We start from the raw sequence: 57,671 nt of genomic DNA, 5'->3' as shown, positions 1-57,671 counted from the left end.
GCGCGCCCGTCGCCCGGTGGCGGCCCGGAACGGCCGCTCGGCGGCGTGCGTGCCGGGCGCGGGGGCGGCGGCAGCGGGGGCGGCGGCGCCTGTCGCGGTGACGGTCGCGCCGATGGCTGTCGCACCGGCCAGACCGCCGAACGCGCGGCGGCTGATGCCGGTGCCCTTCGGCGGGTTCTCGTCGTGCGGGGTGACGTGCGCGGCGTCGTGCGTGGGGACGTGCACGGCGTCGTCCGAACGGGAGTTACCGGGCTTTTCGGGCTGCTTGGGGGCGGGGGACGGCATGGCGGGGGTTTCCTCCGGACGTACGGACGGACGGGGACGGCCGCGCGCGGAACCGGGCGGCGGCCGGATGGGAACGGGGCAGCGCGCCTCGTACGGCGTACAGCGGACGCGGTACGGGCGTGGGACGGGGACGGGCGTACGCGGGCGGGCGCAGTTCAGGGACGCCGGGCCGCGGACCGAGGCGCGTCACGGAGCCCACCTGGGAACGCTCCGGGAACGGACGCGTCCGACCACGGAAGCGGTCGCCGACGGACTCGGCCGGACCCGCCCGTTGCCGAACAGGCGTACGGAACCGCCGACTCACCCATCAGGAAAAGCGACCCCGAGGACGGAAGCGACGCGGCCTCACGGCCCGCGCTCACCTCAACGGCCGCGACCAGCCCCGAAGATCGACCGATCGGACCGGCCGAAGGCCCGTCCCGGGAAAGACGCCCGGACGGCGACGCACACCACCCCGCGACAGAGGGTCACACTCATTCCGTGACCTGCGCGAACAGCCCAACGACCGCGCTAGGCGCGGCAACAGATGGCGCTGGCGACGCGACCGAGGTCGACGTGGCGGCGCTGCGCGAAGGGCTGCGGGGTCTGCATGGCCGGGATCCTGACGGTGATCGGTCGTGCACGTCAAGTGCCTGTCCGTCCCGTGGACCTCGTCCGAACCGCCTGTCACATGCCAAGTGCCACCACGCGTCACGCCGGGGCCACCCCGAAACCCCGCGATCCCCAAGACGCGAACCCCAAACCCCGAACCCCAAACCCCCGAACCCCGCCCCCCGACACACCGATCCGCACGATCCACAAGGGTCACCACCCGGGCGCGCGGCCACCCGCCCCCGCCCTCCCACCGTGATCCCCCACACGCCGCCCACGGGTCGCCCCACGACTCCCGCACCGCCTCCCCCCGCCCCCGGATGGCCCGCAAGCCCCCCACCCTCCCCGCTCGCATTTCGTACGCAACCAGGACGGAAACCGGCCGGAAAACGGACGGAAAGGGATCGGCACAGGCCGCGAGACCGCCGCACCGACGGGAGAAAACCCCGGGCGGCAGGCGGGCCGCGGGGAATGTGATCCGCCTCGCGGTTCGATCCCCGGTTCGGACGAACGGGCGACCTGCCCTAGACTCACAGATGTGCCACGTGGTGACGGACGACTCAGCCACGACCTGCTACCCGGCGAGAAGGGCCCCCAGGACGCATGTGGCGTCTTCGGTGTCTGGGCTCCGGGTGAAGAGGTCGCCAAACTCACCTATTTCGGGCTGTACGCGCTGCAGCACCGTGGACAGGAGTCCGCGGGCATCGCGGTGAGCAACGGCTCCCAGATACTCGTCTTCAAGGACATGGGCCTGGTGTCCCAGGTCTTCGACGAAACCTCCCTCGGTTCCCTCCAGGGCCACATCGCCGTGGGCCACGCCCGCTACTCGACCACCGGCGCGTCGGTCTGGGAGAACGCCCAGCCCACCTTCCGCGCCACCGCTCACGGGTCGATAGCGCTGGGCCACAACGGCAACCTGGTCAACACCGCCGAACTGGCCGAGATGGTCGCCGCGTTGCCCCGCTCGGGCGGCCGGGCGACGCAGGTCGCGGCCACCAACGACACGGACCTGGTGACGGCCCTGCTGGCCGGCCAGGTCGACGAGGACGGCAAGCCGCTGACCGTGGAGAAGGCCGCCCCGCGCGTCCTGCCCCAGGTCCAGGGCGCCTTCTCGCTCGTCTTCATGGACGAGCACACGCTGTACGCGGCCCGTGACCCGCAGGGCATCCGCCCGCTGGTCCTCGGCCGCCTGGAGCGGGGCTGGGTGGTGGCCTCCGAGACCGCCGCCCTGGACATCTGCGGCGCGAGCTTCATACGGGAGATCGAGCCGGGCGAGCTGGTCGCCATCGACGAGCACGGCCTGCGCAGCTCCCGATTCGCGGAAGCGAAGCCCAAGGGCTGCGTCTTCGAGTACGTCTACCTCGCCCGCCCCGACACCGACATCGCCGGCCGGAACGTCTACCTCTCGCGCGTCGAGATGGGCCGCCGGCTGGCCGCGGAGGCGCCCGCCGACGCGGACCTGGTGATCGCCACCCCGGAGTCCGGCACCCCGGCCGCCGTCGGCTACGCCGAGGCGAGCGGCATCCCGTACGGATCGGGCCTGGTCAAGAACTCCTACGTGGGCCGGACCTTCATCCAGCCCTCGCAGACCATCCGCCAGCTCGGCATCCGCCTCAAGCTCAACCCGCTGCGCGAGGTCATCCGCGGCAAGCGCCTGGTGGTCGTGGACGACTCGATCGTGCGCGGCAACACCCAGCGTGCCCTGGTGCGGATGCTGCGCGAGGCCGGCGCGGCCGAGGTCCACATCCGGATCTCCTCCCCGCCGATCAAGTGGCCGTGCTTCTTCGGCATCGACTTCGCCACCCGCGCCGAACTGATCGCCAACGGGCTGTCCGTCGAGGAGATCGGCAAGTCCCTGGGCGCCGACTCGCTCGCGTACATCTCCATCGACGGCATGATCGAGGCGACCACGATCGCCAAGCCGAACCTGTGCCGCGCCTGCTTCGACGGCGAGTACCCCATCGAGCTGCCCGATCCGGAGCTGCTGGGCAAGCACCTCCTGGAGCCGGAGGCCGCGGACCGCGTGACGGCGGACCTGGACGGCGTCCAGACGCTGACCGCCGGGGTCGGCGGCGCCGACGCGCTGCGTCGCCCGTAGAGCCGTACCCCCGAAACGAAAGTTCTCCCAGCAATGTCTGCTGCACCTTCCGAAACCGCACCCCCGGCGACCGCCGGGGCCAGTTACGCGGGCGCGGGGGTCGACATCGAAGCGGGCGACCGCGCCGTCGACCTCATGAAGAAGTGGGTCAAGAAGGCCACCCGCCCCGAGGTCGTGGGCGGCCTCGGGGGGTTCGCCGGCCTCTTCGACGCCTCCGCGCTCAAGCGGTACGAGCGCCCGCTGCTGGCCTCGGCCACCGACGGCGTGGGCACCAAGGTCGACCTGGCCCGCCGGATGGGCGTGTACGACACCATCGGCCAGGACCTGGTCGGCATGGTCGTGGACGACCTGGTGGTGTGCGGCGCCGAGCCGCTGTTCATGACCGACTACATCTGCGTCGGCAAGGTCTACCCCGAACGGGTGGCCGCGATCGTCAAGGGCATCGCCGAGGGCTGCGTCCTCGCGGGCTGCGCCCTGGTCGGCGGCGAGACCGCGGAGCACCCGGGGCTGCTGGGTCCGGACGAGTTCGACGTGGCGGGCGCCGGCACCGGCGTGGTGGAGGCGGACCGGCTGCTGGGCGCGGAGCGCGTCCGGGCCGGTGACGCGGTGATCGCGATGGCCTCCTCGGGCCTGCACTCCAACGGGTACTCCCTGGTCCGGCACGTGCTGTTCGACCGCGCGGGCCTGGCGCTGGACGCGGAGATCGCGGAGTTCGGCCGCACCCTCGGCGAGGAGCTGCTGGAGCCCACCAAGATCTACTCGTTGGACTGCCTGGCCCTCACCCGTACGGCCGAGGTGCACGCCTTCTCGCACATCACCGGCGGCGGACTGGCGAACAACCTGGCCCGGGTGATCCCGGACGCGCTGCACGCCACCGTCGACCGGTCCACCTGGACCCCGGCCCCGGTCTTCGACCTGGTGGGCCGGACCGGCTCGGTGGAGCGGGCGGAGCTGGAGAAGACCCTGAACATGGGCGTCGGCATGATGGCCGTGGTCCCGCGCGAGTCGGTGGACGTGGCCCTGACCACGCTGGCCGACCGCGGCGTGGACGCGTGGCTGGCCGGCGAGATCACCGAGCGCGGCGGCCGGACCGAGGCCGTCACCCTGACCGGTGACTACGCCGTTTGAGGGGCGGGACCTTTCGGTGCGCGCACGAGCCGATGCGGCCGTCCCGGTGATCGGAACACCGGGACGGGCGGCGAGGCCCGTCCGCGCCGTCCGCCCCCGGGCAGCACAGAACCCGGTCCCGGGGTATGCCCCGGGACCGGGTCCGTGGTCGAACGATGCACGCCGTGAACACGGGCGGACCGTCACCCTGCGGAGTCGTGGGTCGAACCCCGCGCGGATCGGGTCGGCGCGTCAGGCGCGGCGACGCTGCCGGGACGAGTTGTCCTCGTCCTCGTCATCGTCGTCGTTGTTGTACAGGTCGGCGTACCGTGCGTACGGGTCGTCGTCCTCGTCATCCCCGAACGGCTCGCCGTTCGGCGGCTGCTGCGCCGGCTGTTGCGTCGCACCCAGCTCTTCGGCCAGGCGTGAGAGATCAGTCCCACCGCTGTTGTACTTCAGCTGGCGGGCGACCTTCGTCTGCTTGGCCTTGGCCCGGCCGCGCCCCATGGCTCGACCCCCTCAACGACGGGGCTCGACGGCCCCAGAGTCTTGACACGCGTTCATGATTCAGAGCGGACTCTCGACAGAGAGACCGGCCCGTAGGGCTTCAACGGTACCTGCTTCCGCGGCCATACGGTACGTCGCCCGCATCACCGACCGCTTTGCACAACCCGCGAGACGCCCCGTCCCCGCTGGTCAGCTGCGATTTTAACCTGTCCGCTCCGGCGACCCGCCGACGGGTGGCGAGGGATGTGTCCTTCACCACCCGTCGGGCGGACGCCGGTGTGATCACGGCCCGCGATCGGCCGGTGACGATCAGCCCTTGCGGGCGTCCGCCATCCGCTGCTCGGCGAGCCGGTCGGCCGCCGCGGCGGGTGGGATGCCGTCGGCCTTCGCACGCGTGAATATCGCCAGCGTGGTGTCGAAGATCTTGGTGGCCTTGGCCTTGCAGCGGTCGAAGTCGAAACCGTGCAGCTCGTCGGCGACCTGGATCACGCCACCGGCGTTCACCACGTAGTCCGGGGCGTACAGGATGCCCCGGTCGGCGAGGTCCTTCTCGACGCCGGCGTGCGCGAGCTGGTTGTTGGCCGCGCCGCACACGATCTTCGCGGTGAGGACCGGCACGGTCTCGTCGTTCAGCGCGCCGCCCAGGGCGCACGGCGCGTACACGTCCAGGCCCTCGGTACGGATCAGCGCGTCGGTGTCCGCGACCACGCCCACCTGCGGGTGCTTGGCGCGCACCCGGTCCACCGACTCGGCCCGCACGTCGGTGATCACGACCTCGGCGCCGTCCTGAAGCAGGTGCTCGACCAGGTGGTGGCCCACCTTGCCGACGCCCGCGACGCCGACCTTGCGCCCGCGCAGCGTCGGGTCGCCCCACAGGTGCTGGGCCGAGGCCCGCATCCCCTGGAAGACGCCGTAGGCGGTGAGCACGGAGGAGTCGCCCGCGCCCCCGTTCTCCGGCGAACGGCCCGTCGTCCACTGGTTGGTACGGGCGACGACGTCCATGTCGGCCACGTACGTGCCGACGTCGCACGCGGTCACGTAACGCCCGCCCAGGGACGCCACGAACCGGCCATAGGCGAGCAGGAGTTCCTCGGTCTTGATCAGGTCGGGGTTACCGATGATCACGGCCTTGCCGCCGCCGTGGTCGAGGCCGGCCAGGGCGTTCTTGTACGACATCCCGCGGGAGAGGTTGATCGCGTCCAGCACGGCCTCCTCCTCGGAGGCGTACGGGAAGAAGCGGGTGCCGCCCAGGGCGGGGCCCAGGGCGGTGCTGTGGATCGCGATCACGGCCTTGAGGCCGGTGGCACGGTCCTGGCACAGGACGACCTGCTCGTGGCCACCCTGTTCCGAACGGAAGAGGGTGTGCAGGACGCCGCCGTCGGCGCTGACGGTGGCGGGACGTACGTCGGTCACGATGGTGACTCCCATAAGTCGCGGTGGACGCCCTCGGCGCCCCGCCCGCTTGTGGCGGAGCGGGTGGAGAGGGCCCGGTCGGGAAGAGAGTAAGACCTGCGGCGTGGGTTGATCGGGCCAGTGCGAAGGATCACCCTCTCCTGAGGGACGGGCATGGGACGATTTGCCGTATCCCGGACCGGAGCGGGAGCCGCGGATTCCGCGTTCCCGTCAGCCGGTGACGGGCCCTCAGAACGCGGAACTTCCCTGTGGAGGAACGGGCGTGGCCTTGGCGTCGTCGGTGATGGTCCCGTACGCGGCCTATCTACGGGTCTACGAGCCGCTGGCAGCGTTCCCCGAACCGGAACGCACCCACTGGGCGCACTACGCCCGGCGCGAGCGGATCCCCACGGTCCAGGACGAATTGCGCCGCTCCCTCGCGGACTTGCTGCCCACGCCGCCGGTGCCGGTCCCGGTCCACGAGAGCGCCGACGCCTTCGTGGCCGACCTGGACGGGGTGCTGTGCGTCTGCCCGTGGCGCACCCGGCTGCGCGGCTGGCAGGCGCTGGACGGGCTGGCGGAGCTGCTGCCCGCCCCGGTGCTGGACGCCGCGCTGCCGCCCGTCGTGCGCCGCCAGGCGGTCGCGGACTACGAGCACTGGCGGGTGGGCAACCCCGACGCCCGGCCCTGGATCCGGGGGGCCACCTGGCACGTGCCGGTGCGCTGGTTCGTCCTGTTCACCGACGAGGAACGGGAGTACACCAAGGGCGAGCAGGGGCTGGTGCTGCGGTACCGCACACCGATGGTGCAGGCCAGGCGCCGGGTCGCGCGGGCGCTGCGCACGTTGAAGGAGGCCCTGGGGGAGGGGCCGCTGATCGACGGTCTGGTGGACGTGGGGCGCTGGCTGGAGGAGTTCCACCCGCGCGCGCTGGTGGAGTTGGACTACGGCGGGCTGGTGCACACGATGCCCGAGGGCCTGCTGGCCGACGACCACTCGGCGGCCGAGGTGGCGGCCGGGCTGGCCGCGCTGCGGGAGGGGGACGGCGAGCGGGCCGGACAGGCGTACGAGCGGCTGTCGGAGCGGTGGAGCGAGGTGCGGGCCCGGCAGTTCGCGAGCTGAGGGCGCGGGGGCTCTCGGGGCGGGGCTCGCGAGGCGGGGTGGTGCGGCAGCCGGGGTGGGCTGATCGCGAGGCGGGGCGGGGCGTCAGTCGGGGTGGGCTGATCGCGAGGCCGGGTGGGCCCCGGCAGCCGGGGTGCGCGGGTCCCTGTTCGGCCATGATCACGAGGCGGGGCGGCGGTGTCCTGTACGAGGCCGGGGCGTGGCCCGGCAGGCGCCGGCGGGACCTTCGTCCCGAAGAGGGGGCCGCTCCGTCCCGGCGCCGGGACTTTCGTCCTACGACCGGTCCAGGGAGCGGATCAGGCGCACGGAAGCGGTGTAATACGTAAGGCGTGCGCCGGGGGCGCCGCCCGGTGTGGAAGGGGGCGCGGGACGATGGTCCCGATCCGGGCGATTGCCCCAAGCGTGACCTAAAGCACTGACTTCGGGCCTTGCGGCCAAGCCATACCCTCGTGCCAAAATAGGACAAGGAGTCCGAGAAGGACCCCTTCCGTCCAACTATGGGCGGATAGCTCGGTTTTGCCGTTCTTGGTGCACCTGATGACGCCTGGTCACGCTGTGACTGATCGTCACGATGGCGTGACTGTCCGTTATGGCATGGTCCATCGGCTTCCGCCGAGGTTGAACACCTGAGAGGGCAATTCCATCGGTTTGGCCGACGTGGCTGGACAGATGGTGTAGTTGTAGTGCCGAGGACAAGCCGTTCGTCCTATAACCGACTCGGCCCGCGTCTGCCATTTCGGGCAACGCGGGTCAAGGTGCAGAATTTAGAGGAAAGAACCGTGATGGTTCGGTTCTCCCGAGGAGGCCGCTCATGACCGCTCGCACCCCTGACGCCGAGCCGCTGCTGACCCCCGCCGAGGTTGCCACGATGTTCCGCGTGGACCCGAAGACGGTGACCCGCTGGGCCAAGGCAGGCAAGCTCACGTCCATCCGCACGCTCGGAGGACACCGGCGCTACCGCGAGGCCGAGGTCCGCGCACTGCTCGCGGGCATTCCGCAGCAGCGCAGCGAGGCCTGAACAACCGCATAACCGGGCTGTTTTTCGGGCCCCCCAACCCGAGCGCCGCCCACAGCACCACAGCTTCACCCGAGTCGGTCTCCGCCGGCTCTGCGCACCACCTTACGACGAGGCGCCTGCCCCAACAGGCCCGACTCCCGTTCCGGGTACGTCGTCATCGCGCTGGACTCCGCCGGGTCCAGCGCGATTCTTCTTTTGCGGGGCGCCGGCCGCCCGTGCCCCGCGCGGCGCTCGCGCCTTCCCCGCGCCCTCCGGGACCCTCGGAACGGCTTGTCCGCCCCTCCTGGAGAACTGTCCCGCGGTACGGATGAACGGGGTCTCCGTTCTCCTCGTCCTCCCTGAGGGAGCACCATACAAGCGGTGCAATTGCACATATTAAATTGACCTGTTGTATGGCAGGTGTAAGTTCCGCGGTTTCTGACGCGGTTTCAGTGATACCCGCCACAGCGCGCGCCGCTTGTGCCGTTCACGACTCTCGCGATAGAGAGCGCGTCGCGGGTCCCGTTCATTCCCCGCGGGCGCCGTTCGTCTCCATGGCCAGCCTGCCACCGTACGCGCGGCCGGGACAGACGGCCTTGGTCACCTGTCCGCGGGCCCTTCGGCCTCTTGGCCCATGGGGGTTCCCCGCCCGGCCCCCGGCGCGCGGTGGCGGCCGACCACCGATCCGTTCTCGTCCGCGCGATCCGCCGCTTCCCATAAAGCGTCGGACGGTGGCGGCCCGCCGGCCGGCTCGGTGGCGGCCGGCCGGGCGGTACCCGGCGGCCCGACGTCCGGTTCGTCCGTACGGGCAGGGGCGCCGGTCGCTCCGTCCGAAGGACCAGGACCGGCGGCACTCGGCGGCGCGGGGGACGTCTCCTCCTCGTGCGGTTCCATGTCCTCGTGCGGTTCCATGGCGAGTCGCAGCAGCCGGTGGCAGACGGGGCAGTGGCGGGTGAGATGGCGATAGCCGCGGTACCCGGAGACGGCTGACAGATGGGCACGCAGGAGTGCCCTCGTCTCATGCCTGGCGGCTGTGGTCATCGCACGCTCCTCCCGGCCCCTGGAGGCACCTCACGATCCGTGGCGGACGCGCACACCGTCCGGCGGCAGAGTCGCCGTGCCGCTCATCGTGCCCCGGAAGGGAAGCCCCGTCCCGCGGGTGACGAGCCGATCGGGGAGGGAACCGGATCCGCCCCCGGTCCTCGGCGCGCGCCACGCCTCTTTTTCCCGTACGTACCGGCGGTACGTGCCCCCGTCAAGACGGCGTTCGCCGCGGGTGCCGGGTCCGCGGATGACCGGCCACACAACACTACGGCCCGCATCGTTTCGATGCGGGCCGTTCTATGAGGCGGTCCTGACGGGATTTGAACCCGCGGCCTCCACCTTGACAGGGTGGCGAGCACTCCAAACTGCTCCACAGGACCTTGCGCCTGCCTCCCGCTTCCGGGTGGCTGCGAAGCAAGACTCTACAGCAGGTCAGGGGGTGCGGTCGAACCGGTGCCCGTGTGATCGCGCCCACTGGCGCCGAACCCGCCCGCACCCCCGGCGTACCTACGGAGCCGCGGCGTCCACGGCCTTCACGATGCGCTTGTCCGAGACCGGATAGGCCGTTCCGAGGGCGTGCGCGAAGTAACTGACCCGCAGCTCCTCGATCATCCAGCGGATGTCCCGGGCCTCCTGCGGTACGGGGCGGCCCCGGGGGAACTGCTCCAGCAGCCACAGGTACTCGTCCTGCATTTCCTTCACCTTCGCCATGCGCGCGCGGTCCCGCTCGGCGTGGTGCGGGAGCTGCTGGAGGCGCCGGTCCGCCGCGACGAGGTAGCGCATCAGGTCCGGCAGCCGCCGGGCGCCGTGCGCGGTGACGAAGCCGGGCTTGATCAGGGCCGCGAGCTGCTCCTTGACGTCCGTCAGGGAGGCCAGCAGGGACGGGGCGGCGGTGGACTTCAGGCGGCGCTCGCACGCCTGCCAGGCGGCCAGCACCTCCTGCGTCTGCTGGATCGTGCGCATCGTCGCGTCCACCAGGTCGGCGCGCACCGCGTCGAAGAGCTTGCGGAAGGACTCCTCGTCCCAGGCCGGACCGCCGTGGGCGGCGATCAGCCGGTCGGCCGCGGCGGTCACGCAGTCCTCGAACAGCGCCTGGATGGAGCCGTGCGGGTTACGGGACAGTGCCAGCTTCTGCTGGTTGCTGAGCTTGTCCTGCGCGAACTTGGCCGGGTTGGACGGGATGTTGAGCAGGATGAGCCGCCGGGTGCCCTTCCACATGGCCGCCTGCTGCTCGGCCTCGGTGTCGAAGAGGCGCACGGCCACGCTGCTGCCCTCGTCCACCAGCGCCGGGTACGCCTTGAGCGGCTGGCCCGCGCGCCGGGTCTCGAAGGTGCGCGGCAGGGCGCCGATCGTCCAGGAGGTGAGCCCGGTGCGCTGCTCGGGCCCGGCCGCGGCGCCGGCCTCGCCCTTGGCGCCCTTGGCGGGGCGCTCGGCGGCGCGTTCGAACGCCTTGGAGATGGCGGCCCGCGTCTTGGGCTTCAGCGCCAGCTGGAGCGCCTCCAGGTCCTTGTCCTCGGCGAGCTTGCGGCGCCGCTCGTCCACCACCCGGAAGGTGATCTTCAGGTGGTCGGGGACCTTCGACCAGTCGAAGTCGGACGCGTCCACCGGCACGCCCACCATCCGCTGCAACCCCGCGGCCAGGGACGACGTCAGCGCGCCCTGGAGCGGCACGGTGGAGTCCAGGAAGCGGGCGGCGAAGTTGGGCGCCGGGACGTAGTTGCGGCGGATTGGCTTGGGCAGCGAGCGGATCAGCTCCGTGACGAGCTGCTCGCGCAGGCCCGGGATCTGCCAGTCGAACCCCTCGGCGGTCACCTGGTTGAGCACCTGGAGGGGGATGTGGACGGTCACGCCGTCCGCGTCCGCGCCCGGCTCGAACTGGTAGGTCACCTTGAATTTCAAAGGACCCTGCCGCCAGGAATCCGGGTAGTCCTCCTTGGTGACCGCCTCGGCGGACTCGTTGATGAGCATGGAGTGCTCGAAATTCAGCAGCTCCGGCTCGTCCCGCCGCTTGTGCTTCCACCACGAGTCGAAATGCGCGCCGGAGACGACGTGCTCGGGAATCCGCTGGTCGTAGAAGTCGAAAAGCGTCTCGTCGTCGACGAGGATGTCGCGGCGCCGGGCGCGGTGCTCCAGCTCCTCCACTTCGCCCAGCAGTTTGCGGTTGTCATGGAAGAACTGGTGGTGGGTGCGCCAGTCGCCCTCGACCAGGGCGTTGCGGATGAACAGGTCCCGCGAGGTCTCCGGATCGATCCGGCCGTAGTTCACCTTGCGCTGCGCCACGATCGGGACGCCGTAGAGCGTCACCCGCTCGTACGCCATCACCGCGGCCATCTTCTGTTCCCAGTGCGGCTCGCTGTACGTGCGCTTGACCAGGTGCTGGGCGAGCGGCTCGATCCACTCCGGCTCGATCCGGGCGTTCACCCGCGCCCACAGCCGGGAGGTCTCCACCAGCTCCGCGGACATCACCCAGCGCGGCGGCTTCTTGAAGAGCGCCGAGCCGGGGAAGACGGCGAACTTGGCGCTGCGGGCCCCGAGATACTCGTTCTTCGCGTCCGTGTCCTTCAATCCGATATGCGAGAGCAAACCGGAAAGCAGGGCGGTGTGGATGTGCTCGGGCGCGGCGTCCTGCTCGCTGAGATGGATGCCCATCGTCTTGGCGACCGAACGCAGCTGGACGTAGATGTCCTGCCACTCGCGTATCCGCAGGTAATTCAGGAACTCGCTGCGGCACATCCGCCGGAACGCCGAGGACGACAGCGCCTTCTGCTGCTCGCGGATATAACGCCACAGATTCAGGTACGCCAGGAAATCGCTGGTCTCGTCCTTGAACCGGGCGTGCTGCTGATCGGCCTGCTGCTGCTTGTCCGCCGGCCGCTCGCGCGGGTCCTGGATGGACAGCGCCGCGGCGATGACCATCACCTCCCGCACGCAGCCGTTGCGGTCCGCCTCCAGCACCATCCGGGCCAGCCGCGGGTCCACCGGGAGCTGCGAGAGCTTGCGGCCCATCGGGGTGAGCCGCTTCTTGGGGTCCTTCTCCTTGGCGTCCAGGGCCCCCAGCTCGTGCAGCAGGTCCACGCCGTCCTTGATGTTGCGGCGGTCCGGCGGGTCGATGAACGGGAACTTCTCGATGTCGCCGAGCCCGGCCGCGGTCATCTGGAGGATGACGGAGGCCAGGTTGGTGCGCAGGATCTCCGCGTCGGTGAACTCCGGCCGGGAGAGGAAGTCCTCCTCCGAGTACAGCCGGATGCAGATGCCGTCGCTGGTCCGGCCGCAGCGGCCCTTGCGCTGGTTGGCGCTGGCCTGCGAGATCGGCTCGATCGGCAGCCGCTGGACCTTGGTGCGGTAGCTGTAGCGGGAGATCCGCGCCATGCCCGGGTCGATGACGTACCGGATGCCCGGCACCGTCAGCGAGGTCTCCGCCACGTTGGTCGCCAGCACGATGCGGCGGCCCGTGTGGCGCTGGAAGACGCGGTGCTGCTCGGCGTGCGACAGCCGCGCGTACAGCGGCAGGACCTCGGTGAAGGGGAGATTCTTCTTGTTCAGCGCGTCGGCGGTGTCGCGGATCTCCCGCTCGCCGGAGAGGAAGACCAGGATGTCGCCGTCGCCCTCGGCCTGCAGCTCGTCCACGGCGTCGCAGATGGCGGTGATCTGGTCGCGGTCGCTGTCCTGGCCGCCCTCTTCGAGCAGCGGGCGGTAGCGCACCTCGACCGGGTACGTCCGGCCGGAGACCTCGATGATCGGCGCGCTCGGCGGCTCGTCCCCGTCCGCGGCGGTGCCGGCCCCGTTCGTGGTCGTGCCGTTCGCGTTCGCACCGGTGCCGCCCACGGTCGCGAAGCTGCCGAAGTGCCGGGCGAACCGCTCCGGATCGATGGTCGCCGAGGTGATGACGAGCTTGAGGTCCGGACGCCTGGGCAGCAGCTGCGCCAGGTAGCCGAGCAGGAAGTCGATGTTGAGGCTGCGCTCGTGGGCCTCGTCGATGATGATCGTGTCGTACTGGCGCAGCTCGCGGTCCGTCTGGATCTCCGCGAGCAGGATGCCGTCCGTCATCAGCTTGACGAGCGTCCGGTCACCGACCTGGTCGGTGAAGCGGACCTTCCAGCCCACCGCCTCGCCCAGCGGGGACTTCAGCTCCTCGGCGACCCGCTCGGCGACCGTGCGGGCCGCGATCCGGCGCGGCTGCGTGTGGCCGATCAGGCCGCGGACGCCACGCCCCAGCTCCAGACAGATCTTCGGGATCTGCGTCGTCTTACCGGAGCCGGTCTCACCGGCGACGATGACGACCTGGTGGTCCCGGATGGCCTCAAGGATCGCGTCCTTCTTCTGGCTGACCGGGAGCTGCTCGGGGTAGGTGATCGCGGGCACGGCGGCGCGCCGCCGCGCGACCCGCAGCTCCGCCTCCTCGATCCCGTCGGCGATCTCGGCGAGCACGGCCGCGCGGGCCTCGGGCTTACGGATCCGGCGCGCGCCGTCGAGTCGCCGCCCCAGCCGCTGCTGGTCGCGCAGCATCAGCTCGGGCAGCCGCTCCAGCAGGGCGGGCAGGGCGGGGGCAGGCTGAGTGGACATACGTCCCCCAGGATCTCACCTCATCGAAACGACTGGCGAACCATTTGCGACGGGACCGTACGGGGGTGGTCGGGAGTGGTCGGTGGGGGAGCGGAAGGGGTGAGGTGGGACGGGAGGGGACGGGGTGGTGGCGCGCTGGGAGGGCGGGCGAGTGGCCTTTTGACGGGCACGGTCGGGCGGCTTCCTGCGGGCTCGACCGAAAGGCGTCACGCGGGCCCGGTCGAGCGGCTTCCGAAGGGCTCGGCCTCGGGCTCCCCCTGGGCTCGGCCTCGGCTCCCCCCGGGCCCGATCCGAGGCGCCACGAGGGCCCGCACGCGCGATGTGAGGAGAATGTCCGTGATGCGTGCTTTAGCGTGGCCTCATGTCTGATCACCACGGTGGACCGCGGCCGGGCGGTACGCCAGAGCCGGCCGACGGATCCGGAGCGGAGGCGCCCGGCGGCGGAGCCACCCCCGACCGGGCCGCCGAACCGGGCGCGGGCGGCGGCACCCCGCCCGTACCCGGCCGCGAGGTCGGGCCGGACGGGGTCCCCGCGCCGGGCGGGGCGCACGCGCCCCCCGCGGCGCCGGGGGACCGGTGGACCGCCTTCAAGAAGTCGCCGTTCTTCCCGGCGATCGTGCTGTGCCTCATCCTCGCCGCCGCGGCCGGCCTCTTCGCCGGCTCGTACACGTACGCCATGGCCAACCCCACCCCGCGGAACATCCCCACCGCCGTGGTCCGCAGCGACCACGCGGCCGAGGGCGAGAGGTTCGTCGCCGGGATGGAGAAGGCGCTCAACGCCTCCCTCAACCTCCGCCAGTACGCCACGTACGAGCAGGCCGAGGACGCCGTCGAGGACCAGAAGGCGTTCGCCATCCTCGCCATGCGGGGAAAGCGCGCCGAACTGGACGTGGCCGGCGCCTCGGGTGCCTCGGTCGCCCAGGTCCTCGCCGAGACCGCCCCGAAGGTCGGCAAGGCGGTCGGCGTGCCGGTGACGGTCAAGGACATCAAGCCGCTCCAGCAGGGCGACCCCCGCGGCCTGGCCCTCTTCTACATCTCCCTCGCCGCCGTGATCATCGGTTTCGTCGGCGCCATCCAGCTCAGCGTGCACGCCCGGCTCCTCAACCCGGCCGAGCGGATCGCCTTCACCGTCGGCTACGCGCTGCTGGGCGGGTTCGCCATCGCCGCCGTCGTGGACTGGCTGCTGGGCGCCCTGAACCTGCCGTTCTTCGAATCCTGGATGATCCTGGCGCTGACCATGTTCACCTCCGGCATGGTCTTCACGATGTTCAACACCCTGATCGGGCGCTGGGCCATGATCCCCACCTGGGGCCTGATGGTGCTGCTGGGCAACCCGTCCTCCGGCGGCGCGGTCTCCTGGCCGCTGCTGCCCTCGGTCCTCGGACACATCGGCCAGTGGCTCCCCCCGGGCGCGTCGGTCAACGCCCAGCACAGCGCCGTCTACTTCGGCAGCCGCCAGCACGCCTTCCCCTTCCTCGTCCTGGCCGGCTGGGCCCTGCTGTCCTGCGCCGTCTTCTGGACCTGGCGCCACCGCCACCCCGGCGGACGCAAACCGGCCATCGCCACCCCGCTGCACGGAGCGGGCCGCCGCGCACCGGAGTCGTCGGAGGGGAGGTACTGACGGGGGCGGGGAGGCGTCGGCGGGGACGGTGACTCGGGGGGCACGCACGGCCGACGGTCCCTGTCGCGTGTCGTGTGGCGCCTGGATCACACGCCGGACGGGCGAACGAGTGAACAAGCGAACGAGGCGACGTATCGACTCGGCGCGGCAACGCGAAAGGCCCCGATCCGAAGATCGGGGCCTTCACCCAAAGGGTGTGGCTGGGGCCGGGGTCGAACCGGCGACCTATCGCTTTTCAGGCGATCGCTCGTACCAACTGAGCTACCCAGCCGCAGCGGTCCTGACGGGATTTGAACCCGCGGCCTCCACCTTGACAGGGTGGCGAGCACTCCAAACTGCTCCACAGGACCTTGCATGTGCCAGAAGCGGCCGAAGCCATTCTCGCACACGGTAATGCGTGCCCCCAACGGGATTCGAACCCGTGCTACCGCCTTGAAAGGGCGGCGTCCTGGGCCACTAGACGATGAGGGCTGATGGCCCACCTGGGCGCTTTGTCGGCGCCTCGGGGACGTGAGAAGCATATGGGATGGGGAGACGGTTCGCCAAAACGGTTTACGTGCGGGCGGGCCACGAGGCTTACGAGACGCCGCACGGCGCCACCGAAAGGCGCCCGCCGGATGGCTGACAGCGGGGGCGATGACGGGGCGGCGGAGGGGCGGCACCGGGCGCTGCGGGGCGTGCGGCACCGGCGCTCAGGCCGGATCGCGCGCTCGGTCGCACGCCTGCGTGCGGTGTACGGGGCCAGGCGGGCGACAGCTTCGTACGAGGACGAGGAACCCTCGGCCGGACGGATCTGAGTGGCTGGGCTCGGGCCGTACGAGGGGCCGGGGTGCCGCTCACCGGGAGGAGCTTGGCGCCCGGGCGGAGGAGCCCGCCGGACCCGGGGGCAGGAGGGCCGGGGCGCGCGGGGCCGTGGACGGGGCGCGGGACGGCGCGCCCGGTGACGGAGTTGCGGACGGGGTCGCCCCCGGCCGGTTCTCGCCCGGCAGGTGGCGGCTGACCTCCGCCTTGGACAGGCCCAGGCCGCCGAGGGTGATCTCGTCCCACGCCTGGAGCCGTCGCGTCCCCCGGTCCAGATAGAGGACGGACGCCTGGACGGGCGCGGGCGCGGCGCCCTCCACCGCGCGCAGCCCGCCGCCGCCCGTGGAGCCCTCGATCATCAGGCGCGTCCCGTGGGGGAGCCGCTGGTTCTTGCGGTGGTGGATGTGGCCGGCCAGCGCCAGCGGCACCAGGCCGTCGGTCTCGGCCGCGGCGACCGGGTTGTGGGCGAGCGCGAGGTCGACCGGGGTGCCGGCGCGCCGCTGGGTGCGCAGGGCGCCGGCGAGCCGGGCCCCGGCCGCGCGCTCGGCGGCGTCACCGGCGGCCACGACGGAGCGGTCCGGGGTGAACTGCGGGTCGCCGACCCCGGCGATCCGCAGGCCCGCCACGGTCACGGCGCGCCCGTCGTCCAGCACGGTGACGCCGCGGCGCCCGGCGAGGTACTTCTGCGTCGCCGCCGAGTCGTGGTTGCCGCGCACCCACACGTACGGGGCGCCGAGTCCGGAGACGGCGTCCAGGAAGGGGTTCTCGGCGGCCGAGCCGTGGTCCATGGTGTCGCCGGTGTCCACGATCACGTCGATCCGGTACTGCCGGACCAGGGACCGGATGATCTCCCAGGCGCCCGGGTTGAGATGGATGTCGGAGACGTGCAGCACCCGGAGGGTGGACGGGTCGGGCTGGTACGCGGGGAGGGTGGACGTGGCGTCGTAGAGCTTGGTGACGTTGGTGACCAGGCGGGCCAGCTCCCGCTGGTAGGCGTTGAAGTCGCTGACGATGTTGCGGGCGCTGCCGACCACCGAGGGCGCGGAGGACAGCAGCCCGGAGAACTTCGGCTCCAGCACCGACTTCGGGTTCCAGGTGGCGTACGCGGCGGCGCCCGAGGCCGCCAGCAGCGCCAGCGCCAGGCCGCCCGCGGCCAGCGCCCGGCGCGGCCTGCGGTAGACGGCCAGGCCCAGGGCGGTGGCCCCCGAGACCACCGCCACGCAGGAGCGGAAGGCCAGGGTGCCGGTGCCGCGCACGACGTCGCGGGTGACCTCGTCCTGAAGACCGGCGAACCGGTCCGGGTGGTCGACCAGGGCCTGGGAGCGCACGGGGTCCAGGCGATCGACGTCCACGTCCAGGCGGATGGGGGCGACGTGGCTGCGCAGCTCCAGGGCGCCCAGGGGCGAGACGGTGATCTTCGTGCCGCCGCCGAGCGAGGGCCGCAGCGTCATGTTGGTGTCCACCGGCCCCACGGGCGCCTTGACGCTGCCGACGATCAGCAGGCCCAGCCAGGCGCCCAGGAGCGTGACGGCCAGGAGCCCCAGGGCCCGGGCGTACGGGTGCGGGGCGTGGACGAGGGTGCTCGTCGGGGTGGAGTGGTGGGAACGGTAGTCGCGGAGGACGGCGGCGGGTGCGCTCCGCGCGCGGGTGAGCCAGGCGCGGAGCAGCCGGAGCGGATCGCGGGCCATTGCCCGCGTATGCCCGTGCGGCTGCCCGCGTATGCCCGTGCGGCGGGGGCGGTGTGCGGGAGGTGGGGGTGGCTGCGGGCTCTTGGAGTGCCGGTTGCCGGTTCCCGAATCGCGCGCGTGGTGCGGGGCCGGGGTGTTCCGGAGGTGTGCCCCGGCCGGTTCCGGTCAGCCCCAGCCGAGCTCGTGCAGGCGGTGGTCCTCGATGCCGAAGTGGTGGGCGATCTCGTGGACGACGGTGACGGAGACCTCGTGGACGACGTCCTCGGGGGTGTCGCAGTAGCGCAGCGTCGGGCCCATGTAGATCGTGATGCGGTCCGGCAGCACCCCGCCGTACCAGTCGCCGCGCTCGGTGAGCGGCGTCCCCTCGTACAGCCCCAGCAGCTCGGGGTCGGACGGGTCGGGCTCGTCCTCGACGAACACCGCCACGTTGTCCATCAGCCGCGTCAGCTCCGGCGGGATCTTGTCCAGGGCGTCACTGACCAGCTCTTCGAAGGCGTCACGCGTCATCTCCAGCACAACGCCCATTCTCCGGGACGATCCCGCGCGGCGGGGAGCCGCCGGACCGCTCCGGACGAGGCGGCTCGCGGGGCGGCGTGGTGCGTCGTGCGTGGTCGGCGCTGGTGCGTTCTGAGGGGCCGGGACGGGGGGCCGGGCAAGGCTGGTGCGTGGCTGGGCCTGATGTGTCGTACGGGGCCGTCCTGGTGCGTCCCGCGGGCCGGACGGCGGGCCGTGTGTGGCCGGGACGGCGGGCCGGGCGTGGCTGGTGCGGGGCCGGGCCCGGCGCGTCCTGCCGGGCCGGGACGGCGGGCCGTGTGTGGCCTGGCGAGTGCGGGGATCGGCGGCGCGTGGCGCGTGTCCTCGCGCCGCGAACGGAAGTTGGGCAGGGCGCTCGCCCCGCTGCCCGTGTCCCGGATCGGAGGTTCCGCCCGTGCGCCCGAACCCGTCCCCTGCCGCCGGATCCTCCCTGACCCGCGTCGCCGCCGCGCTGGCCGCCGCGTCCGCGCTGGTCGCGTCGCTCACCGGCTGCATGAGCGTGAGCCACCCGGAAGACCCCAGGCCCTCGGGCAGCACCTCCCGGCAGGGCGGCGGGGCCGCGCCGGACGGCGGGGCCTCCGACGGGCGGGGCGGCGACGGTCCGCGGCGGATGGGGCGTACGGGAGCGATGCCGCGCGGTGAGGGCGGGCAGCGGCCGGGGTCGCCGGAGGAGACGGCGTCCGCGTACACCGAGCCCGACCCGGAACCGGCGTCGGGCTCGGCACCCGGCGCCGGGACGTCCCCGGCGCGCGGCCGGACGGACGGCGGCGCCTCTTCCTCGGCCCCCGCGCCCTCGCGGACGAGCGGCCGGACCAGTACGCCGCCGGCGACGCCGTCGCGCCCCACCCCGTCGGCCCGCCCCACGCCGACGATGAGCAGCCCGGAACCCTCCCCGACGCCGTCGGCCCCGGCGTCCTCGCCGGACGCCTCGGGGTCGGAGAGCGGGCCGGTGGCGGGGCCGGGGCCGGTGTAGGGGGCTCCAACGGGCGTGGCGCGGGAGTGCGCGTTCCCGGGCGCCGGGGGTGCGCGCGGGCGGGCGGGGGTGGTCGTGCGCCCTGGAGCGCGCGGGGCGCACGGGGCGCACGGGCAGGGTGAGCAAGGTGAGCCGGGAGCGGCGGACGGCGAGGCGGGGCGGACGGGGAGTCCGTCCAGGGGCCGGGGCGTCCGCCGGGAGCGGTGTGGGGGCGCGTGGGCGCGGGGCCGTGGCATGGTGGTCGGTATCGGACAGGGGACGGTTCTGCGGCCGGTGGTCGTTTCCGACCCCGGGGTCGGTTCCCGCGTGGGTGTGGCGAGAGGTTTCCGGGCCGGCGGCGGGAGACTTTTGGTTCCGTGGTTGCCGGTCTTCAGGGGGCTGGTCAGGCTATTTGCGTTCTCGGGGCCCGAGTGCGTATGGTGGTAGATCGTTTGATCCCATTTGCCCGGCGCCTGACCCGAAGCGCGCCGTGTGGCGCGTTCTCTCCTTGCCGTGGCTGACCGCATCGAGGCGGTCGTTTGTGAAGTCTCACGGAGTATGGGCGCGTGCCGAGACTCCGGAAGGTTTCGCATTTCGCATGTCAATTTCCACTGATCAGTCCGTCCTGCCCGCGCACGAGGACGAGGCCCTGTCGGCCGACGCCGCCCTGCCCGTGAGCGAGGCCGGGAACGGCGAGCAGACGGCCCCCGCGGCGCAGGCCCCGGAGGCCCCCGCCGACCAGGACACGGACGCCGTGATCGACGACGCCCTCGACGCCGACGAGGCGGCTGATGCGGCTGCCGACGCGGAGGAGGAGACCCCGCAGGTCACCTTCGCCGACCTCGGTCTCGACGAGAAGGTCGTCCGCAAGCTGGCCCAGAACGGTGTCACCGTCCCGTTCCCGATCCAGGCCGCGACCATCCCGGACGCGATCGCCGGACACGACATCCTCGGCCGCGGCCGTACCGGCTCCGGCAAGACCCTCTCCTTCGGCCTGCCGCTGCTGCACCGCCTCGCCGGCGGCCGTACCGAGAAGAAGCGCCCCCGCGGCGTCATCCTCACCCCGACCCGTGAGCTCGCCATGCAGGTGAGCGACGCGCTCCAGCCGTACGGCGACGTCCTGGGCCTCAAGCTCAAGGTGGTCTGCGGCGGCACGTCCATGGGCAACCAGATCTACGCCCTGGAGCGCGGCGTCGACGTCCTCGTCGCCACCCCGGGCCGCCTGCGGGACATCATCAACCGCGGCGCCTGCTCGCTGGACGAGGTGCAGGTCGCCGTCCTGGACGAGGCCGACCAGATGGCCGACCTGGGCTTCCTGCCCGAGGTCACCGAGCTGCTCGACCTGGTGCCGCCGGGCGGCCAGCGGATGCTGTTCTCCGCGACGATGGAGAACGAGATCGGCACGCTGGTCAAGCGCTACCTGACCGACCCGGTCAGCCACGAGGTGGACGCCGCGCAGGGCGCCGTCACGACGATGACCCACCACGTCCTGGTCGTGAAGCCGAAGGACAAGGCGCCGGTCACCGCCGCCATCGCCGCCCGCAAGGGCCGCACCATCATCTTCGTCCGCACCCAGCTGGGCGCCGACCGCGTCGCCGAGCAGCTGTGCGACGCCGGGGTCCGCGCGGACGCGCTGCACGGCGGCATGACGCAGGGCGCCCGTACCCGCACGCTGGCGGACTTCAAGGACGGTTACGTCAACTGCCTGGTCGCCACCGACGTCGCCGCCCGCGGCATCCACGTCGACGGCATCGACCTGGTCCTGAACGTGGACCCGGCCGGCGACCACAAGGACTACCTGCACCGTTCGGGCCGCACCGCCCGCGCCGGCCAGTCCGGCACGGTCGTCTCGCTGGCCCTGCCGCACCAGCGCCGGCAGATCTTCCGCCTGATGGAGGACGCGGGCGTGGATGCCTCGCGTCACATCGTCAGCGGCTCGGGCGTCTTCGACGACGACGTGGCCCGGATCACCGGCGCCCGCTCGCTCACCGAGGTCCAGGCCGAGTCGGCGTCCAACTCCGCCCGCCAGGCCGAGCGCGAGGCCGCCGAGCTCTCCCGCGAGCTGGAGCGCGCCCAGCGGCGCGCCGCCGAGCTCCGCGAGGAGGCGAACCGGCTGACCGCCCGCGCCGCCCGCGAGCGCGGCGAGGACCCGGAGCAGGCCGTGGCCGCGGCGACCGCCGCCGCTGCCGAGGACGCTCCCGCCACGGCCGACGAGGCCCCGCAGACCACCGTCCCGGCCCAGGCCGACGACCGCCGCGACGACGAGGCCCCGCGCCGCTCCTCGGGCGACCGCGACCGCGGCTTCGACCGCCGGGACGGCGACCGCGGCGGCTTCGAGCGGCGCGACGAGCGCGGCAACTTCGAGCGCCGGGACCGCCGGGACGACCGGGGTGGCTTCGGCGGCCGGGACCGCCGTGACGAGCGTCGCGACGACCGGGGCGGCTTCGGCCGCGACCGCGGTGACCGGGGCTTCGGCGGCCGGGACCGGCGCGACGACCGCTCCGGTGGCGGCTTCGAGCGCCGTGAGCGCCGGGATGACCGTTTCGGCGGCGGCTTCGGCCGGGACCGCCGGGACGACCGGGGTGGCTTCGGCGGCCGGGACCGCCGTGACGAGCGCCGTGACGACCGGGGCGGCTTCGGCCGCGACCGCGGTGACCGGGGCTTCGATCGTGACCGTGGCGACCGCGGCGGTTTCGAGCGCCGGGACCGCCGCGACGACCGCTCCGGTGGCTTCCGCGACCGCAACGACCGTCCGAGCCGTCCGTTCAACCGTGACGACCGCTCCGGTGGCCGTCCGTCCTCCGGCGGCTACCGCTCCGGTGGCGGCGACCGTCCGTTCAACCGTGACGACCGTTCCGGCGGCCGTCCCTCCTCGGGCGGCTACCGCTCGGGTGGCGACCGTCCGTACGGCCGCCGCGACGACCACCGGGGCGCCGGCGCCGGCTCCTTCGGCCGCCGCGAGGACAAGCCGCGCTGGAAGCGCAACGGCTGACGGTAGCCGGGTGGCGGTTGCCGGGTGGCGGCTGACGGAGGTCGTTGCCGGTCGGTGACCGGTGAGGTGCCGTCGTCGGTCGGTGACTGACGAGGCGTCGCCAAGAGTGTGACGAGGGCCCGTACAGCGTGCGATATGCGTGCGCGCTGTACGGGCCCTTGGCGTTTGTGCGGGTTGCGTGCGTGCTGTACGGGCCCTTGGCGTTTGTGCGGGTTGCGTGCGTGCTGTACGGGCCCTTGGCGTTTGTGCAGGGGCGATGCTTGCGTTGGTATGGCGGTGGTGTGCGGTGCATGCGGTGAATGTGGTGCATGTGCATGTGGTGCTTGTGTATGCGGTGTACGCGCGGGTGCTTGGGCGGTCGGGGCCGGGGGCCGTGGCTGCGCGGCGGGGGTGGTGAGGCCGGTGAGGCTGGTGTTGCCCCCGAGTTCTCCGGGCTGATCGGCAATACCTTCCGGAAACCGCGGGAGCGCGGGCTATGCTGCTCGGTGCGGGTCTGGACCCGCGCGTGGTGTCGACCGGGCACCGGTATCCCTTCGGGGAAGCCGAACGCGTCCGGTTATGCTGCGCGATGAGGGCCGTTAGCTCAATTGGCAGAGCAGTGGACTTTTAATCCATTGGTTGTGGGTTCGAGTCCCACACGGCCTACGCACGAGCGGGGGGAACCCCGTAGAGCTGTTGCCCAGCGCCCCTCCGGGTCGGTCCCGGAGGGGCGCTGTGTTGTGTGTGCCGTGGGGCCGGTGGGTTTTCCCGGCCCGCCTCTCGTGCGTACTCGGGCCACTTGGTCGGGTGCTCGCCTTCCTTTGCCGGTCTTCCGGGGTTTGTCGGCTTCTAGGGGTCGTTGGCTTCCGGGGCTCGTTGGCTTCCGTGTTTGTCGGCCTTCGGAGCTTTGCTCCGGACGGCCGAGTTCGATTCGCCGTGTTCTGCCCCGCGCCACAGCCTTGGGACGGCGGTGATCGGGCGCGGGAAAGAGGCCGGGGCGCGGATGCGGCGACGTGGTGGGGGGCGTACGGGGGAGGGTGAGCAGGCGTATTGGGCGCGGTGGGCGCCGTTCGGGCGGCGGGTGGCCCGATGGCTGCCCGTGCTGCTGCTGGCCGGCGGGGTGGCGTTCGAGTTCGGGATGCCCGCGGGCAGTTCCGCGGCCCCGTTCCTCTCCGCCGCTCCACTGGTCGCCGCACCGCTGCACTCGCCGCGCGTCACCGCCGTCACGGCCGTCGTCGCGGTCGGTTGCGCGACGTGGGCCGCCGTCCTGCACGGGGACGGGCAGAGTGCCGGGGAGTCGTCCACTGAGGTGGTCACGGTGCTGGTCGTCGCCGTCCTCGCGTTGGGCATCAACTGGCTGGTGCGCCGGACCGACGACCGGCTCGCCTCCGTACGCGACGTCGCCGAGGCCGCCCAGCGGGCCGTGCTGCCCACGCCCGGGCGACGGGTCGGTGGGCTCATGGTGGCGGCGCGTTACGTGGCGGCGCGGGCGGACGCGCGGATCGGCGGGGACCTGTACGCCGTCCAGGACACCCGGCACGGCGTGCGGCTGGTCGTCGGCGACGTACGGGGCAAGGGGCTGGACGCGGTGGAGGCCGCGGTGATCGTCGTCGGAGCCTTCCGCGAGGCCGCGGAACAGGAGGCGAGCCTGGAGGCGGTGGCGGGGCGGCTGGAGCGGGCGTTGCAGCGGGAGGGTCGGCGGCGGGAAGGGCTCGACCAGTTCGAGGGGTTCACGACCGCCGTGCTGGCGGAGATCCCGTCCGACGAGCACGGCACCCTGCGCGTTCTGAACCGGGGGCACCCGGCGCCGCTGCTGATCTCGCCGACGGGTGGCCTGTGCGAGGTGGAACCGGCGGTCCCGGCGCTGCCGCTGGGCATGAGCGAGGTGGCCGGGTGGCCGGACCGGGCGGACGAGACGGAGTTTCCGGCGGGGTCGACGCTGCTGCTGTTCACCGACGGGGTGACCGAGGCCCGTAACGAGAAAGGGGAGTTCTACGAGCCTGAGACGCGATTGCGCGGCCGGTGTTCGCCGGACCCCGAGGTGCTGTTGGAGACGCTGGTGGCCGATGTCGCGCGCCATGCGGGTGGGGGGCCGGCGGATGACATGGCCCTGCTGGCGGTGCGCCGACCGGGGGAGGGGGAGGGGTAGGGGTGGCCGGAGGGGTAGGGGCCTGTCTTTGGGGGGTGGGTGGTTCGTGGGTTGGGGACGGGGGTGGTTCGTTGGTTGGGGAGCGGGGTGTTGGTGGGCGTTGGTGGTGGGGCTGTTGCTGGAGTGACGGTGGTGGCTGGTGGCGTGCTGGGGGTTGTGGAGTGCGTCAGGTGAGCCAGTGGAGGGTTTGGCCGTGGGGGGCGGCGAGGGCGACCGGGCGTTCGTCGAGGGCGAGGGTCAGGAGGCTTTCCCGGTGGGGGGTGACGGTGGTGGGCGCGTCCGGGGGGCCGTCAGGCGTGTACGGCGCGGCGGGGAGCGCGTCCGGCTGAGAGGCGCGGGCGCGTGCGCGGGCGTGCGGCGCCGGGTGTGGGGAGGGGATCCAGGGGAGGACCGTGTGGTGCTCGTTGGAGATCCAGTGGCCCCGGCCCTTCAAGAGGCCGCGGACGAGTGCGGCGAACTCCTCGCGCCGGGCGAGCGGCAGGTAGGTCAGGACGGCGGTGTGGAAGACGACCAGCGTGGCGTCCGAGGGGGCCGCCGCGGCGAGCGCCGGGAGCTCGTCCACGAGGTCGCCCCGAACGATGTGGGGGCGCGGCGCTGTCCGCACCGTCTCTATCGCGGCTCGCTGACGGCGCGGCCGGTCGCCGGTGCCATCGGGCCAGATGAGGGCCTGGAGCCAGCGGAGGTCGTCCGGGTCGGCCGGGTCGAGCGGGTTGAGGTCGATGCCGCCGCGCCATACGACCTCGGGGAGGCGGTCCGGGACGGGCGTACCCGGGTTCGTACGGCAGGGGAAGACCGCGGCGCTGTCCGGGGCGCCGAACTCCGGACGGTCGTCGAAGCGGTAGCGGTACCGGTCGGGATGCAGGCACAAGCCCGCCGAGGTGCCGACCTCCAGGAGCGCCAGCGGCTGCGGCAGCCGGACCAGGAGGGGGAGCAGGGTGGCGCAGCGGGCCGGCTCGTTGGTCTGGGTGGTCCGGCGCATCACCACGTCGCGCACCTCGTCCCAGTGGCGCAGGGTCCACTCGCGCCACCCTCGGTAGGCGGATTCGCCCCGCGGGCCCTGGTCGGCGTACGGGCCGTCGAGGTAGCGGACGGCGGCGAGGAGGAGGTTGGGCTGCTGCTTGTTGCCGGCGGGGAGGGCGCGGGCCAGGTGGTCACAGAAATCGGGGTCCTGGCTGATCCGGGCGGTCAGTTCCTCGTGCGCCGGGGAGAGCCCCCGCGCCTGCTGGGAGGAGAACTCCCCGTACCGATCCGCCACTGCCCGCGCGCTGTCGACGACCATGATCAGACGTTACTGCGCTCGCCGTCCTGCTCTCACGGCCTGTGAGCGGCGGGCACCCCTGCGCATAACGACTGGCACACAATCGGGCCGGGTTGGTTTCGCGCGGCTGTACCTGCTTGCTGTCTTTTATGCCCTTATATAGGGATAAGGGCGTGCTGTGGTGAAGGGCGTTTTGTGGGGAACGCTTGGTATCGGGCGGCGAATTCTATTACTGTCCGATAACGCAACGCGGATGTCCCAGCCGTCGCAGGAGGCGGCACCGCGCGGCGACGCCGAATCCCGTTCAGCGCCATTCGTCACCACGGTTCGTCACCACGGCCGCGGCGGCCGGCACCCCGGCCCACCGCAACCGTGGCTCGGCTCGTCCCAACTGAATGACCGTGCCCAGGGAACCGGGGAACCACCACCTCGGGGTGAATCGGACGCCTCCGCCAGGGGCGCCCGTAGGAGACCTTCCTGCTCCGAACCCGTCAGCTAACCCGGTAGGCGGAGAGGGAGGAAAGGAGTGCGCCCCCGTGGCGTCCAACAGGTCCGCTTCCGAGGATTCTTTTGCCGCGGCTTCCGCGCCGCCACCCCAGGTATCGCCGTCCGCGGTGACGCTGCCAGGCGTGATGGGGGCTTCGGGGGGCGGGGCTTCTGTGGTGTCCGTGTCGGTGGGGTCGTCGGGGGCCTCTGTGCCGGTGGTCGCGGTGGGTGGGGCGGTTCCTGGTGGGGCTGTTTCCGGTGGGGTGGCTTCGGGGGTGGCTCCTGGTGGGGCGGCTTCCGGGGTGGCTGCGGCGGGGGTGGTTTCCGGGGCGGTGATTCCGGGGGACTCGTTCGTGGCTGAGGCTCCGGCTGTTGCTCATGATGTGGGGGCGGCTGGTGTGGCGTATGGGGCCGGTGATGCGGTGGCGTACGGCTTCGACGGTTCTGCGGCTGCGGGAGGTGGAGGGACGGTCGGGGACGGAGCGGTTCTTGCTGGCTTCTCTGTCGCTGAGGGCTTTACGGGCGCAGGGGACTTTGCGGGCACTGGGGGTTTTGCGGGCGCCGACGGTTTCGAGGGCTCGGTGGGTTTCGAGGGCTCGGTAGGGGCGGCAGGGTACGTGGACGCCGCGCACTTCGCGCGCTCTGGTGACGTTGCCGGTTCGGAGTTCCCTCTGGTCGCCGGTTCGGGAATTGGTGCGGACGAAGGTCCCGTTCCCGGTTTGGGCGGCGATCCCGTTCCCGGATTCGATGGCGCATCCGCTTCCGGGGTGGAAGGTGGTTCCGTGCCCGGCCCGACCGGCGGACTGGTTCCGGGCGCGGAGGGCGCCACTGCCGCGCCCGGCTGGGAGCAGGCGGCCGACGAGGCGTCGTACGACACCGTTGACGACTTCCTCCCCCCGGCGCGCGGCAAGCACCGGGTAGGCAAACAGCGCACCGGGCTCGCCCGCGGCAGCACGGTGCTGGGTGTGGGCGTCATCGCCGCGGTGGGCGCGGGTGGTGTGGCCTCGGCCGCGGGCCGGCCGCCTGCCCCGATATCCCTTCCCGACGCGGGCGGGGAAGCCGACGAACTCTCGGCACAGATGGTGGGGGCTGATTCCGTGACCGGTCTTACGGGCGCGAGCGCCCCTGCGACGTCCATCTCAGAGGGCTCCGTGGCCCCGGACGGCTCCACGCCGTCGGCCGACGTGGCGGGAGGCGACGGCTCATCGGGCAACGGCCCCGCGCCGACCGCGCCCCACCCGAGTGCCGGGCCTTCCAACGGCGGTACGACGCTGGGCGACAGGGCGGGCGAGACGCTCCTGAACCGCATCCTCCAGCAGGCCGAACAACAGCAGGGTGCGGACTCCGACGCAGATTTTGACTCCGCCTTTGACTCCGACTCCGGCTCCGACGAGCAGATATCGGACGGTAATGCCGACCCCTGGCCCGTCACCGTGCCCCGGGACGAGCACACCGACCAGGCCACCCAGGCCCCGGCCGCCGAGCAGACGACGGCCCCGGACCCGCACGCAGCCGATCCCTCGCCGGAACCGCCGGCAGCCGACGCCGTTCCCGGCCCCGCTTCTGCCGCACCGAGCCCGCAGGCGGCGCCGGTGATGGAGCAGGCCGCAGAACAGGGCGAGGAAGCAGAACCGCAGGCCAGCGCACCCGTCGCATCCCGAAGCGCCACCACTGCCCACGACTCGGGCGCCACCGCCGTTCAGGGCGCGGGTGCCCTGGAGGGTGAGGAGCCGGGCGTCACCGTGGGGCAGGCCGATGAGGCAGCGAGCGCTGAGGTCCCGGGCCGGAACGTCGAGGGCCAGGAGACCGCGGGCCTTACGGCCGACGAGCCGACCCGCCCGGCCGCGTCGGCCGAGGCGCTGACCAGCGGCGACACCGAGCCCACCAGCCCGGAAGGCAAGCACGCCCCTTCGACCGGGCCCGTAGACGCCGCCATCCACGCCACCGACGCAGCCCAGGCGCAGGCCCACGGCCAAGCCCGGGTGGCGACCGCCGAGGCACGGGCCGAAACGAATGGCGCGCCCCCCACAGCCGAAGCGCCAGCGGTTCCCTCCCCCCAGGAGGCCGGACCCGAAGACCTTCCCCATCTGACCGGCCCGCACGTCGCGCCGCTCGCCTCCCACACCCTCGCCGCCGGCTACGGCCAAGCGGGTGACCGCTGGCTCGCGCACCACACGGGCCAGGACTTCACCGCCCCGACGGGAACCCCGGTCAAGGCCGTCCACGCGGGCACCATCACGTCGGCGGGCTGGGCCGGTCCGTACGGATACCGCGTCGTCCTGACTCTCGGCGACGGCACGGAACTGTGGTTCTGCCACCTTTCGTCCATCGTGCGAGCCTCCGGCCCGGTCGAGGCCGACGAGGTGATCGGACGAGTCGGCGCCACGGGAAACGTCACGGCCCCCCACCTCCACCTGGAGGTCCGCCCGAACGGCGGTGACCCGGTCGACCCGCTCCTCTGGCTGCGGGCCCGCGGCGTCGAGGTGTGAGTCAGGGCGGAGAAGCAGGAACCCGAGCGAGGGGCGAGCGGGACGGTTCCCCAGGGCCGAAAAGATCCTGCGAGACGGGCGAGACGGGCGAGACGAGCGGGACGGGCCAGGGCAGCGCTGGGGGCGCGGGAAGCGACGAAGGTGCTGCGGGGATGGGCAGGGCGTAGAGCCGTCGGCAAGGCGGAGGGAGCCGGGCAGGCCATAGGGGACGCACAGGCTTAGGAACGCGGACAGGGCTGGAAACGCGGACAGGGCCGGGAACGCGAACAGGGCCCAGTCAGTGCAGGGCTCAGCCAGTGCAGCCAGGGCCTGGGACGCAGGCAGGTGGGGAGATACGCGGGCCATGAGCGGGCATTGACGCCGGTGCTTCTCTGGGCTTTTCCCTTCTGGGGCCCCCTCCCCCCTCCCCCGCCCCACCCCCTCCCCGTCCCTGATTCATCCGGCCCTCTGTGGGCACTCGCACCGGAGCGTCGCCGGGGCGCCGGTCCCCGGCGTGCGAGGAGCCGCGATGCCCACGCCTGACCCGTCCGGCACGCCCACTCCGAAGGGCGTCGCCACCTCGCCCTCCCGGGAGACCTCCGGGGCCACCGTCGCCCGCCCCAAGCCGTACACCACCGATGTACCGGCCCGGCTGGACCGTCTGCCGTGGTCACGCTGGCACTGGATGGTGGTGATCGGCCTCGGCACGGTCTGGGTGCTGGACGGCCTGGAGGTCACCGTCGTCGGCAACATCTCCGGTCGTCTCTCCGAACCCGGCAGCGGCCTGCCCATCACCTCGGCTCAGATCACCGGCATCACCGCGGCCCTGTACGTGGCCGGAGCCTGCCTGGGCGCGCTGTTCTTCGGCCGGCTCACCGACCGTTTCGGCCGTAAGAAACTCTTCCTGATCACCCTCGCTCTCTATCTCGCCGCCACCGCCATGACGGCTGTGTCCTTCTCCTCCTGGTGGTTCTTCGTCTTCCGCTTCCTGACGGGCTTCGGCATCGGCGGCGAGTACGCGGCCATCAACTCGGCCATCGACGAACTCATCCCCTCCCACTACCGAGGCCGGATCGATCTGGTCATCAACGGCAGCTTCTGGCTCGGCGCGGTCGGTGGTTCGCTGCTGGCCATCGGCGCGCTCAACACCGACATCTTTCCGATCAACGTCGGCTGGCGGTTGACCTTCGCCCTGGGCGTCGTTCTCGGGCTGGTCATCCTGCTCGTCCGCCGCCACGTGCCGGAGAGCCCACGGTGGTTGTTCATCCATGGCCGGAGCCAAGAAGCCGAATCACTCGTGTCCTCCATCGAGGAACGGGTGGAGTCCGAACGCGGTGAGAAACTCCCGGCCACCGACGAGAAGATCACCATCCAGCCCCGCGCGAGCATCACCTTCCGGGAGATCGCCCGCACCGTGTTCTCCCACTACCGCCGTCGCGCCTTCCTCGGCTTGGCCCTCTTCATCGGGCAGGCGTTCCTCTACAACGCCATCACCTTCGGTTTCGGCGCCATACTCACCACCTTCTTCGATGTCTCGACCTCCGACACCGGCTACTTCTTCGCCGTCATCGCGGCCGGCAACTTCCTCGGTCCGCTCCTCCTGGGGAAACTCTTCGACACGGTCGGCCGCCGGATCATGATTTCCGGCACCTACCTCCTCTCCGGACTCCTCCTCTTCGGCACCGCTTGGCTCTTCGCCGCCGGACACCTCTCGGCCATGACCATCACCGCCTGCTGGGCCGTCGCCCTCTTCTTCGCCTCGGCGGGCGCCAGCAGCGCCTACCTGACCGTCTCGGAGGTCTTCCCGTTGGAGACCCGTGCGATGGCCATCGCCTTCTTCTATGCCGTCGGCACGGCGGCCGGCGGTATCAGCGGTCCCCTCCTGTTCGCCGAACTCACCTCCTCCGGTGTCGTCGGGGACACGGCCCTGGCCTTCTGCATCGGTGCGGCGCTGATGTGCCTGGCCGGCCTGACCGCCGCGTTCCTGGCCGTGCGCGCCGAGCGCCGTTCGTTGGAGTCCATCGCCAGTCCCCTTTCCACGGCCAACGCTCCCAGCCGGTAGCCCTGACCGGCATCCGGGACCAACCCCGGCAAAACCCCGAGCGTGGATGCCCGTAAAGCACCCTTTCGCCCCTGAGAACCCTGAGACCCCATCCCTGAGACCCCACCCCGAGATGCCGGCCTCCGCGCCCCGGACGTAGGAATAGACCATGACCGCGACACAGAAGACCCTCGGTTCCCTCTCCGTCTCGCCCCTCTGCCTCGGCGGCAACGTCTTCGGCTGGACCGCCGACGAGGCGGAGTCGTTCGCCGTGCTGGACGCGTACGTGGACGGCGGCGGCACCTTCATCGACACGGCGGACGTCTACTCGGCCTGGGTGCCGGGCAACAAGGGCGGCGAGTCGGAGACGGTGATCGGCGACTGGCTCGCCTCGCGCGGCCACCGTTCGGACGTCGTCATCGCGACGAAGGTCGGCGCCCATCCCGACTTCAAGGGCCTGTCCGCCGCCACGATCAAGAAAGCGGTCGACGCCTCGCTGACCCGCCTGCGGACCGACTACATCGACCTCTACTACACCCACTACGACGACGAATCGATGGAGATCTCCGAGTTCCTCTCCGCCCTGGACGAACTGGTCAAGGCCGGCAAGGTCCGGGAGATCGGCGCCTCGAACATCTCCGCGCGGCGCTTGGAAGCGGCGCTGGAGTTCTCCGAGCGGGAGGGATTGGCCCGGTACGTGGCCATCCAGCCGGAGTACAACCTGGTCTCCCGGGACACCTACGAAGGCGAGCTCTCCAACGTCGTCGCGCGCCACGGCCTGGGCGCCGTCCCGTACTACGCCCTGGCGTCCGGCTTCCTCACCGGCAAGTACCGTCCCGACACCCCCGTTGAGAGCGCGCGCTCCACCAAGGCGTCCGCTCACCTCGACACCGAACGCGGCCGCAAGGTCCTCGCCGCCCTCGACGAGGTGGCCGCCGCCCACCACGCCAAGATCCCCACGGTCGCCCTCGCCTGGCTCGCGGCCCAGCCCACGGTCGCCGCGCCGATCGCCAGCGCCCGCACCGTGGAGCAGCTCCAGGCGCTGCTGGCCCTGCCCGAACTCCAGCTGACGGAGGAAGAGGTGGCCCTGCTCTCGGACGCGTCCGCCTGAGGAGGACGGGCCCGCGTCCGGGCCCGACAGGCAGCCGCCCAAAGGGCACGCGAGCGGGCCTCGCAGGCACACGGGCAGCGCTTACGGACACGCGGCGGCCCGTCCGGCGGATGAGCGGGCACGCCCGGACACACAGGGGGCCGGACCGGGACATTCCCGGCCCGGCCCCCGGCCGTACCCAGCGACCGCCGACCGCGGCGCTCTGCTCAGGCCCGTCGATCCGCCAACGCCCAAGAGGCGACCGCGACGCCCCCCGCGACCGCGAACACCGACGGCCAGGCCCCGACCTTCTTCGCCAGCGGGTGCGACCCGGCGAACGCCGCCAGGTACAGCCCACTCAGCGCGGCAGCCGTCTTCCCCCCGGCCTTGCGCTGCCACTCCCGCGCGGCCACGGTGCCGGCCGCGGCCAGCGCCACCCCGCCCAGGGGCCGCTTCTTGGTCCATCGGGCCACGCCGTACCCACCGACCAGCCCTGTGGCCGCCACTGCCGCTGCCGGTATCCGAGCCATCACTCATACACCTCCACGTCAAAGACCTTCAAGGACAACTACTGCGGAACCCTATGCTGAGCACCTATGGGGCACGTCGTAGGTTCACTGGTGAAAACCAGCACCCCAGGACGACCTCCGTCCCCGTTCCGATAGATGACGAGCCGCCCTTTCTGAATCGTGATCATTAACAAAACTTATTAGAGGAATAGGGGAGTAAGTATCTATGGGTTCATATCGGGCATAAAGTCACCTTGGGAAGATCGACGCGCGGCTCAGTGCTCATCGCTCCTCCTCGAAAGACGAACCGCCTCAACCACGCGCTGCGCAATGGCCTCTGGATCCTCGTGCTCCCAGAACCGCAGGACCTCCCAACCCGAGTCCTTGAGGTGAGCAGTGGTCTCGAGGTCGCGAGCCATGTTCGTGTCGAGCTTGTTACGCCACCAATCAGCGTTCGCTTTCGGACTCGTGGCGTGATCGGGACATCCGTGCCAGAAGCAACCGTCCAGGAAGACAGCGATCCGCAGCCCAGGAAACGCGATGTCTACTGTGCGACGGGCCATCCCTGGAACGCGGTATTGAAGCCGGTACCGGTAGCCCGCGCCGTGCAGCAGTTGCCGCACGGCGAGCTCCGGTTTCGTGTCCCGCCTTCCTTGGCGGGACATGCGAGCGGAAACGCCAGAGGAAGAGGGGACGGGAGGGCGGTTACGGTCCGTCATAGGGCAAGCATGGCCGATCGGCCGCCCGGCCGACAGGGAAGGTGACCCACGTAACGCCTCGTCACCGTCGTACGGGTGCGAGGATCGGCGCGGCCGCGACTGACCTCTCGGGGTGAGCCGCGACCGCATGCAAAGGAGGCTCCGCTATCAGTCGTCCGCGACCTGAACGGCGACCTTCCAGGTGCCGGAGGGGCGCGACGGGTCGCCCTCTCCCAGGACCGTCACGCCGCCGGGGGTGATCAGCACCTTGTATCCAGCGACTTCGGTCGGGGGGTACTCGCACTCGAACTGGACCTTGCGCGGTGTTGCAGTCACTGCCATGTCCCTTCTCGGTTGGCTGCCGATGAGGCATCATGGCCCTCGGCAAGCAGTTCGCGCAACCGTTCGGAAACGGAGCGAGTGTTCGTTCATGCGGGCACCCTAGGGGCTGGCGGCAAGAAACCGCAGGTCAGGGCGCAGGAACGGCAGCGGCAAGCAGCCCAAGGGCAGGTTAAAAGTCCGCCCTTGATTAACTAAACTTAACTAAAACGTGATCAATTAACTAGCTTGATGAGCGATCAGGGAGTGAACGGTTCATGCCCGTCGAGTTCGGAGAGTGGCTCAGCCGATTGTTGGAGCAGAGGGGGATGAGTCAGAAGCGGCTCGCGGCCGCGACCGGGGTTACGGGTGCGGCCGTGAACGGGTGGGTCAATGGTCGTTCGGAGCCGCGGTACGAGAAGATCGCAGCGATCGCAGCGGCCCTGGGTGTCACCGTCGAGGACGCGGTGAACCGGCGGATGCCGAAGGCACGTCACGAAGCCCTTGAGTGGATTTTCCGCGCGGCCCCGGCAGATGGAGGGCGTGAGGGGGGAAACGCGGCGAACTTCGCTTTCTCGGCGAGCTTGGAGGTGCTGGCCCGGGAGGCCACGCAGAACAGTTTGGACGAGCGGCTCCCGGGTGACGCTCCGGTGAGTGTGCGATACGTGTTGCACGAGCTGACCGGCCAGCACATGCTGGATTTTCTGGAAGCACTCGGCTGGGGGGCGATAGAGAAGCACATCCTGGCGTCCGCCGATGCACGACAGAAGGTCGGCCGGGTATTGCGGGATGGACTCGAGGAACTCGAGCGCACCCAGCGCCTGATGCTGTTGCGCGTGGACGACTACAACGCCACAGGTTTGACAGGCCCGGAGTATGACGATGGCCGTTTCGCCCGAGTGGTACGGCGGACCCTGGACAGCGGCAAGGCCGGGACGCAAGGCGGGTCGTACGGGTTGGGTAAGGCAGCTCTCTGGGCGGCCAGCAGGTTCGGCCTGGTCCTGGTGAACAGTGTGCTGTCGGAGCCGGAGGACGGGCGTACGGAACGTCGTATGGCAGGCCGACTCGAACTTCCTTGGCACGCATTGGACGGTGAGGAATTCGCAGGGCCGGGATGGTTCGGCGTGCCGGACCCGTCGAGGCCGAACACCGCTCGGTCCTGGTGGGGCGACAGGGAGACTGCCGAGCGTCTCCACCTCGAAAGGGACGGTACAGACCCCGGCACGTCCTTCCTCATCGTGGGTGCCTACGACGGGTTGGGCGACAGCGAGGACATCGACGACATGCGGGGGCGCCTGGTAGCGAGTCTTTCGCGCAACTTCTGGGCCTCCATGGTCGGGGGTAGGCAAGAGGGTGCGAAGTTGAGGGCTTCGGTGGTGGCCTTCCGAAATGGAACCCCGCTCGGTCCTGAGGAGATCATCGATCCCCACGAGCATCAGCCTGCACGCTCACGTGCCGTTCAGGCCTTTCTCGACGGCAACACGGTTGGTGAACTGACCGACCGCCACCAGGTTCTGCAGACCACCGTGCCTCTGGAGCTCCGCCGCCGGAAGGGCGAGTCCGGAGAGGTCAGCCCGGGTGTCCACGAGGCCATCCTCCTGCTCACCCCCGCAGATGACGAAGACGACGGGCCTGACCAGATCGCATACATGCGCGCGACACGGATGGTGGTCAAGTACAAGCGTGTCGGAGACCTGCCCCTGGGGCACCGGCCGTTCCAAGCAGTCCTGCTGGCCGGTGCCGCAACTCGCCGTGAGACGCGAGAGGCGGAGGCGGCGGAACAGATGCTGCGGACCGCGGAGCCGCCGGATCACAACGACTGGGAAGGTACCGAAGACCTCACCGCTACCTATGAGCGGGGAGCCCGTCAGAAAATCATCGAGTTCAAGAAGGCCGCCGAACAGGTGGTGCGGGAAGTCCTGCGTGTTCAGGAGGACGACGAAGCTGCCGAGGACGGTCCTCCGGTACTGCGAGAACTGCTGCGGTTGGATCGTCCAAAGGTGGTACGGGCACAGAGCTTTCCGACGGTCAAGGCTGTGGAAGGCGTCGTGAACGAAGACGGTGCTTGGGAGGTGACCGCAACGGTGAAGCTCCCTCAGCAGGACGAGCCATGGCTGCTCGCTCCGATGGCCAAGTTCGTGGTGCGTTCCTCGGGACCGGTCGGCGTCGGATGGAGCGAAGTGATGCCTCTGGACAATTGTGAACTGACACCCAATGGCAACCTGTTGTTCCGTGGTGGGGCTGCTCAGGGGAAATTTCGAGGTGTGACGGATGTGCTCAGTCATCCGGTGGCCGCTCGGATGTCTCAGGTGATGGTTGAGGTGCGACGGGTGACGGAGGAAGTATGACGAAGGCGGTTTTCCCCTATCGGGTATTGCACGGTGACGTGGTCTTGCGAGTGGAGAAGGCCGTCATTGATGGTGGCCGGTCCGTGGAACTGAGCAGAATCGGCGACAGTAGCAGGATCGTCGCTCTGGATGGTCTGCAGGAAACGATGAGGCGCTGGAGTGAGGTCACGCTCAAGGTTTCCGTGAAAGTCGACGGTGACGAACTCCGCGCCGGCCCATGGCAACAGCCACGATGCATCGCCGTGGCCAGCAATCGTCGGACGAATGTCTACCATGCTTTCCCCCTCCGACAGGACGCCGAGGGGTGCTGGTCGGGAGAAGTGGACCTCGTTCGTGACGAACATATGGGGCGCAGCGAGATCACGGCGCGCATCGTGGCGATGGTGGACGGGGTGGACGGCCGGCTCGTCGGAACGGCCGAGGCGCCTTGGTACGTGGACTTCGAGGCTAAACGTCCGTCGCCGGAGCGATCGATCAAGATTCGGTGGCTCGATTTCACCGACTCGTCCAACGATCACCTTAAGGAGTACAGGAACGATCCCTGGCTGTTCGACTCGGAAGCAGGGGAACCCGTGCTCTACCTGAACTCTTCTGTAGAGGGACTAAGAGGTGTGCTTGAGAATGCCACCACACCCGAGCAGAAGGTGGTCCGGGAATTGGTGTCCTCGCAGGTCGCCTCTGAGGCATGGTCGGCAATGTTCAACGCTGCCGTGTACGCCTGCGAGGTCGTCGAGGGCGAGCCTCAATGGCCCGACGGCTGGCATGAAGACGTACTGCGCAGGATGCTTCCAGACCTCTATCCGGACCTCTCTCCGGACGAGGCTTTGATCGAGCTGGTTCAAGGACGCACAGAAGGGGAGAACGGGTCGGACCTGCAGCGCCGGCTGATGCACGGAGCAGGGGCCCAGTCGCGCAAACCACGGAAGATTTCGTCGGCTCTGCGTGACTTGAGGCGCATAGCAAAAAAGAAGGAGAACGTGTGATCGGCAGCGTTATCGATGTGCCTGAGAGGCTCGGAAAACTTTCGGATTCCGTGGCCAACAAGGTGCTGACGCCGAGTGTGATGAAGGGGGCGGCGCTGCCACAGTCCACACTGGTAAACGGGTCGACCGCGGCTCCCGACGAGTCATCGCGTTGGCACACAACAGAATTGCGCGCTCTCATCGAGGAGGCTATGGAGCGTTTTGCTGGGGAGCGAACGACGCTGTCCGACTCCTGGCTTGCTCCTCGGCTTCATTCCACACTCCGCTTGACCCGGGTCGAGGCGACGGAAACAGCGCTGTGGAATTTCATCTCCCTGCGTGTCGGACCCGACTACGTCAGGTGGCGCTGGGGTAGGGAGAAGGATGGTGCCGTGGTGGTCGGGCAATCGGCTCGTTTCAGCGGGCGCTGGGACATCCAAGCCTTTTCCCGGCTGTGGTGGGCCGCCGAACTTTTTCGGGATGGCGACAACTACGAACCGGTCCTCACGGCTTGTGCGAATCAGGATGTCATGAACACAGCCCTGCGGCTGGAAATGATGCGTCATCGTCCGGCTGCCCAGGCTGTCGTCAAGTTGCTAGACAACCAGGTGATAAATACTGGCCGGGATGTGAACGGACTGCTCAAGGCGGCTGGTGCAGCGGGGAGTACTTTGGTCTACGAGGCACTGGCACCGGACGAGCCCCGGGACCATGAGGCGTTGAGGAACTGGATCGCTGCCGCGGAGTCGGATGCTCTCTGGTCTGCCGGTATGCCGCAAGGGCCATCCGACGGCAGGGTGCCGCCCCGTTCTGTGCGACGACTTGCTGAACAGTTCGAGGAGCTTTTTGCCACGGCTCCGGTTAGGGGGAAGGTGGAGCCCGAGGGCGAGCGCTGAATTAGGAATTTCAAGCGCTGAGCGCCTCGTACACAACCCCCGCGAGTGCCTTGGACAGGCCGACAGGTACGGCGTTACCGATCTGTCGGCCTATCTGCACTTTGCTTCCCGCCCACTTGAAGTCCTTGGGAAAACCTTGGATGAGGGCGGCCTCGTAGTGCGTGATGGGACGATGAGCAGTCGGGTGGAGGTAACGCCCTTTTTCCGGCTTGTAGAATTCTGTTCTGATGGTGACCGACGGCCGGTCCCAATACATTCGTCCCATCACGTCGTGGGAACCGTTGCGGTGAGCCATCCATTTCTCCGTGGACAGCTCTGGTGGTAGATCGTGGCGATTTCCGCCCGGCGGAATGGCCGCGTAGCGCTTCCTGGAATGCTCTGTCGGGTTACGACCGAAATGCAGTTCGGTGGTTCGGAAATCGCCCGGAAGCGTGGTCCCGAGCGGCGCACAGGTTTTTCCGCTGGGAAGTTCGGTTGTTGCTGTTTCCGTGGGCGTGTGCGCAAAGACCTCTGGCCCCACCGCAACCCAGGGGGCCGGCCCGGAACCCGGAAGAAATGCACCGGCGTTCTTGGCGTGTGTCGACTCGGGGTAGGTCAGGTCGGCAAGATGCTTGAGATCCCTGCGGACGGCAATGACTATGGCGCGGCGACGGGCCTGGGGTACCCCGTAGTCGGCTGCGTTGAGAACAGAGTGCTGGACCAGAACGTAATCGCGCAGAGCGCCGTCAGGCTTCTCGGTTGCCGCGTGCAGCAGGGCGAACTCAGGAGAGCGCAAGAAACGGTCGACGTTCTCGATGATGAACAGCTTGGGTTTGATGGCGTTGACGATCCGCGTGTACTCCCGCCACAGTTTGTTCCGCGGATCATTCTTGTCCTCTTTGCCCAGCCCGGAGAAACCCTGGCACGGTGGGCCGCCGAGAATCACATCCGCCCGGACCTCTTGCGAGTTCGGTGACCAGACCTCGATGTCCCCGGCGTGAATGTGTTGTGCCCCCCCGGCTTCTCCGGCGAAGTTCAGGGCGTAGGTCGAGGCGGCTGCGATGTCGTGCTCGACCGCAGCCACCGTGCGGAACACAGGTTGCGTGACTCCTGAGGGCCGAAACTCGTGGAAGCCCTGGGTGAAGCCACCGCAACCCGCAAAGAGATCAACTACGTTGATGGTGCCGGGGTTGCGGGAGGCGTTCATAGGGGAGATCTTAGCCGGCCGAGGCAAGGTGGTTCGACCGGGATGCCCCTGCTGAGAGCGCCTTAGCGATGCTGTGGCCAACAGCTTCGGCCAGAGGTGGTGGCACAGCCTGGCCCACCTGGCGATAGGCCCTTGTCTTTCGTCCGGTGATCACCCAGTCATCGGGGAATCCCTGGAGCCGAGCTGCCTGTGCGACGGTGAGGGCCGGCAGGTCCTTGCGATCCGCGGAGATGTCCCAGGGAGTATCGGGACCGGGGAGTTCGTCGGCTACGGTGCCGCCGTTGATGCCCATCTCTTGCCAAATGTTCTTTGCACGTCCCGGGCCGAGATCGGGCCCACCGCGTCGGTCGGACCCGCCCACCAGTGTTGGTGCGACACGCTGTGCGTGTGCCGCCCAAGCTGCAGCGTGGGGCCACCCCTGGCTGGCCATGGAAGGGTACAGGGCATCGCCGACGCTCGCGGGTGGGCCCGGAAGTGGTGCAGGCCAGGCGAATGTGTCCGCGCAGTCTTCCTTCAGGGCAATGAAGAATCCGTGCTTGCGATCCTGTGGTACGCCGAAATGCATGGCGTTCAGTACTCGCTTGAACAATCGATACCCGAGATGTTCAAGTTCGTCCTGTATTTCACTGCGTATTTCCGCAAAGTCCTCCGATTCGACAAGACCAGGAACGTTCTCGATGAGCACGGCGCGGGGACGGACCGTGCCCACAAGGTAAAGGGCAGCTGTGACGAGCTTTCTCTCGGCGTGATCCTCGGCTCGCTCGATGGTTGCCAGCGACTTCACCCTGGGTGGTCCGGCGGAGAGCAGATCCACTCCGAACGAGTCCGGGTGCCGCTCCGGTTCGAACTCCTCCAGGTCTTCCTGGACCAATTTCCAGGTCGGTCGGTTGGTCCTCAGGGTACGAAGCGGGTGCTCGTCTTTTTCCACCAGGACCGAGGGTACGAATCCAGATTTTTCCAGGCCGAGAGCGAGACCTCCGGCGCCGGCACAGATTTCCAAGGACCTGAAGACAGACGGGGTGGTCATCGTTCTCCTTCTGTGAACGGCTGTGTGATCAACGTACGTCAGAGGAGGGAAACAGAGAAGGTCTCGTGTGTGTGCATCAGCCGCTGCGAACCGCGACCTACTGACGTCGGACGGGCCAGGTGTGAGCGTAGGGTGAGCAGTCGACAACTTTGTGAGGCTGCTGACTGATCAGTGCCGCGCCCACCCTGCGCCCACAACGCATCCATGACACGTGATCGCGGTTGCGGCCAGCAGGTGGTCTCATTCATCCCCGCCCGTAAGGCCCATACGGGTACCCCGGCCCTCCATAGGGCTGATGCGGCCCCCCATACAGGTGATGCGTCCCCCCATACGCAGGATGCCCCACCGGATACGCCCCCGGCCCGTACACCCCCCGCCGCGTCAGCCACAGCGCCTGACCCAGTGCCGCCTCGGCCACCGGCCGGTGCTGCCACAGGCGCTGGAGCAGCTGGTGTTCCCGGGCCGCGAAGTCGGGCCCCGGGCCCCGGCGGCGTGCGCGGTGGCGGAGGAAGGCCAGTGTGGTGGCGGTGGTGGCGTACGTGGTGACCGCGCGTGCGGCGTCGGGGCCGTAGGCGTGGCGGGCCAGGGCGCGGGCCGTGGAGCGTGTCTTGAAGGAGGAGAGGGAGAGGGGGTCGGTGGGGGCGAGCCAGCCGGTGGTCACGTAGGGGAGCAGGTGGGTGCGCAGGGAGAGCAGGTCGCGGTGGCGGATCCAGATGGCGAGCCAGGTCAGGGTGGCGAAGACCGGGACCATGAAGAGGCCGTAGACGGTGAGGAAGGCGAAGCCGCCGAGGAAACCGTTCTGCCCGAGGTTGGCGGCGCTGTTCCAGATGGAGTGCAGGAGGATGGCCGTCAGGAGGCCGACGATCGGGAGCGCCACCCTTAGGGAGCGGCGGTTCGGGTAGTGGGTGGCGGCGATGCCGAAGGCCAGGCCGGTGAGGATCGTGAAGAGGGGGTGCGCGAAGGGGGACATGATGATGCGGACGAAGAAGGTGCCCGCGGTGTACGAGTCGAGCCCCGTGTGCCCCATGTTCTGGTCCTCGCCGAACGCGTTGCCCAGGTAGAGGACGTTCTCCGTGAAGGCGAACCCGGTGGCGCTGATGCCCGCGACGACGATGCCGTCCGTGATGCCGCGGAAGTCGCGCCGGCGGAAGAGGAACAGGAGCAGGACGGCGACGGCCTTGACCGACTCCTCGACGACCGGGGCGACGACCGCCGCGCCCCAGGTCTCGGCGTCGGCGGGTGAGGTCGACAGGTTGCCGGCCAGCCAGTCGGTGGCGAAGCCGTTGGCGAGGATCGCCAGGAGGGTGGCCGCGCAGGCCCCCCAGGCGAAGGCGAAGGCGAGGTTGCGCCAGGGCTCCGGTTCGACGCGGTCCAGCCAGCAGAACGCCGCCACCAGGAGAGGCACCGGGAAGACGGCCAGACCCAGGCCGACCAGGAACCCCTGGGTTCCCGTCTGCTCGCGGACCATCGCCAGGATGACCGCCCCCGACAGGGCGAGCAGGCATATCAGAGCCGTGGCACGCGCCGTCTTGCCGCGCCACAGCACGGCCGCCCGGCGCGGCCCGTGGGGCCAGCGCGCCGGGACGGGAGGTGCGGCGGTGAAGCCGGTGCGGGGCGCGTACGCAGGTATCGGCGGCTGCGAGGGCGGCTGTGACGGGTTCACCTGTCGACCCTAACCACAGGCGCCAGGACTATGCGGCTCGGCGGCGGAACAGCAGGTCGTGCACGACGTGGCCCTTGTCCAGGCCCTGTCCTTCGAACTTGGTGAAGGGACGGAAGTCCGGCCGCGGGGCATACGAGGGATGGAGGTTCTCCAGCGTGGGCTCGGCGGAGAGGACTTCGAGCATCTGTTCGGCGTAGGGCTCCCAGTCGGTCGCACAGTGGACGAGTGCGCCGGGGGCCAAACGGGTGGAGGCCAGCGCGATGAACTCGGGCTGGATCAGGCGCCGCTTGTGGTGGCGCTTCTTGGGCCAGGGGTCGGGGAAGAAGACCCGCAGCCCGGCGAGGGAGCCGGGGGCCAGCATCTCGCGCAGGAGGATGATCGCGTCCCCGTTGGCCACCCGGACGTTGGTCAGGCCCGCGCGCTCCGCCAGGCTCAGCAGATTGCCCTGCCCGGGGGTGTGCACGTCGCAGGCCAGGATCCCGGTGCCGGGGTCGGCGGCGGCCATCTGGGCGGTCGCCTCGCCCATGCCGAAGCCGATCTCCAGGACGACCGGGCGGCCGTCGAAGAGCGCGTTGAGGTCGAGCCGCGACAGCCCGTCGATGTCCAGGCCCCACTCGGGCCAGCGCCGGCGGATGGCGGCGGCCTGCGCGGGGGAGACGCGGCTGCGGCGGGGCTGGAAGGAGCGGATGCGGCGCTCGTGGTGCGCCCCCGCGGGGTCGGCGGCGGGGCCGGTACCGGGCGCGAACATCGGCTCCGGGCGGTGGAACCCCGCTTCGGCCCGGGACTGCGCACGGTGGGACCCGGATGCGGCGCGAGATGGCTCGCCGGCGCCGTCCGGCTCGCTCTCCTCGCCGCTCGCGGTGCCGGTCCGCTCCTCGTCCGCGGCGGTGGGCCGTACGGGTGACGAGGGGCCGCTCGGCGCGGCGGCCGGCGGGACGGGGACCGGGCCGGGCGCGGCGTGCTCGGCAGGCGTGTGCGCGGACGCGTCGGGAGCGGCGTCGCCACCGGGGGCGTCGACGTCGTCGGGACCGGGGGCGGAGGTGGCGGGATTCTCGGACACAGTGCGGCAATTCTACGGGCGGGTGGAAACGGGGGAGGGGGGCTGTGGACGGGGCCGACACCGGCCCGCACACCCGGGGGACACCACTGTCGCGGGGCTCGCGGTCACCTGCCCCGTCCGCATGTGCCGAAGGAGTGCCGAGGGCTCACCACTGTGGCGGGCGCCCCACCGCATCCGCACACGCCGACGAGGCGCCGGAGCCCGTCCACCGTGCCGGGGCTCGCGGCCGACGTGTCCCGTCCCCGAGGCTGACCCGTCCGTCTCCGAGGCCCAGGGCCCGTCCGATCCCTCCGCGAGTGTCGTCCCGTCCACCTCACCCCCCGTCCATGGCTTCCAGCGCCCGGCGGGCGATCTCCCGGCCGATGGGGAGGGAGGCGGTCGCGGCCGGGGACGGCGCGTTCAGGACGTGCACGGCGCCTGGGGAGCGGGCGAAGAGGAAGTCGTCGACGAGTGTGCCGTCGGAGAGGACGGCCTGGGCGCGGACGCCCGCGGGGGCCGGGCGCAGGTCCTCCTCGCGCACGGCGGGGAGCAGGCGGCGCACCGCGTCGGTGAAGGCGCGGCGGGACAAGGATCGGCGCAGTTCACCGGCGCCGTAGCGCCAGTGGCGGCGGGCTATGTGCCAGGAGCCGGGGAAGGCGAGCGTGCCGGCGAGGTCGGCGGGGCGCAGCGTGCTCCAGCGGTAGCCCTCCCGGGCGAGGGCGGGGACGGCGTTCGGGCCGATGTGCACCGAGCCGTCGATGCCGCGGGTGAGGTGCACGCCGAGGAAGGGGAACGCCGGGTCGGGGACCGGGTAGACCAGGCCGCGGACCAGGGAGGCGCGGGCGGGGGCGAGGGAGAAGTACTCCCCGCGGAAGGGCACGATCCGCATGTCCGGCCGGTCGTCGGCCAGCCGGGCGACGCGGTCGCTGTGCAGGCCCGCGCAGTTGACGAGGGCCCGGGCGCGGAAGACGTCCCCCGCCGCCGTCCGGACCGCCGTCCGTCCGGTGCGGCGCCCGATCGTCCGTACGTCGGCGCCGTACACGATCCGGGTGCCGGCGTCCGAGGCCATCCGGGCCAGCCGTCCGGCCACCGCGCCGAAGTCGCAGACCCCGGTGGTGCCGACGTGGATGGCGGCCAGGCCGTGGACGTCCGGTTCGCGGCCGGCGATCTGGGCGGGACCCAGTTCGCGAACCGGAATGCCGTGCTCCCGTCCGCGCTGCACCAGGGCGTGCAGGCGCGGCAATTCGGCGCGCTCCGTGGCGACGATCAATTTGCCCGTGACGGCATGCGGTATGTCGTGTTCCGTGCAGAACTTGACCATTTCCGCCGACCCTTGGAGCGCGAACCGCGCCTTGAGCGAGCCGGGTGGGTAGTAGATGCCGCTGTGGATCACGCCGCTGTTCCGGCCCGTCTGGTGCCGGGCCGGGCCCGGCTCCTTCTCCAGGACGACGACGCGGGTGCCGGGCGCGGCACGTGTGAGCGCGTAGGCCGTGGCGAGACCGACGATGCCGGCGCCGATCACCAGCACGTCACTGTCGTATACGGCCACGACCCCTCCCCTGCGCGATCACCCTCACCGACACCGGCCGGAACCACCGGCCTCCACCATCATGACGGGGAGCACTGACAACGGCACCGGCCGTCCCGCCCGGCCCACGGAATTCGGACGACGGCGCTCCGGTGGCGAAACCGTCGTTCCGGTCGTTTCCGCCCAGGCTCTCCGACCTGCCCGGGGGCGGGTGTGCGGCGCTTCGTCGGGGCGCCCTGGGGGCTCGCGGTGTTCCCCGGCCGGAGCGCCCATCGGGATGCCCCTGGGAGCGTCCGGAGCGTGCGAGGCCCGCCTGTCGCCCGCCGTTCCGACGCGCCCGGCACCCGCCGCCACCCGACCGTGCCCCGCGCCTTGCGCACCGTGGCCCGAGACCCCGGCGCTGCGGCCCCGCCCACGTGCGCCCGCCCCCGCGCTCCCACTCGCGGCCGGCCGCCGCCCGCGCTCGCGTGCCCGCCGGCCCACGTCCGCCCGCCTAGGCGGGGGCGACGAGCAGGGGCCGGGCCCGTTCGCGCAGTTCCACGACGCGGGGCTCGTCCCCGTACGGTTCGAGCCGGTGCAGCAGGTCGCGCACGTACTCGGTGGTGCGGGCGGAGGAGATCCGGCCGGCGACCTCCACGGCGCGGGCGCCCGCCGCGCACGCCGCGTCCAGATTGCCGGACTCCAGCTCCGCGACCGCCGACACCACCAGCCGCAGTCCGTGGGAGCGGACGTACTCCTCGGTCGGCCGGGACAGCGCCTGTTCGGTGAAGCGGCGGACCTGCCGGGGCAGCCGCAGGTCGCGGTAGCACTCGGCCGCGTCGGCCGCGAACCGTTCGTACGAGTAGAAATCCAGCCACGAGGGGTCGGAGTCGCCCTGGCGCGAGCGTTCCAGCCAGCCTTCGGCGGCCTTCAGGGCGACCTCGCAGGCGCGCGCCTCACCGGCCTTGGCCTGCGCCCGCGCCTCCACCAGGCGGAAGAAGCTCATCGTGCGGGCGGTGGCCAGCCCGCGGTTGCGTTCCGAGGCCGCCTGGGCGAGGTCCACGCCCTCGTCGGCGAACCCCCGGTACGTCGCCTGCAGGGACATCGATGCCAGGACGTAGCCCCCCAAGGGCACGTCGGCGGCGGCGCGCGCCAGGCGGAGCGCCTGAATGTAGTAGCGCTGCGCGGCCTCCTGCTGGCCGGTGTCGAAGGCCATCCATCCGGCGAGCCGGGTCAGTTCCGCGGTGGCCCCGAACAGCGCGCGCCCGACCTCGTCGCTGTACGAGGCGAGGAGTAAGGGAGCCGCGTCCATCCGCAGGCATTCGGGCACCATCGAGGAACGCCAGTCGCCACCGCCGTACTTGGAGTCCCAGCGGCGCGCGTCCTCGGCGGCCTCACGCAGCTTGGAGACGTCGCTGTGCCCCACACGGGAGGGCGCCGCCTCCGTGCCGTTGACGGTGTCCTTGGGGCCGTCCTTGAGGGGATGGTCCTTCGGATCGCGCGCTTCGGGGGCTTCGCGGGCCACGGAGCTGTCGGCCGGGGATATCAGCCATCGGGAGGCGGGCGTCGCGTACGCACTGACGGCGAAGGATCCGGCCAGGCTCTGCCAGATCCCGCCGCCGCCCGCTCGCCGACCGGCCAGATCCAGTCGGTACAGCTCCGTGGCGGACCGAACGGCGGCGGCCACGTCGCGCGGGAAGGCCAGCCCCACTTCGGGCGCCGGGTCGGCGTCGGCCAGGCCGATTTCGTGCAGCGGAACCGGGCGCCCCAGTTTGCCGGCGATCGCAGCCGCAATCAGATGGGGGGCGGCTCCCTGGGGCACCATGCCTTTGGACACCCAGCGGGCGACCGACGTCTTGTCGTAGCGCAGCGTCAGTCCGCGCTGCGCTCCAAGATCGTTGACCCGCCGGGCAAGTCCGGCATTGCTGATCCCCGCGAGGGCGAGAACGGTGCCGAGCTTCTCGTTCGGCCCGCGTATATCCCTGGACATGCGCACCCCTCGACACAGCGACGGCCGCCCCGCTACCCCGGGGCATGCGTCCACCCAGAGTAGTTCGCTGAATCCCGACCGTTAAGGGCCGATGTCCCGGATGGCGAGATTCGGGTCCGAACAAGGGGGGTGCGGGCTCTGGCATGTGCTCCGGGTACGTGTTGCCGTGCGCCCGTGTGTGCGCGCTGTTCGAGGGTGAACAGGAGCGCTTCGATGAGTCCTGCGTGGGTCGGCCCGCTGCACTGGATCCAGTGGGCTGGGGGACACCGCCACCTCATTCCCCGCGGGTGGCGGTCCGGTCCGGGGGGCGAGTCCCGCCTCCCGGACTGTCGCGCTTGCGCCGCGCTCCCGGAAACCGATCGAACACCGTCTTCCGGTAAGAGCCGGTAAGAGCCGGCCGGCGGGATCAGCCGCTACGTGACGGACATTGGCCGGAATTCTTCCCTGATGCTTTCTCGCCGCGTACCCACCTGGTGCCCCTTTCCGGCCGAGCCTTGTCCTGGTCGCCCTTCCTGGCCAGGGGGCGTGACGACCCTCTCTCCTCGCCGGGGCCCGTAACGGTTGCTCCTCACGTCCAGAGGGTCGCGACTCCCGGCCGGGGCCCGCGACGGGACCCCTTTCCGGCCGGGGACCGCAACGCCGCGCCCTATGGCAGGCGGCAGGCGGCCCCTTCTTCAGGTTCTTCAGGCGGTCCCCGTCCCCTCGGTGACCGACCCGCATCCATCCCGGACGCCCCGTCGCGCCCCTGGCCGAACCGCCCCCGCCCGAAGCGTCCTTGACGCCTCCCGCACGCCGTCGTCGTGGCAGCATGGTCCGCACAACAGCTTGGCAATCGCGGTGCGGGGGCGGTGCTGCGCCCCGGTGCGGACCGCGCGTGGGGCGGGAGGCGGCGATGCGCTGGTTGGTGGGGTGGAGCAGTACCGCCACGGGACCGGCCCCCGCCGAGGAAGGCCATACGGTCCTTCCCGTGGGCGCCCAGCTCCTGTGGGGTGACCCCGACCCCTTATGGGCGGTCGGTGACTGGCGCCCCGACGAGGTGCGCGTCGTCCAGGCCGACGCGGAGACGCGACTGGCGGTCTTCGGGGTCTGCGGGGCCACGGACGACCAGTTGCGGGTCGGCCTTTTCGCGGCCCGGGGTGGTGCGCTGCGCCACCTCACCGCCTGGCCCGGCAGCTACACCGCCGTCGCCCAAGTGGGACGGCGGCTGACGGTCACGGCCGATCTGGCGGGCGCCCGGCCCGTCTTCCACACCCCTTGGGCGGGCGGCACGGCCTACGCCACCGCCGCGCTGCCGCTCGCCGACCTCATCGAGGCCGGCCTCGACATCGGCCACCTGGCGGCCCTGCTGGCCTGCCCGGACGCGCCCGAGGCGCTCGGCACCGGCACGCCGTACGAAGGCGTCCACCGGGTGCCGCCCGGACACGCCCTCGTCCTGCGCGGCGGCACGGGCGACGTGACGTCGTACGAACCGACCGCCTCCCTCGCCGTCGCAGCCCCCCAGCTCCCGCCCGAGCAGGCCGTGGACGGCGTCCGGGAGGCCCTCGTCGAGGCCGTACGGACCCGGCTCGCCGGGCCCCGGCACGCCACCGAACCGGACGGCCTTGAGGGCCTGGACCCGGGACCGGTGCCCGGCATGGGGCCCGCCGAGCGGCGTGCCGCCCGTGGTGCACCGGCGCCCGGCGTCGGCGCCGACCTCTCCGGGGGCAGCGCCTCCGGAACGCTCGCCCTCCTGGCGGCCGGGCTGCCCGGCGTCCCCGGGACGCTGCACGGACACGGCGAGCGCCTGTTGGCGGTCACCTTCAACGACCGCGCCACCAATGGGGGCAAGCCCTACCGCGACGCCGAACTGGAACGGGCCCGCACCATCGCCGCCAACCCGCGGCTGTACCACGTCGTCGTCGCCGCGGGCGAGGAAGCGCTCCCGTACGCGGAGCTGGAGAACGGCCCGCTGACGGACGAGCCGGGGCCCGCCCTCGTCACGGCCGGACGGCACCGCCGGCGCCTCCTGGCGGGCAGCGCCGACCACTTCGTGGGCCACGGCGCCCGGCAGGTCCTGGACGCCCACCCCGCGCGGCTGGCCGACCTGCTCCTGGACCGCCGACGGCGCCACCTGCTGCGCCCGGTGACCGCGCTGGCCCGGGCCGACGGGCCGTCGGCGCACTCCGCACTGGTGCCCTTCACGGTGTACCGGGCTGCGCGCCGACTGGCCCGTACGACCTATGGGGAGGGCATCGCCGACGCTGCGAGCCGCCTGTTGGAGCGGCGGTTCGCCGACGAGCCCGCGGGCGGGGCGGTGGACGCCTCACTGGCCGCGCTGTCCTGGTGCCGCCCGGGGCCGGCGGCACGGTGGCTCACGGGGGAGGCGCTGGCCGAAGTATCGGTTCGCCTCAGTGAGGCGGCGCTGCGCGCGCCCGCCGCGGGGCGGCCGGGAGAGCGCCGGGCCCGCGCCGCGCTGACCCGGCACGCCGCCGACCACCGCGTCTTCGAGCAGGCCGTCGAGGTCCGCAGCCAACGGTTGCACGCACCGTTCTTGGACAACCAGGTCGTGCTGGCCTGCCGCGCGCTCCCGGACACACTCCGCGTGCAACCCGGCGCGCGGGCGGCGGTGCTGCGCGCGGTGCTGTCGGGTGCCGGTGTGCGCGATCTGCCCCCAGGGTGGGGCGCCACCTCGCACCTCACACACGCCGCCGCGGTCCGCGCCGGCCTGCGCACGTCCATCGGCGACCTGGTGCGTCTCTTCGACGCGCCACTGCTCGCCGACGCGGGACTGGTGGAGGCGCGGGTCGTCCGCAAGGCCCTGCGCGCGGCGGCGGAAGGCGCGACGCTGCCCCTGGACGGGCTCGCCGAACTCGTCTCCACGGAGCTGTGGCTGCGCCGGCTCATGGCCCGCCGCGGCACCTGCTGGACAGGAACGGCCGCGCCGCGCCAGCGGGCGGTGGCGGGCGGGGTGGTGCCGCGGCCGAGCCTGTGAGGGAACCCGCGCGCGGCCTGCGGTGTGGCGCCCTCGGGCCCGTAGGACGAGCGCTTGCTCGTCCGTCTTACGGGTGCGGGCGGCGCGCCTTGAGGGACGGGCGCTTGTCCGTCCGTCTTACAGGTGCGGGCGGCGCGCCCTGACGGACGGGCGCTTGCCCGTCCGTCTTACGGGAGCGGGCGGCGCGCCTTGAGGGACGAGCGCTTGCCCGCCCGTCCTACAGGAGCGGAGCGGCACATCCCGGCGTCCCTCACCGGCACGTGATCTGTGACCGTGCCCAGTCGCCGAAGACGAGCCTCCCCTGGGGGGACTGCGGCTCGACGACCAGCCGCAGCGACGACCGCCCGGTCAGCGGCACGTGTACCGGCACTGCCGGCTGCCCGCCCCGCAGCGGCCCCGACCGCCACAGCCGCTTCCCGTCCCCGTACACGCTGAACCGCAGCGTGCCGCTCCCCAGGCCGGTGTCCTCGACGTTGACGAGGTCGTCCACCCCGGCCAGGGCGTCGTACGCGGTGCACGGACGGTGGAGGTCGATGGTCACGGACGACGGCGCCTGCACGCTGACCCCGTGGCGGTAGTGCCGGCCGGCGATGCTCAGGTCGTCACGCTGCATCAGCGGTGTGCTGTCGTCGGCGCGCACCTCCGGACCGCTGCCGTCACCCGCGTAGTCCCACGTCAGGGAGTCGATGCGGTACGGGGAGGGGGGAGGGAGCGTCGGCTGCGGGGGGAGCGGGGCCGGGTTGGGGGCCGGGCGCGGTGGCGGTGTGCGGCGTGGTGGGGGCTTCGGTTTGGGTGACGGTTCGGGCGACGGTTTCGGCGGCGGCTTGGGGGTGGGCCGATGGGCAGGGGCGACGGCCGGTACCGGCGGCGCCGGGGGCGCGACGGAGGGCGCGGGCGGTGCGGGGGGAGCCGGCGTGGGCGCCGGGGTGCGCGGGGCCGAAGGGCGCGGGCGCGGCGGATGGGCCTCCGGAGGGGGCCGGTGCTGCGGGTCGGCCATGAGGACGAGCGCGAGCGCCACCCCCGCCGCCAGTGCGACCCCGATCCCGATGCCCACCTTCACCGGCGCCCCGGCCCCCTCGGCCACGGCCGCGCCCCCCGCCGCCCCGGAACCCGCGCCACCGGCCGCCGACGCGGCCCCGGCACCCGCCGCCGCACCCGCGCCGACGGCGCCCGCGACGGAGGCGGCGCCCTTGATCGTGGTCCCGGCGGCGAACCAGCCGACGACGGCGATCGGCAGCAGCGTGCTGATCCGCTCGTTCACGTCGGCCACTTCCAGTGCCGCCGTACGGCACCGCGCGCACTCCTCCAGGTGCTTGCGCAGCCCGCGCTCGGCACGCATCCGCAGGCCCCCGCGCGCGTAGGCGCCGAGCCGGTCGGCGTACCGGGCGCAGTCGCCGCCGGCCGTCAGCGCCCGGTTGACGTGCGCCTGGAGGTAGGCCCGCTTCAGCCCCTCGCGGGCGCGGTGGGCCAGGACGGCGGTGGCGTTGGCGGTCAACCCGAGCAGCGGCGCGACCTCGCTCGGCGACTCGTCCTCGATCGCGGTGTGCCACAGCACGGTCTGGTAGCGCTCGGGCAGGCTGCGGAACGCCTGGACGGCCATGGAGCGCTCTGCCTCGCGCATGGCCCGCACATCGGCGCCGAGGTCGAGCGTGTCGTCGTCCAGGGACGCGCCGGCCGCCGACACGGCGAACACCGCGAAGTCCTCGACCAGTTGCTCGCGCCGGGTGGTCCGGCCCCAAGAGGCGGCGACCCGCCGCACGGTGGTGAGCAGGTAGGCGCGGACCGACGCCTGCGGTCCGGCGCCGCCGCGCACCGCCTGGAGGGTGCGGGCGAAGACCTCGCCGGTCAGGTCCTCGGCGGTGTGCGCGTCCCGGCAGCAGCCGCGCGCGTAGCGCCGGATCGCCGCGGCGTGCCGGCGGTAGAGCTCCTCGTACGCGGTGTCGTCCCCGGCGCGCATACGGGCGAGCAAGGCGGTGTCGGAGGGAGGCGGTTCCGTTTCCTCTGATGGCGAGGGGGCGTCGGCGGGAAACGGTGCTCCGGGTGTGGGAGGGGGTGAGTCGGAGCGTGCGCCGGAGGACGGTTCGGACGCCGTGCCGGTGGACGGTGCGGCATGTGCGCCGGGGGATGCGCCGGGTGACAGATCGGTGCCCGAGCCGGAAGGGGCTGGGGAGGCGCTGCGCCCGCGCGCGCCGGGGTCTGCGACCGCGCGCGTCCCGTGTTCCCCGTACGCGCCTGCGCCCGTGCCTCCACTCGGGTCCGACCGGCCGTCCTGACCCCGGCCCTCGCCTCTCCGGCTGCCGGGGCGTTCGCGCTGGGCGGGCACGCTGGGCTCCGGATGGGGCGCCGAGGACGGGCCCGTGCGACCAGTGGGCCCGGGGCGCCGGTGGGCACCTTTCGGTGCAGGGGAGCCTGCCGGGGGAGTCGCTGGTGTCTGCCGGGGCGGGCGGTTCGCCGGGCCGTCGGTGGATGGCTCCTCGTGCGGTGGCGGGGCCTTCCGCGCCGGTCCGCCCTGGCGCGGGACCTGCGGTACCGGTGTCTCGGCGGGTGACCCTTCCGGGCCGCCGGAACCGGTCCGGTCGTCGTGCCGCTCGTCCTGTCCGTCGCTACGCATCGCCAAGGCCCCCGCACACACTGTCACCGGAATACGGCGCCAGCGTGGCACAGCGGGGAGTGGCGCCTCCCTGGCAAGGCGGCCAACCACCCGTCCGGGGAGGCTTCGCTCACAGGAACGCGCAAATTCACCCGTTCGGGCCGCGCTTCCCCGGACTGGGTGATGTAGGACGATCAGGTCGGCGGTGGAGTACGCGCCCTGCCGCCGACCTGAGGACGTGCGGACCGCACGGGCCGCCCGGCTCCGGTGGATTGGTGAGCGGATCTGCGCGGGCGGCCGGCGGCGGGAACGGTGCACCGTTTGCCCGTGACCGAGCCGAGCCCGACCGCTCCACGGGGGCAACAGCCCACGGCGACGGACGAGTTCACAGGGCGGAGGTCACCGTGCCCCTCCGCCCTGTGCCGGTGCGTCCTCTTCGGTACCTCCTAAAGGGCCGGCCGCGACCGCAACCCCTCCAGAAGGATTTCCAGCAACCTCGCGGAAGCGGCCTGCTGCTGCGCCGGGTCCGGAAGCGCCGGTGCGCCGGTGGCGATCACCAGGAGGACATCGGACACCGTGACGTCCGCCCGCAGCTCTCCGGCCGTCCGCGCGCGCTCCACGAGCTGCCCGACGACGTCCAGCAGCGCCTGCGCGCCACCGTCCGCGTGCACGGTGGCCCGTGCGGCGCGGCCCTGATCGGAGACGCCGGAAGCCGCCGCCCGGTCGGCCGTGAGCGCCGACTGCTGCGCCTCCGAGCCGTCCGCCGACTCCATGCCGGGCGCGCCGCGCTGCGCCACCACCCGGAACGCGCCCGGAAGGTCGTCCGTGCCGGTGCGCTGCTGCGGCACCCGGCCCTCGGGCGGGCCGTCCGTGCCCGCGCTCACCCGCAGGATGCTCGGCGGCAGCAGCCGCCCGGCGCCCGAGGCGACCGAGGTGCGCAGGAAGCGGGACAGCGCCGACCACGGGTCGTCCTCCTGGCCCAGGGCCGTGCGCGCCTGGTCCGTCAGGCGGGAGGTCTCCTCCTCCGCTATCCGCCGGACCAGGACGTCCTTGCTCGGGAACCGCCGGTAGACCGTCCCCACGCCGACCCGGGCGCGCCGTGCGACGTCTTCCATGGGCGCGCCGTAGCCCAGTTCACCGAACACTTCCCGTGCGGCGCGCAGCACGTGCTCCAGGTTGCGCTGGGCGTCCACCCGCAGGGGTGCGTTCCGATTGCCCGCGCCGACGGTGTTCGCGGAGTGGGTGGTGCCGGCGGCCGTGCCGTGCCCCCCGCCGCTCCCATTGCCGCCGGCGTTGTCCGAGCCGTGTGTCGTTGTCACGGCCGTCGACCATTGAGAGCCCTGAGTGTGCATGAATGATCCCCCGGTAATGATGTCTCCCCCCGGAGACTCCCCGCCCTGACTGCCGGGGTTCGGCCGACGAAAGGCAACACCCCGACGAGGTACGAACATAGTTGAGGGCTGGTCGAGAATGAAGAGGGCAGTTCCGCGCAGTCCAATGCCCGAACGGGCCACGGTTACGACAGGGTTCGATCCCGTTCGCCCTTTCTTCCTTCGTGCCCGCGTCTGACCTGCGGGACTCGTGCCGACACCGCGGAATGGCGATCTCCGCCCGGCCCGGCGACACCGGTCATACAAGTCATGGGCCCTGTGGACAAAGCCGCGCGGCCGGGGCGTGATGGAGCAATGCTGTCGTTCCCCGGAGCGCGGTGCCCCGTACCGTCGCGGCACGCCGACCGTGCGTTTCTCGTGTCCCGGGCCGAGTCGGCCGATGCCGCGAGGAGGACCTGATGAAGGAACCAGCCCGCATTCTGATCGTCGGTGGTGGCTGTACGGGCGTCTACACCGCACTGCGACTGCAGAGAAAACTGAAACGTGAGATACGGCGACGAACTGTCCGGATCACGGTGGTCGACCCCGACCCGCTCATGACCTACCGGCCGTTCCTGCCCGAAGCCGCGGCGGGTTCGCTCTCCCCGGTGCAGGTCGTCGTGCCGCTGCGGCAGGCACTGCCCGCCTGCGAAGTCATCACCGGTGACATCACGGCTCTCGACCACGACCAGCGCAGGGCCACCGTCCTCACCGAGGCCGCCGCCGAGGCGGGTACGGGCGGCACCGAGCTGGCATACGACGAACTGGTCCTGGTCCCCAGCCCCGTGCCGCGCCCCCGGCCGGCGTCCGGGACACGCGGTGCGGGCATCGGGCTCCGCACGGCCCAGGAGGCCGCCGCACTGCGCGACCACGTGTTGGAGCAGCTCGACCTCGCCTGCTCGACCCGCGACCCGGCGCTCCGCGAGGCCGCCCTGACCTTCGTCTTCGCCGGTGGCGGCCACGCGGGGGTGCAGGTTCTGGCGGAGCTGGAGGACATGACGCGGCACGCGCTCCGCTCGTTCCCCACCCTCACCCCGGACGACACGCGGTGGGTCCTGGCCGAGGCCACCGACCGGCTCCTCCCCGAAGCCGACGAGGAATTGGGCCGCCACGCGCTGCGGGAACTGCGCGAACGCGACATCGAGGTCCGGTTCAACACCCGTGTGACGTCGTACGAGCACCGCCTCGCCGTTCTCGACGACGGCACGCGGATCCCGACCCGTACGGCGGTGTGGACCACGGGCTTCGCACCGCACCCGATCCTCGCCGCGAGCGGCTTTCCCGTGAACGCGCGGGGACGTCTGCGATGTACCGCCGACCTGCGCGTCCACGGCGTCCCCCATGCCTGGTCGGCCGGCGAGACCGCCGCGGTGCCCGACCTCACGGCGGACCAGTGGGTACGTGCGGCCCCGGAGACGGAGGAGGTTCGGCGAGACCTCCCGGACGCGGCCCCCGTCCCGCACCACCTGACGGGCGAAGGTGGCCGACGGGCGGTCGACGCACCGGAACACGGCCGCGCCCACGAGCCGGGCCGCCACCCGGCCGGTGCCCCGATACCCCAGCCGCTGTGCGCGGCCACCGGCCAGGACGCCGCCCGGCAGGCCAAGGCGCTCGCCGACAACCTCGTCGCCTCCCTGAGGGGCACACCGACGCACGAGTACCGCTCCAAACACACCGGCACGGTCGTCACCCTCGGCCTGCACAAAGGGGTCGGCCAGGCCTACGGGCGCCGGCTGCGGGGGTACCCGGCCTGGCTGGCGCACCGGGTGTACCACCTGAGTCGCGTTCCCACGCCGCACCGCAAGGCGCGGGTGCTCGCCGAGTGGACGCTCACCGGGCTGTTCAAACGGGAGGTGGTCCCCCTCGGTTCGCCGGCACGCCCCGGTGCCGCGCCCGGGCTCGTCGCGGGAGGTGGTCGCGACCGCGAAGCGGGCTGAGCGACGGCATCCGGGGCGGCGACGCGGAGCGACGTCATGGGCGAGCGGCGGGAGCCGGTGGCACATGCGGCCGAGGGCGCGGCGGGCCCGCGAGCCGTGGTTGACCGTGCGGGTTGACGGGGCCGCGGTTGACGCGATCGGTTGACGGCCGTCGGCGGGACACGGGTGCGGCTCGGCCCTGGAGACCGAGGGCCCACCAGGTGCGCCGTCGTTCCCGACGCGCCGAGACGCAGGGCGAGTTGATGTCCGGTCGGCGCGGAGGTGAGTCGGCGCGTACCGGATCCAGGAACTCCGCCCCGCGCCCCGGACGTCTGACGGATGTCAGTCCGGTCGGTCACACTGGACGCGTGACCATGGGTGGGCTCGTATCAGCGAAGAGTGACAATCACGAGGATTCTGGACGTTTGCTGCATTCCGCCAGAGGACGCAGAGAGTGCCCCCGGCCGACACTCCACCAGCCTGCGGCCGGGTGGGCGACTCCCCGCCGATGCCAGGGGAAGCACGCCCAGGCTGACCGCCCGATCCCGCGCGACGACGCCAACTAAGAGGTACACCTCCGTGAACTTCACGCGCTGGAGCGCCCGGCTCCCCGGCACACAGCGGCGTGCCGCCGCGCGGTCCGACCGTTCCGCGCCGACCCCGGCGCCCTCGCCAACGCCGACCACTCCCACCACTCCGACAACCCCGACCACCCCCACCGCCACAGGCCCAACCGGTCCCGCCGAACCGCAGGTCCCGACGACCCCCGCGGGCCCGTCCCCGGCTCCGTCCACCACACCGGCGACACCCCACGCCACGACGCCCCCGGACCCCACCGCCCCCGACCCGTCCCAGCCCCACAGCGCCCCCATCCGCCCCGAGCGCCCCGGTCCGGTGGGCCCCGGCCCGGGCGCCGCCGAGCCCGCACCGCCCGCCACGGCCCCCGGCGTCGTCCCCGCCGCCCGCACCGAGCGAGCGGAAGGCGCCGAGTGGGGCGGGCGGATCGACCGCGCCATCCCGGGGGAGCCCGCTCGCCGGTCCGGCCGGCGTGCCGACCGGACCGTCCGCGCCACCGTCTCCGGCGTCGACGGCCGCGCCCTCGCCGCCGCTGTCCGCACCCCGCCGGTCGACGCGCTGTCCGTCCACGACATCCTCGGCCAGATCCCGGCGCTGGTCGCGGTCGTCTACGGCCCCGAGCACCGCCTCGCATACGTCAACAGCGCCTACGCCGCGGTCTTCGGGCCCCGACCGGCCGGCGGCACGGCGCGCGAGGTGCTCCCGGAGCTCGGCGAGCTCGGCCTGCTGCCGCTCATGGACCAGGTCCTGCGCAGCGGCCGGCCCCGCACGGTCAAATCGCGCCGGGTCCCCCGCAGCGCGGGCGCCGACCGGTCCCGCGACGGCTACTTCACCTTCACCTGCACCCCGATCGAGGTCGCCGCCAGCGGCGCGGCCCCCGACCCCGAGGTGGCGTGCGTGACCGCCCACCGCGGCGTCCTGGTCTTCGGGGCGGACGTCACCGACCAGGTCGTGTCGGCCGAGCGGCTGCGGGCCGCCGAGGCGCGGCAGCGGGCGGCGGCCGTGACGCTGCAGCGTTCCCTCCTCCCGCAGGAGCTGGAGCAGCCGGACGACCTGCGGGTCGCCGCCACCTACCGACCGGGTGGCACGGAGGCCGCGGTCGGCGGCGACTGGTACGACGTGATCACGCTGGGCGCCGGCCGGACGGCCCTGGTCATCGGCGACGTCATGGGGCGCGGGGTGCGGGCCGCGGCCGTCATGGGGCAGCTCCGCACGGCGGTGCGCGCCTACGCCCGTCTGGACCTGCCGCCCCATGAGGTGCTCCAGCTCCTGGACGGCCTGGCCTCCGAGATCGACCCGACCCAGATCGCCACCTGCGTCTACGCCGTGCACGACCCGAACGAAGGCCGGCTCCTGTACGCCTCGGCGGGCCACCTGCCCATCCTCGTCCGCGACGCGGAAGGCACGGTCCACCGCGCCGCCGAGCCGACCGGCCCGCCCCTGGGCACCGGCGGCTGGCTGCACACCTCCGGATCGCTGCCCCTGGGCCCCGGCTCGTCCGCCGTCCTCTATACGGACGGTCTCGTGGAGCGCCGCGACAAGGACATCGACCACGGCGTGGAGGAGCTGGAGCGCGCGTTCGCCGGGGCCGTCGGCGCGCCCGACATCGTCTGCGACCGCCTGCTGCGCGCCATGGGCATCACCACGGACCACGACGACGACGTGGCGGTCCTCGTCCTCCAGCACCCGGCGCGCACGGGCCACGAGGCCGAGCTGTTCCACAACGCCGCACTCGAACTCCACGGCGGTACGGAGGCCGCGCCCCGGGCCCGCGCCTTCGCCTCCGGCGTGCTGGCCTCCTGGCGCTTCTCCCCGGACCTGCACGACCTCGGGGTGCTGGCCGCCAGCGAACTGGTCGCCAATTCCCTCCAGCACGGCACCCCGCCCATGCGGCTGCGCCTGCGCCGTACGGACCGCCGGCTGATCATCGAGGTGACGGACGGGGACGACCACCTGCCGCGCCGCCGCCGCGCCGAGCCGGGGGACGAGGCCGGGCGCGGCATCTCCATCATCGCGACCATCGCCTCGGCCTGGGGCTCCCGTCGTACGCCGGGCGGGGGCAAGGCGGTGTGGTGCGAGTTCGCGCTGCCCCGGGAGCGGACGCCGGTCGGCGGCTGACGCTCGCGGGCGGACGATCGGCGACAACGAAAGACATGGATCGGGAGCGACGAAAGAGCCGACCAGGAACGACGAAAGACGTCGACCGGGAGCGACAAAAAGACGTCGATCGAACGACAGAAGGCGGTGGGGGTGCCGGACCGATCCGCAACCCCCACCCCCATCCCGGGCGCCGGGGGGGGTTCGCCGGGGGGGGCAAACCCCCCCCGCCCCACGCGACCCGG

38 protein-coding genes, 5 tRNA genes and 1 riboswitch (1 of these 44 running past the window's edge) are annotated in these 57,671 nt (G+C 71.6%); of the genes, 19 read left to right on the top strand and 24 right to left on the bottom strand.

The annotated features are described in order from the left end of the window. Together ABZX96_RS12615 and ABZX96_RS12610 are read right to left on the bottom strand one after the other, a co-directional pair. Positions 1 to 285 carry the beginning of a sulfatase-like hydrolase/transferase gene (locus ABZX96_RS12615; RefSeq protein WP_355542263.1) on the bottom strand. The gene continues 1,254 nt to the left of window position 1, outside the view, so the window shows 285 of its 1,539 coding nt (coding positions 1-285); it begins with the start codon at positions 283 to 285; the stop codon falls past the left edge of the window. Positions 286 to 795: 510 nt separating this feature from the next. Continuing rightward, positions 796 to 876: a putative leader peptide gene (locus ABZX96_RS12610; protein WP_355542480.1), complete on the bottom strand. Its 81-nt coding sequence runs from the start codon at positions 874 to 876 to the stop codon at positions 796 to 798. A 538-nt stretch (positions 877 to 1,414) separates the two neighbouring features. On the opposite strand from ABZX96_RS12610, the gene purF reads away from it, so the two are divergent. After that, positions 1,415 to 2,974, top strand: coding sequence for an amidophosphoribosyltransferase (purF, locus tag ABZX96_RS12605; protein WP_355542260.1), 1,560 nt, complete (start codon positions 1,415 to 1,417; stop codon positions 2,972 to 2,974). A gap of 33 nt (positions 2,975 to 3,007) precedes the next feature. Continuing rightward, positions 3,008 to 4,102, top strand: coding sequence for a phosphoribosylformylglycinamidine cyclo-ligase (purM, locus tag ABZX96_RS12600; protein ID WP_355542257.1), 1,095 nt, complete (start codon positions 3,008 to 3,010; stop codon positions 4,100 to 4,102). Positions 4,103 to 4,333: 231 nt separating this feature from the next. Here purM and ABZX96_RS12595 read toward each other — a convergent pair whose 3' ends face one another. Both ABZX96_RS12595 and ABZX96_RS12590 read right to left on the bottom strand, forming a co-directional pair. Beyond that, entirely contained in the window at positions 4,334 to 4,588 is a 255-nt protein-coding gene (locus ABZX96_RS12595) for a DUF3073 domain-containing protein (RefSeq protein ID WP_355542254.1), read from the bottom strand. A gap of 309 nt (positions 4,589 to 4,897) precedes the next feature. Further along, the gene (locus ABZX96_RS12590; RefSeq protein WP_355542251.1) at positions 4,898 to 6,016 is read right to left on the bottom strand and encodes a Glu/Leu/Phe/Val dehydrogenase dimerization domain-containing protein; all 1,119 of its coding nucleotides are present in this window, start codon (positions 6,014 to 6,016) and stop codon (positions 4,898 to 4,900) included. Between the two features lie 247 nt (positions 6,017 to 6,263). On the opposite strand from ABZX96_RS12590, the gene ABZX96_RS12585 reads away from it, so the two are divergent. Next, a complete protein-coding gene (locus ABZX96_RS12585) occupies positions 6,264 to 7,100 on the top strand; it encodes a hypothetical protein (protein WP_355542248.1) in 837 nt (278 codons plus the stop codon). An 811-nt stretch (positions 7,101 to 7,911) separates the two neighbouring features. Further along, positions 7,912 to 8,118 carry a developmental transcriptional regulator BldC gene (gene bldC, locus ABZX96_RS12580; protein WP_003949541.1) on the top strand — a complete coding sequence of 69 codons (207 nt, stop codon included), beginning with the start codon at positions 7,912 to 7,914 and terminating at the stop codon, positions 8,116 to 8,118. 579 nt (positions 8,119 to 8,697) lie between these two features. Here bldC and ABZX96_RS12575 read toward each other — a convergent pair. The 3 genes from ABZX96_RS12575 to hrpA all read right to left on the bottom strand — a co-directional run bounded on the left by ABZX96_RS12575 (position 8,698) and on the right by hrpA (position 13,704). Then, positions 8,698 to 9,138: a DUF6274 family protein gene (locus ABZX96_RS12575; RefSeq protein WP_355542245.1), complete on the bottom strand. Its 441-nt coding sequence runs from the start codon at positions 9,136 to 9,138 to the stop codon at positions 8,698 to 8,700. Positions 9,139 to 9,446: 308 nt separating this feature from the next. Then, positions 9,447 to 9,521 (bottom strand) — tRNA-Asp (locus ABZX96_RS12570). Positions 9,522 to 9,648: 127 nt separating this feature from the next. Continuing rightward, the gene (hrpA, locus tag ABZX96_RS12565) at positions 9,649 to 13,704 is read right to left on the bottom strand and encodes an ATP-dependent RNA helicase HrpA (RefSeq protein WP_355542242.1); all 4,056 of its coding nucleotides are present in this window, start codon (positions 13,702 to 13,704) and stop codon (positions 9,649 to 9,651) included. A gap of 361 nt (positions 13,705 to 14,065) precedes the next feature. Between hrpA and ABZX96_RS12560 the strand changes: the two genes are divergently transcribed. Continuing rightward, a complete protein-coding gene (locus ABZX96_RS12560; RefSeq protein WP_355542239.1) occupies positions 14,066 to 15,325 on the top strand; it encodes an ABC transporter permease in 1,260 nt (419 codons plus the stop codon). A 197-nt stretch (positions 15,326 to 15,522) separates the two neighbouring features. Here the strand turns inward: ABZX96_RS12560 and ABZX96_RS12555 are convergent. The 3 genes from ABZX96_RS12555 to ABZX96_RS12545 all read right to left on the bottom strand — a co-directional run bounded on the left by ABZX96_RS12555 (position 15,523) and on the right by ABZX96_RS12545 (position 15,796). Continuing rightward, positions 15,523 to 15,596, bottom strand: a tRNA-Phe gene (locus tag ABZX96_RS12555). 4 nt (positions 15,597 to 15,600) lie between these two features. Next, positions 15,601 to 15,675, bottom strand: a tRNA-Asp gene (locus tag ABZX96_RS12550). A gap of 48 nt (positions 15,676 to 15,723) precedes the next feature. Further along, positions 15,724 to 15,796: transfer RNA gene (locus ABZX96_RS12545), tRNA-Glu, on the bottom strand. Between the two features lie 146 nt (positions 15,797 to 15,942). Here ABZX96_RS12545 and ABZX96_RS12540 point away from each other — a divergent pair. Further along, a complete protein-coding gene (locus ABZX96_RS12540; protein ID WP_355542236.1) occupies positions 15,943 to 16,122 on the top strand; it encodes a hypothetical protein in 180 nt (59 codons plus the stop codon). Positions 16,123 to 16,161: 39 nt separating this feature from the next. On the opposite strand, the gene ABZX96_RS12535 is transcribed toward ABZX96_RS12540, so the two are convergent. Both ABZX96_RS12535 and ABZX96_RS12530 read right to left on the bottom strand, forming a co-directional pair. Next, positions 16,162 to 17,814, bottom strand: coding sequence for a metallophosphoesterase (locus ABZX96_RS12535; protein WP_355542233.1), 1,653 nt, complete (start codon positions 17,812 to 17,814; stop codon positions 16,162 to 16,164). Positions 17,815 to 17,979: 165 nt separating this feature from the next. Continuing rightward, a complete protein-coding gene (locus tag ABZX96_RS12530) occupies positions 17,980 to 18,330 on the bottom strand; it encodes a metallopeptidase family protein (RefSeq protein ID WP_355542477.1) in 351 nt (116 codons plus the stop codon). A 412-nt stretch (positions 18,331 to 18,742) separates the two neighbouring features. Between ABZX96_RS12530 and ABZX96_RS12525 the strand changes: the two genes are divergently transcribed. The 4 genes from ABZX96_RS12525 to ABZX96_RS12510 all read left to right on the top strand — a co-directional run bounded on the left by ABZX96_RS12525 (position 18,743) and on the right by ABZX96_RS12510 (position 24,420). Then, a complete protein-coding gene (locus ABZX96_RS12525; protein WP_355542230.1) occupies positions 18,743 to 19,321 on the top strand; it encodes a hypothetical protein in 579 nt (192 codons plus the stop codon). 577 nt (positions 19,322 to 19,898) lie between these two features. Then, on the top strand, positions 19,899 to 22,292 hold the full coding sequence (locus tag ABZX96_RS12520; RefSeq protein WP_355542227.1) for a DEAD/DEAH box helicase: 2,394 nt from the start codon (positions 19,899 to 19,901) through the stop codon (positions 22,290 to 22,292). A 572-nt stretch (positions 22,293 to 22,864) separates the two neighbouring features. Next, positions 22,865 to 22,937 (top strand) — tRNA-Lys (locus tag ABZX96_RS12515). 337 nt (positions 22,938 to 23,274) lie between these two features. Further along, positions 23,275 to 24,420: a PP2C family protein-serine/threonine phosphatase gene (locus tag ABZX96_RS12510; RefSeq protein WP_355542224.1), complete on the top strand. Its 1,146-nt coding sequence runs from the start codon at positions 23,275 to 23,277 to the stop codon at positions 24,418 to 24,420. Positions 24,421 to 24,586: 166 nt separating this feature from the next. On the opposite strand, the gene ABZX96_RS12505 is transcribed toward ABZX96_RS12510, so the two are convergent. Continuing rightward, a complete protein-coding gene (locus ABZX96_RS12505; RefSeq protein WP_355542222.1) occupies positions 24,587 to 25,699 on the bottom strand; it encodes a DUF2332 domain-containing protein in 1,113 nt (370 codons plus the stop codon). A gap of 366 nt (positions 25,700 to 26,065) precedes the next feature. Further along, a riboswitch (cyclic di-AMP (ydaO/yuaA leader) is annotated at positions 26,066 to 26,202 on the top strand. Positions 26,203 to 26,946: 744 nt separating this feature from the next. Here ABZX96_RS12505 and ABZX96_RS12500 point away from each other — a divergent pair. The 3 genes from ABZX96_RS12500 (at position 26,947) to ABZX96_RS12490 (ending at position 31,784) form a co-directional block, all read left to right on the top strand. Continuing rightward, a complete protein-coding gene (locus ABZX96_RS12500) occupies positions 26,947 to 28,653 on the top strand; it encodes a peptidoglycan DD-metalloendopeptidase family protein (RefSeq protein WP_355542219.1) in 1,707 nt (568 codons plus the stop codon). A 664-nt stretch (positions 28,654 to 29,317) separates the two neighbouring features. After that, positions 29,318 to 30,694: an MFS transporter gene (locus tag ABZX96_RS12495; RefSeq protein WP_355542474.1), complete on the top strand. Its 1,377-nt coding sequence runs from the start codon at positions 29,318 to 29,320 to the stop codon at positions 30,692 to 30,694. Positions 30,695 to 30,842: 148 nt separating this feature from the next. Continuing rightward, positions 30,843 to 31,784 (top strand): aldo/keto reductase, encoded by a 942-nt coding sequence (locus ABZX96_RS12490; RefSeq protein ID WP_355542216.1) that lies wholly within the window; start codon positions 30,843 to 30,845, stop codon positions 31,782 to 31,784. A gap of 206 nt (positions 31,785 to 31,990) precedes the next feature. Here ABZX96_RS12490 and ABZX96_RS12485 read toward each other — a convergent pair whose 3' ends face one another. From ABZX96_RS12485 to ABZX96_RS12475, 3 genes are all read right to left on the bottom strand, one after another. Next, a complete protein-coding gene (locus ABZX96_RS12485) occupies positions 31,991 to 32,293 on the bottom strand; it encodes a hypothetical protein (RefSeq protein WP_355542213.1) in 303 nt (100 codons plus the stop codon). Positions 32,294 to 32,547: 254 nt separating this feature from the next. Then, on the bottom strand, positions 32,548 to 32,991 hold the full coding sequence (locus tag ABZX96_RS12480) for a very short patch repair endonuclease (protein ID WP_355542210.1): 444 nt from the start codon (positions 32,989 to 32,991) through the stop codon (positions 32,548 to 32,550). A 147-nt stretch (positions 32,992 to 33,138) separates the two neighbouring features. Continuing rightward, positions 33,139 to 33,312, bottom strand: coding sequence for a hypothetical protein (locus tag ABZX96_RS12475; protein ID WP_355542208.1), 174 nt, complete (start codon positions 33,310 to 33,312; stop codon positions 33,139 to 33,141). A 254-nt stretch (positions 33,313 to 33,566) separates the two neighbouring features. Here ABZX96_RS12475 and ABZX96_RS12470 point away from each other — a divergent pair, with 254 nt between their 5' ends. The 3 genes from ABZX96_RS12470 to ABZX96_RS12460 are packed head-to-tail and all read left to right on the top strand — an operon-like array spanning position 33,567 to position 37,494. Further along, the gene (locus ABZX96_RS12470; RefSeq protein WP_355542206.1) at positions 33,567 to 35,636 is read left to right on the top strand and encodes a helix-turn-helix transcriptional regulator; all 2,070 of its coding nucleotides are present in this window, start codon (positions 33,567 to 33,569) and stop codon (positions 35,634 to 35,636) included. Then, positions 35,633 to 36,619 carry a hypothetical protein gene (locus tag ABZX96_RS12465; RefSeq protein WP_355542203.1) on the top strand — a complete coding sequence of 329 codons (987 nt, stop codon included), beginning with the start codon at positions 35,633 to 35,635 and terminating at the stop codon, positions 36,617 to 36,619. Before ABZX96_RS12470 ends, ABZX96_RS12465 begins: the two co-directional genes overlap by 4 nt. Next, complete coding sequence (locus ABZX96_RS12460; RefSeq protein ID WP_355542201.1) at positions 36,616 to 37,494, top strand: DUF6339 family protein; 879 nt, start codon at positions 36,616 to 36,618, stop codon at positions 37,492 to 37,494. The genes ABZX96_RS12465 and ABZX96_RS12460 overlap by 4 nt, the downstream gene beginning before the upstream one ends. A 10-nt stretch (positions 37,495 to 37,504) precedes the next feature. On the opposite strand, the gene ABZX96_RS12455 is transcribed toward ABZX96_RS12460, so the two are convergent. The 6 genes from ABZX96_RS12455 to ABZX96_RS12430 all read right to left on the bottom strand — a co-directional run bounded on the left by ABZX96_RS12455 (position 37,505) and on the right by ABZX96_RS12430 (position 45,906). Further along, the gene (locus tag ABZX96_RS12455; RefSeq protein WP_355542198.1) at positions 37,505 to 38,680 is read right to left on the bottom strand and encodes a DNA cytosine methyltransferase; all 1,176 of its coding nucleotides are present in this window, start codon (positions 38,678 to 38,680) and stop codon (positions 37,505 to 37,507) included. Between the two features lie 10 nt (positions 38,681 to 38,690). Further along, positions 38,691 to 39,707: a DNA cytosine methyltransferase gene (locus tag ABZX96_RS12450; protein ID WP_355542195.1), complete on the bottom strand. Its 1,017-nt coding sequence runs from the start codon at positions 39,705 to 39,707 to the stop codon at positions 38,691 to 38,693. Between the two features lie 244 nt (positions 39,708 to 39,951). Next, a complete protein-coding gene (locus tag ABZX96_RS12445) occupies positions 39,952 to 41,337 on the bottom strand; it encodes a PrsW family intramembrane metalloprotease (protein WP_355542471.1) in 1,386 nt (461 codons plus the stop codon). Between the two features lie 61 nt (positions 41,338 to 41,398). Continuing rightward, complete coding sequence (gene trmB, locus ABZX96_RS12440) at positions 41,399 to 42,430, bottom strand: tRNA (guanosine(46)-N7)-methyltransferase TrmB (protein WP_355542192.1); 1,032 nt, start codon at positions 42,428 to 42,430, stop codon at positions 41,399 to 41,401. Between the two features lie 313 nt (positions 42,431 to 42,743). Further along, the gene (lhgO, locus tag ABZX96_RS12435; protein ID WP_355542189.1) at positions 42,744 to 43,958 is read right to left on the bottom strand and encodes an L-2-hydroxyglutarate oxidase; all 1,215 of its coding nucleotides are present in this window, start codon (positions 43,956 to 43,958) and stop codon (positions 42,744 to 42,746) included. 472 nt (positions 43,959 to 44,430) lie between these two features. Then, the gene (locus tag ABZX96_RS12430) at positions 44,431 to 45,906 is read right to left on the bottom strand and encodes an MFS transporter (RefSeq protein WP_355542186.1); all 1,476 of its coding nucleotides are present in this window, start codon (positions 45,904 to 45,906) and stop codon (positions 44,431 to 44,433) included. 892 nt (positions 45,907 to 46,798) lie between these two features. On the opposite strand from ABZX96_RS12430, the gene ABZX96_RS12425 reads away from it, so the two are divergent. Next, positions 46,799 to 48,877, top strand: coding sequence for an asparagine synthase-related protein (locus ABZX96_RS12425; protein WP_355542183.1), 2,079 nt, complete (start codon positions 46,799 to 46,801; stop codon positions 48,875 to 48,877). A gap of 250 nt (positions 48,878 to 49,127) precedes the next feature. On the opposite strand, the gene ABZX96_RS12420 is transcribed toward ABZX96_RS12425, so the two are convergent. Together ABZX96_RS12420 and ABZX96_RS12415 are read right to left on the bottom strand one after the other, a co-directional pair. Beyond that, complete coding sequence (locus ABZX96_RS12420; protein WP_355542180.1) at positions 49,128 to 50,834, bottom strand: sigma-70 family RNA polymerase sigma factor; 1,707 nt, start codon at positions 50,832 to 50,834, stop codon at positions 49,128 to 49,130. Between the two features lie 1,079 nt (positions 50,835 to 51,913). Further along, a complete protein-coding gene (locus ABZX96_RS12415; protein ID WP_355542177.1) occupies positions 51,914 to 52,819 on the bottom strand; it encodes a helix-turn-helix domain-containing protein in 906 nt (301 codons plus the stop codon). A gap of 437 nt (positions 52,820 to 53,256) precedes the next feature. Here ABZX96_RS12415 and ABZX96_RS12410 point away from each other — a divergent pair, with 437 nt between their 5' ends. Beyond that, a complete protein-coding gene (locus tag ABZX96_RS12410) occupies positions 53,257 to 54,774 on the top strand; it encodes an FAD-dependent oxidoreductase (protein WP_355542174.1) in 1,518 nt (505 codons plus the stop codon). Positions 54,775 to 55,332: 558 nt separating this feature from the next. Further along, the gene (locus ABZX96_RS12405) at positions 55,333 to 57,447 is read left to right on the top strand and encodes an ATP-binding SpoIIE family protein phosphatase (RefSeq protein WP_355542171.1); all 2,115 of its coding nucleotides are present in this window, start codon (positions 55,333 to 55,335) and stop codon (positions 57,445 to 57,447) included. Positions 57,448 to 57,671 lie beyond the last annotated feature (224 nt).

The organism is Streptomyces sp. NPDC003077 (assembly GCF_040611095.1).
Classification (GTDB): Bacteria; Actinomycetota; Actinomycetes; order Streptomycetales; family Streptomycetaceae; genus Streptomyces.
This window is presented reverse-complemented; position numbering and strand designations above follow the sequence as displayed.

Bases quoted from the DNA above. Each gene is read 5' to 3' on its own strand.
- ABZX96_RS12610 (WP_355542480.1), bottom strand. From the start codon at position 876: ATGCAGACCCCGCAGCCCTTCGCGCAGCGCCGCCACGTCGACCTCGGT.
- purM (WP_355542257.1), top strand. From the start codon at position 3,008: ATGTCTGCTGCACCTTCCGAAACCGCACCCCCGGCGACCGCCGGGGCC.
- ABZX96_RS12595 (WP_355542254.1), bottom strand. From the start codon at position 4,588: ATGGGGCGCGGCCGGGCCAAGGCCAAGCAGACGAAGGTCGCCCGCCAG.
- ABZX96_RS12590 (WP_355542251.1), bottom strand. From the start codon at position 6,016: ATGGGAGTCACCATCGTGACCGACGTACGTCCCGCCACCGTCAGCGCC.
- bldC (WP_003949541.1), top strand. From the start codon at position 7,912: ATGACCGCTCGCACCCCTGACGCCGAGCCGCTGCTGACCCCCGCCGAG.
- ABZX96_RS12575 (WP_355542245.1), bottom strand. From the start codon at position 9,138: ATGACCACAGCCGCCAGGCATGAGACGAGGGCACTCCTGCGTGCCCAT.
- hrpA (WP_355542242.1), bottom strand. From the start codon at position 13,704: ATGTCCACTCAGCCTGCCCCCGCCCTGCCCGCCCTGCTGGAGCGGCTG.
- ABZX96_RS12560 (WP_355542239.1), top strand. From the start codon at position 14,066: ATGTCTGATCACCACGGTGGACCGCGGCCGGGCGGTACGCCAGAGCCG.
- ABZX96_RS12540 (WP_355542236.1), top strand. From the start codon at position 15,943: ATGGCTGACAGCGGGGGCGATGACGGGGCGGCGGAGGGGCGGCACCGG.
- ABZX96_RS12535 (WP_355542233.1), bottom strand. From the start codon at position 17,814: ATGGCCCGCGATCCGCTCCGGCTGCTCCGCGCCTGGCTCACCCGCGCG.
- ABZX96_RS12520 (WP_355542227.1), top strand. From the start codon at position 19,899: ATGTCAATTTCCACTGATCAGTCCGTCCTGCCCGCGCACGAGGACGAG.
- ABZX96_RS12510 (WP_355542224.1), top strand. From the start codon at position 23,275: ATGCGGCGACGTGGTGGGGGGCGTACGGGGGAGGGTGAGCAGGCGTAT.
- ABZX96_RS12505 (WP_355542222.1), bottom strand. From the start codon at position 25,699: ATGGTCGTCGACAGCGCGCGGGCAGTGGCGGATCGGTACGGGGAGTTC.
- ABZX96_RS12495 (WP_355542474.1), top strand. From the start codon at position 29,318: ATGGTGGTGATCGGCCTCGGCACGGTCTGGGTGCTGGACGGCCTGGAG.
- ABZX96_RS12490 (WP_355542216.1), top strand. From the start codon at position 30,843: ATGACCGCGACACAGAAGACCCTCGGTTCCCTCTCCGTCTCGCCCCTC.
- ABZX96_RS12485 (WP_355542213.1), bottom strand. From the start codon at position 32,293: ATGGCTCGGATACCGGCAGCGGCAGTGGCGGCCACAGGGCTGGTCGGT.
- ABZX96_RS12480 (WP_355542210.1), bottom strand. From the start codon at position 32,991: ATGACGGACCGTAACCGCCCTCCCGTCCCCTCTTCCTCTGGCGTTTCC.
- ABZX96_RS12475 (WP_355542208.1), bottom strand. From the start codon at position 33,312: ATGGCAGTGACTGCAACACCGCGCAAGGTCCAGTTCGAGTGCGAGTAC.
- ABZX96_RS12470 (WP_355542206.1), top strand. From the start codon at position 33,567: ATGCCCGTCGAGTTCGGAGAGTGGCTCAGCCGATTGTTGGAGCAGAGG.
- ABZX96_RS12465 (WP_355542203.1), top strand. From the start codon at position 35,633: ATGACGAAGGCGGTTTTCCCCTATCGGGTATTGCACGGTGACGTGGTC.
- ABZX96_RS12455 (WP_355542198.1), bottom strand. From the start codon at position 38,680: ATGAACGCCTCCCGCAACCCCGGCACCATCAACGTAGTTGATCTCTTT.
- ABZX96_RS12450 (WP_355542195.1), bottom strand. From the start codon at position 39,707: ATGACCACCCCGTCTGTCTTCAGGTCCTTGGAAATCTGTGCCGGCGCC.
- ABZX96_RS12430 (WP_355542186.1), bottom strand. From the start codon at position 45,906: ATGTCCAGGGATATACGCGGGCCGAACGAGAAGCTCGGCACCGTTCTC.
- ABZX96_RS12425 (WP_355542183.1), top strand. From the start codon at position 46,799: ATGCGCTGGTTGGTGGGGTGGAGCAGTACCGCCACGGGACCGGCCCCC.
- ABZX96_RS12420 (WP_355542180.1), bottom strand. From the start codon at position 50,834: ATGCGCGCCGGGGACGACACCGCGTACGAGGAGCTCTACCGCCGGCAC.
- ABZX96_RS12415 (WP_355542177.1), bottom strand. From the start codon at position 52,819: ATGCACACTCAGGGCTCTCAATGGTCGACGGCCGTGACAACGACACAC.
- ABZX96_RS12410 (WP_355542174.1), top strand. From the start codon at position 53,257: ATGAAGGAACCAGCCCGCATTCTGATCGTCGGTGGTGGCTGTACGGGC.